The sequence below is a fragment of the Paenibacillus sp. GM2 genome, from assembly GCF_900069005.2.
Classification (GTDB): domain Bacteria; phylum Bacillota; class Bacilli; order Paenibacillales; family Paenibacillaceae; genus Fontibacillus.
On the sequence record NZ_LN831279.1, the window covers coordinates 671201 to 726441 of the forward strand.

General features: G+C 46.9%; 55 protein-coding genes and 1 pseudogene (1 of these 56 cut by a window edge). 40 read left to right on the top strand and 16 right to left on the bottom strand.

What is annotated here, in order from left to right; translation table 11 throughout:
* Nucleotides 1–1087, bottom strand: partial view of a sensor histidine kinase gene (locus tag BN1360_RS12845; protein ID WP_229520998.1) — the 5' portion only. 164 nt of this gene lie to the left of the window's left edge; only the first 1087 of its 1251 coding nucleotides appear in the window; it begins with the start codon at nucleotides 1085–1087; its stop codon lies beyond the left edge, outside the window.
* Nucleotides 1088–1118: 31 nt separating this feature from the next.
* Nucleotides 1119–1808 (bottom strand): response regulator transcription factor, encoded by a 690-nt coding sequence (locus BN1360_RS12850; RefSeq protein WP_068780252.1) that lies wholly within the window; start codon nucleotides 1806–1808, stop codon nucleotides 1119–1121.
* Between the two features lie 433 nt (nucleotides 1809–2241).
* Here BN1360_RS12850 and BN1360_RS12855 point away from each other — a divergent pair, with 433 nt between their 5' ends.
* The 6 genes and pseudogenes from BN1360_RS12855 to BN1360_RS12880 all read left to right on the top strand — a co-directional run bounded on the left by BN1360_RS12855 (nucleotide 2242) and on the right by BN1360_RS12880 (nucleotide 5925).
* Nucleotides 2242–2766, top strand: a complete 525-nt coding sequence (locus tag BN1360_RS12855; protein ID WP_068780253.1) for a GNAT family N-acetyltransferase — start codon at nucleotides 2242–2244, stop codon at nucleotides 2764–2766.
* 173 nt (nucleotides 2767–2939) lie between these two features.
* Nucleotides 2940–3185 carry a hypothetical protein gene (locus BN1360_RS12860; protein WP_068780254.1) on the top strand — a complete coding sequence of 82 codons (246 nt, stop codon included), beginning with the start codon at nucleotides 2940–2942 and terminating at the stop codon, nucleotides 3183–3185.
* 111 nt (nucleotides 3186–3296) lie between these two features.
* Complete coding sequence (locus tag BN1360_RS12865) at nucleotides 3297–3827, top strand: hypothetical protein (RefSeq protein ID WP_068780255.1); 531 nt, start codon at nucleotides 3297–3299, stop codon at nucleotides 3825–3827.
* A 73-nt stretch (nucleotides 3828–3900) separates the two neighbouring features.
* A complete protein-coding gene (locus BN1360_RS12870; RefSeq protein ID WP_420707897.1) occupies nucleotides 3901–4707 on the top strand; it encodes an aminoglycoside phosphotransferase family protein in 807 nt (268 codons plus the stop codon).
* Nucleotides 4708–4732: 25 nt separating this feature from the next.
* Nucleotides 4733–5167: a GNAT family N-acetyltransferase gene (locus tag BN1360_RS12875; protein WP_068780257.1), complete on the top strand. Its 435-nt coding sequence runs from the start codon at nucleotides 4733–4735 to the stop codon at nucleotides 5165–5167.
* Nucleotides 5168–5327: 160 nt separating this feature from the next.
* A pseudogene (locus BN1360_RS12880) lies at nucleotides 5328–5925 on the top strand (YdeI/OmpD-associated family protein).
* An 83-nt stretch (nucleotides 5926–6008) separates the two neighbouring features.
* Here BN1360_RS12880 and BN1360_RS12885 read toward each other — a convergent pair.
* Both BN1360_RS12885 and udk read right to left on the bottom strand, forming a co-directional pair.
* Nucleotides 6009–6425 carry a VOC family protein gene (locus tag BN1360_RS12885; RefSeq protein WP_068780258.1) on the bottom strand — a complete coding sequence of 139 codons (417 nt, stop codon included), beginning with the start codon at nucleotides 6423–6425 and terminating at the stop codon, nucleotides 6009–6011.
* 120 nt (nucleotides 6426–6545) lie between these two features.
* Complete coding sequence (udk, locus tag BN1360_RS12890; protein WP_068780259.1) at nucleotides 6546–7178, bottom strand: uridine kinase; 633 nt, start codon at nucleotides 7176–7178, stop codon at nucleotides 6546–6548.
* 356 nt (nucleotides 7179–7534) lie between these two features.
* On the opposite strand from udk, the gene BN1360_RS12895 reads away from it, so the two are divergent.
* From BN1360_RS12895 to BN1360_RS12930, 8 genes are all read left to right on the top strand, one after another.
* Entirely contained in the window at nucleotides 7535–8182 is a 648-nt protein-coding gene (locus BN1360_RS12895) for a FusB/FusC family EF-G-binding protein (RefSeq protein ID WP_068780260.1), read from the top strand.
* A 250-nt stretch (nucleotides 8183–8432) separates the two neighbouring features.
* Nucleotides 8433–9503 (top strand): polysaccharide deacetylase family protein, encoded by a 1071-nt coding sequence (locus tag BN1360_RS12900; protein WP_068780261.1) that lies wholly within the window; start codon nucleotides 8433–8435, stop codon nucleotides 9501–9503.
* Nucleotides 9504–9803: 300 nt separating this feature from the next.
* Nucleotides 9804–10307: a GNAT family N-acetyltransferase gene (locus tag BN1360_RS12905; RefSeq protein ID WP_068780262.1), complete on the top strand. Its 504-nt coding sequence runs from the start codon at nucleotides 9804–9806 to the stop codon at nucleotides 10305–10307.
* 418 nt (nucleotides 10308–10725) lie between these two features.
* Nucleotides 10726–11358: an MSMEG_1061 family FMN-dependent PPOX-type flavoprotein gene (locus tag BN1360_RS12910; protein WP_082790057.1), complete on the top strand. Its 633-nt coding sequence runs from the start codon at nucleotides 10726–10728 to the stop codon at nucleotides 11356–11358.
* 28 nt (nucleotides 11359–11386) lie between these two features.
* Complete coding sequence (locus tag BN1360_RS12915; RefSeq protein ID WP_068780264.1) at nucleotides 11387–11782, top strand: GNAT family N-acetyltransferase; 396 nt, start codon at nucleotides 11387–11389, stop codon at nucleotides 11780–11782.
* 29 nt (nucleotides 11783–11811) lie between these two features.
* A complete protein-coding gene (locus BN1360_RS12920) occupies nucleotides 11812–12273 on the top strand; it encodes a DinB family protein (RefSeq protein WP_068780265.1) in 462 nt (153 codons plus the stop codon).
* 105 nt (nucleotides 12274–12378) lie between these two features.
* On the top strand, nucleotides 12379–12774 hold the full coding sequence (locus BN1360_RS12925; protein WP_068780266.1) for an RDD family protein: 396 nt from the start codon (nucleotides 12379–12381) through the stop codon (nucleotides 12772–12774).
* Nucleotides 12775–13469: 695 nt separating this feature from the next.
* The gene (locus tag BN1360_RS12930; protein ID WP_068780268.1) at nucleotides 13470–13853 is read left to right on the top strand and encodes a DUF6508 domain-containing protein; all 384 of its coding nucleotides are present in this window, start codon (nucleotides 13470–13472) and stop codon (nucleotides 13851–13853) included.
* 51 nt (nucleotides 13854–13904) lie between these two features.
* On the opposite strand, the gene BN1360_RS12935 is transcribed toward BN1360_RS12930, so the two are convergent.
* Nucleotides 13905–15362 (bottom strand): 4-hydroxyphenylacetate 3-hydroxylase N-terminal domain-containing protein, encoded by a 1458-nt coding sequence (locus BN1360_RS12935; protein ID WP_068780269.1) that lies wholly within the window; start codon nucleotides 15360–15362, stop codon nucleotides 13905–13907.
* A gap of 201 nt (nucleotides 15363–15563) precedes the next feature.
* Between BN1360_RS12935 and BN1360_RS12940 the strand changes: the two genes are divergently transcribed.
* Genes BN1360_RS12940 through BN1360_RS12950 form a run of 3 tightly spaced genes read left to right on the top strand, consistent with a single transcriptional unit; the run spans nucleotide 15564 to nucleotide 17342 of the window.
* Nucleotides 15564–16163 carry a GNAT family N-acetyltransferase gene (locus BN1360_RS12940; RefSeq protein ID WP_420707898.1) on the top strand — a complete coding sequence of 200 codons (600 nt, stop codon included), beginning with the start codon at nucleotides 15564–15566 and terminating at the stop codon, nucleotides 16161–16163.
* Nucleotides 16164–16217: 54 nt separating this feature from the next.
* Nucleotides 16218–17033, top strand: coding sequence for a GNAT family N-acetyltransferase (locus BN1360_RS12945; RefSeq protein WP_068780271.1), 816 nt, complete (start codon nucleotides 16218–16220; stop codon nucleotides 17031–17033).
* Nucleotides 17034–17093: 60 nt separating this feature from the next.
* Nucleotides 17094–17342, top strand: coding sequence for a hypothetical protein (locus BN1360_RS12950; RefSeq protein WP_068780272.1), 249 nt, complete (start codon nucleotides 17094–17096; stop codon nucleotides 17340–17342).
* 198 nt (nucleotides 17343–17540) lie between these two features.
* On the opposite strand, the gene BN1360_RS12955 is transcribed toward BN1360_RS12950, so the two are convergent.
* Complete coding sequence (locus tag BN1360_RS12955; RefSeq protein WP_068780273.1) at nucleotides 17541–19568, bottom strand: acyltransferase family protein; 2028 nt, start codon at nucleotides 19566–19568, stop codon at nucleotides 17541–17543.
* A 363-nt stretch (nucleotides 19569–19931) separates the two neighbouring features.
* Between BN1360_RS12955 and BN1360_RS12960 the strand changes: the two genes are divergently transcribed.
* The 7 genes from BN1360_RS12960 (at nucleotide 19932) to BN1360_RS12990 (ending at nucleotide 25023) form a co-directional block, all read left to right on the top strand.
* On the top strand, nucleotides 19932–20198 hold the full coding sequence (locus BN1360_RS12960; protein WP_068780274.1) for a CUE domain-containing protein: 267 nt from the start codon (nucleotides 19932–19934) through the stop codon (nucleotides 20196–20198).
* Between the two features lie 231 nt (nucleotides 20199–20429).
* Nucleotides 20430–20642: a DUF2933 domain-containing protein gene (locus BN1360_RS12965; protein ID WP_068780275.1), complete on the top strand. Its 213-nt coding sequence runs from the start codon at nucleotides 20430–20432 to the stop codon at nucleotides 20640–20642.
* Nucleotides 20643–21086: 444 nt separating this feature from the next.
* Entirely contained in the window at nucleotides 21087–21803 is a 717-nt protein-coding gene (locus BN1360_RS12970) for a response regulator transcription factor (protein ID WP_068780276.1), read from the top strand.
* Nucleotides 21790–23205, top strand: coding sequence for a sensor histidine kinase (locus BN1360_RS12975; RefSeq protein WP_068780277.1), 1416 nt, complete (start codon nucleotides 21790–21792; stop codon nucleotides 23203–23205). Before BN1360_RS12970 ends, BN1360_RS12975 begins: the two co-directional genes overlap by 14 nt.
* Complete coding sequence (locus BN1360_RS12980) at nucleotides 23202–23402, top strand: hypothetical protein (RefSeq protein WP_068780278.1); 201 nt, start codon at nucleotides 23202–23204, stop codon at nucleotides 23400–23402. Before BN1360_RS12975 ends, BN1360_RS12980 begins: the two co-directional genes overlap by 4 nt.
* A gap of 195 nt (nucleotides 23403–23597) precedes the next feature.
* The gene (locus BN1360_RS12985) at nucleotides 23598–24071 is read left to right on the top strand and encodes a MarR family winged helix-turn-helix transcriptional regulator (RefSeq protein WP_082790054.1); all 474 of its coding nucleotides are present in this window, start codon (nucleotides 23598–23600) and stop codon (nucleotides 24069–24071) included.
* A 97-nt stretch (nucleotides 24072–24168) separates the two neighbouring features.
* Nucleotides 24169–25023, top strand: coding sequence for a pirin family protein (locus tag BN1360_RS12990; RefSeq protein WP_068780279.1), 855 nt, complete (start codon nucleotides 24169–24171; stop codon nucleotides 25021–25023).
* Between the two features lie 140 nt (nucleotides 25024–25163).
* On the opposite strand, the gene BN1360_RS12995 is transcribed toward BN1360_RS12990, so the two are convergent.
* Nucleotides 25164–25577 carry a NusG domain II-containing protein gene (locus tag BN1360_RS12995; RefSeq protein ID WP_068780280.1) on the bottom strand — a complete coding sequence of 138 codons (414 nt, stop codon included), beginning with the start codon at nucleotides 25575–25577 and terminating at the stop codon, nucleotides 25164–25166.
* A gap of 124 nt (nucleotides 25578–25701) precedes the next feature.
* Between BN1360_RS12995 and BN1360_RS13000 the strand changes: the two genes are divergently transcribed.
* On the top strand, nucleotides 25702–26427 hold the full coding sequence (locus BN1360_RS13000; protein WP_420707899.1) for an HAD family hydrolase: 726 nt from the start codon (nucleotides 25702–25704) through the stop codon (nucleotides 26425–26427).
* 35 nt (nucleotides 26428–26462) lie between these two features.
* On the opposite strand, the gene BN1360_RS13005 is transcribed toward BN1360_RS13000, so the two are convergent.
* From BN1360_RS13005 to BN1360_RS13030, 6 genes are all read right to left on the bottom strand, one after another.
* A complete protein-coding gene (locus BN1360_RS13005; RefSeq protein ID WP_068780308.1) occupies nucleotides 26463–27566 on the bottom strand; it encodes a YheC/YheD family endospore coat-associated protein in 1104 nt (367 codons plus the stop codon).
* Between the two features lie 8 nt (nucleotides 27567–27574).
* Nucleotides 27575–28105 carry a GNAT family N-acetyltransferase gene (locus tag BN1360_RS13010; RefSeq protein ID WP_068780282.1) on the bottom strand — a complete coding sequence of 177 codons (531 nt, stop codon included), beginning with the start codon at nucleotides 28103–28105 and terminating at the stop codon, nucleotides 27575–27577.
* A gap of 26 nt (nucleotides 28106–28131) precedes the next feature.
* Nucleotides 28132–29244: a YheC/YheD family endospore coat-associated protein gene (locus BN1360_RS13015; protein ID WP_068780283.1), complete on the bottom strand. Its 1113-nt coding sequence runs from the start codon at nucleotides 29242–29244 to the stop codon at nucleotides 28132–28134.
* Entirely contained in the window at nucleotides 29244–30614 is a 1371-nt protein-coding gene (locus BN1360_RS13020) for a YheC/YheD family endospore coat-associated protein (RefSeq protein WP_068780284.1), read from the bottom strand. The genes BN1360_RS13015 and BN1360_RS13020 overlap by 1 nt, the downstream gene beginning before the upstream one ends.
* A gap of 73 nt (nucleotides 30615–30687) precedes the next feature.
* Nucleotides 30688–31797 carry a YheC/YheD family endospore coat-associated protein gene (locus BN1360_RS13025; protein WP_069188344.1) on the bottom strand — a complete coding sequence of 370 codons (1110 nt, stop codon included), beginning with the start codon at nucleotides 31795–31797 and terminating at the stop codon, nucleotides 30688–30690.
* Nucleotides 31798–31810: 13 nt separating this feature from the next.
* A complete protein-coding gene (locus tag BN1360_RS13030; protein WP_068780286.1) occupies nucleotides 31811–33178 on the bottom strand; it encodes a YheC/YheD family endospore coat-associated protein in 1368 nt (455 codons plus the stop codon).
* A 195-nt stretch (nucleotides 33179–33373) separates the two neighbouring features.
* Between BN1360_RS13030 and BN1360_RS13035 the strand changes: the two genes are divergently transcribed.
* The 14 genes from BN1360_RS13035 to BN1360_RS13100 all read left to right on the top strand — a co-directional run bounded on the left by BN1360_RS13035 (nucleotide 33374) and on the right by BN1360_RS13100 (nucleotide 50333).
* Entirely contained in the window at nucleotides 33374–34537 is a 1164-nt protein-coding gene (locus tag BN1360_RS13035) for a DUF445 domain-containing protein (protein WP_068780288.1), read from the top strand.
* A 129-nt stretch (nucleotides 34538–34666) separates the two neighbouring features.
* Nucleotides 34667–35017: a YlbF/YmcA family competence regulator gene (locus BN1360_RS13040; protein ID WP_068780289.1), complete on the top strand. Its 351-nt coding sequence runs from the start codon at nucleotides 34667–34669 to the stop codon at nucleotides 35015–35017.
* Nucleotides 35018–35357: 340 nt separating this feature from the next.
* A complete protein-coding gene (locus BN1360_RS13045; RefSeq protein ID WP_068780290.1) occupies nucleotides 35358–35651 on the top strand; it encodes a hypothetical protein in 294 nt (97 codons plus the stop codon).
* Nucleotides 35652–36188: 537 nt separating this feature from the next.
* A complete protein-coding gene (locus BN1360_RS13050) occupies nucleotides 36189–37421 on the top strand; it encodes an ABC transporter substrate-binding protein (RefSeq protein WP_195714260.1) in 1233 nt (410 codons plus the stop codon).
* Nucleotides 37422–37555: 134 nt separating this feature from the next.
* Nucleotides 37556–38497 carry a carbohydrate ABC transporter permease gene (locus BN1360_RS13055; RefSeq protein ID WP_068780291.1) on the top strand — a complete coding sequence of 314 codons (942 nt, stop codon included), beginning with the start codon at nucleotides 37556–37558 and terminating at the stop codon, nucleotides 38495–38497.
* A complete protein-coding gene (locus tag BN1360_RS13060) occupies nucleotides 38494–39315 on the top strand; it encodes a carbohydrate ABC transporter permease (RefSeq protein WP_068780292.1) in 822 nt (273 codons plus the stop codon). Before BN1360_RS13055 ends, BN1360_RS13060 begins: the two co-directional genes overlap by 4 nt.
* A gap of 45 nt (nucleotides 39316–39360) precedes the next feature.
* Entirely contained in the window at nucleotides 39361–42450 is a 3090-nt protein-coding gene (locus BN1360_RS13065) for a glycoside hydrolase family 2 TIM barrel-domain containing protein (protein WP_068780293.1), read from the top strand.
* Between the two features lie 4 nt (nucleotides 42451–42454).
* Entirely contained in the window at nucleotides 42455–44152 is a 1698-nt protein-coding gene (locus tag BN1360_RS13070; protein WP_069188345.1) for an amylo-alpha-1,6-glucosidase, read from the top strand.
* Nucleotides 44153–44154: 2 nt separating this feature from the next.
* On the top strand, nucleotides 44155–45048 hold the full coding sequence (locus BN1360_RS13075) for a DMT family transporter (RefSeq protein WP_068780294.1): 894 nt from the start codon (nucleotides 44155–44157) through the stop codon (nucleotides 45046–45048).
* The gene (locus BN1360_RS13080) at nucleotides 45035–45598 is read left to right on the top strand and encodes a LacI family DNA-binding transcriptional regulator (protein WP_068780295.1); all 564 of its coding nucleotides are present in this window, start codon (nucleotides 45035–45037) and stop codon (nucleotides 45596–45598) included. The genes BN1360_RS13075 and BN1360_RS13080 overlap by 14 nt, the downstream gene beginning before the upstream one ends.
* 30 nt (nucleotides 45599–45628) lie before the next feature.
* Nucleotides 45629–46240, top strand: a complete 612-nt coding sequence (locus BN1360_RS13085; protein WP_267490898.1) for a substrate-binding domain-containing protein — start codon at nucleotides 45629–45631, stop codon at nucleotides 46238–46240.
* A gap of 259 nt (nucleotides 46241–46499) precedes the next feature.
* Complete coding sequence (locus tag BN1360_RS13090) at nucleotides 46500–47279, top strand: sensor domain-containing protein (RefSeq protein ID WP_068780311.1); 780 nt, start codon at nucleotides 46500–46502, stop codon at nucleotides 47277–47279.
* Nucleotides 47280–48361: 1082 nt separating this feature from the next.
* Complete coding sequence (locus BN1360_RS13095; RefSeq protein ID WP_068780297.1) at nucleotides 48362–48814, top strand: Hsp20/alpha crystallin family protein; 453 nt, start codon at nucleotides 48362–48364, stop codon at nucleotides 48812–48814.
* Between the two features lie 184 nt (nucleotides 48815–48998).
* On the top strand, nucleotides 48999–50333 hold the full coding sequence (locus BN1360_RS13100) for a DRTGG domain-containing protein (RefSeq protein WP_068780298.1): 1335 nt from the start codon (nucleotides 48999–49001) through the stop codon (nucleotides 50331–50333).
* 33 nt (nucleotides 50334–50366) lie between these two features.
* Here BN1360_RS13100 and BN1360_RS13105 read toward each other — a convergent pair whose 3' ends face one another.
* From BN1360_RS13105 to BN1360_RS13115, 3 genes are all read right to left on the bottom strand, one after another.
* The gene (locus tag BN1360_RS13105; RefSeq protein WP_068780299.1) at nucleotides 50367–50666 is read right to left on the bottom strand and encodes a YtpI family protein; all 300 of its coding nucleotides are present in this window, start codon (nucleotides 50664–50666) and stop codon (nucleotides 50367–50369) included.
* An 85-nt stretch (nucleotides 50667–50751) separates the two neighbouring features.
* Nucleotides 50752–51240 carry a sporulation membrane protein YtrI gene (locus BN1360_RS13110; protein WP_068780300.1) on the bottom strand — a complete coding sequence of 163 codons (489 nt, stop codon included), beginning with the start codon at nucleotides 51238–51240 and terminating at the stop codon, nucleotides 50752–50754.
* A complete protein-coding gene (locus tag BN1360_RS13115) occupies nucleotides 51237–51566 on the bottom strand; it encodes a YtrH family sporulation protein (protein ID WP_068780301.1) in 330 nt (109 codons plus the stop codon). Before BN1360_RS13115 ends, BN1360_RS13110 begins: the two co-directional genes overlap by 4 nt.
* Before the next feature lie 348 nt (nucleotides 51567–51914).
* On the opposite strand from BN1360_RS13115, the gene BN1360_RS13120 reads away from it, so the two are divergent.
* The coding region (locus tag BN1360_RS13120; RefSeq protein WP_068780302.1) for a DNA polymerase III subunit alpha at nucleotides 51915–55241 on the top strand (3327 nt) is incomplete at its 3' end.

The following is a 55241-nucleotide window of genomic DNA, read 5'->3' on the forward strand; positions in this document are numbered from 1 at the left end:
GGGGCAGATTTTCTTTTGGAATGCCGTTTCCTGAATTTTTGACGGAAAAGTGGACGTGGTTACGAGACTTTTTGAGCGCAACCTCAATTGTACCGTTTTCGTTAACGTACTTTACGGCATTATCAAGCAGTATGATAACGACTTGTTTTATTTTATCACCAGCTCCGTTTACGATGAGATCGGGCCCAATGTGCTGTGAAAGGGTTATTCCTTTTTCAAAGATAACGGCTTCCATCGCGAGCAGTACATCGTTCACAACATGGCTGATATTAAAAGGGACAAGCTCATTGTTTGCAGCCTCGCTGTCGGTTTTCGCCAGATACAATAGATCACTCACAAGCTTTCCCATCCGATCCGTCTCGGTTGCGATATAATCCAGCCATTTCTGCTGGCTCTCAATCGTCTCCGTTTTATTGGCATACAAGGCATCAGCATTAGCATGAATGACAGCGATCGGTGTCTTCAGTTCGTGAGAAGCATCTGCGATAAACTGCTTTTGTTTCTCATAAGCAATCTCTACAGGTGTAATGGCGCGACGGGCAAAAAACAGGCTTATACCGAAAATCACAAACAGCATCACAAGGCTGATGGCGCCAAAAGTGAGCAATAGCTGGGAAAGTATGTTGTACGACTCGGTCACATCCATGAAATAGATCTGTTCAAGCACGGCCGCTTGAGTAACCCCGCCCTTGCCCTTGATAATAAGATTTGCATTCATGGCATTGATTTTAAAAAGCCAGCGTTGTCCATCGATCGAGATGACCGCACTTTCTTTATTTGAAGAGGTGGCCAGCTTGGTTGCCTTTGCATAGGTTTCTTCGGTTAAATCCAAATAAGAATGAACATTCAGCAAAGTGTTTCCTTTGCCGACTAATACGCTAAAAGTGGAGGAATAATCATTTGGTATTTTCCCGACAAATACCCTGCCGCTGTTATTGTACTCGTCTGATTTTACCAACGAATTTATCCTAAGAGGGGATACAGCGATATTGGTTAGTTTGATTTGATTTTCCTTCTGGATATTACTGTAAGTTATCATGTAAATGGCAGCGAAGGCTGAGATCATAACGACTGTAATGATGGTCATGTTCAGGATCATAAATTTGTTCCGCAATCTCTTAAACATGTCTATCCCCCTGTGATTTCAACACGTAGCCGACACCGCGCATCGTATGAATTGAGGTCTCAGATTGAATATGACTCAATTTCTTGCGCAAGAACGAGATATAAACCTCCACATTATTATCTTCGGCTTCGCCATCGTACCCCCACAGCTTTTCAATAATGGTGTTCTTGGACACTACCAGGCCTCTCATGTTAATAAGCAGCTCTAATAGCTGAAATTCTTTTAAGGTGAGCTTGTACGACTTATTGTCGCAAAATAATTCGAGAGAATTAGGATAGAGGTTAATGTCTCCATAAGCCAATATCCCTTCTTGGATCAGCTTGCCTTTCCGGCGGCTAAGGGCACGAAGACGAGCAAGAAGCTCCTCGGACCTAAAGGGTTTGGCCATATAATCATCTGCACCGCTATCCAGCCCGTTTACGGTATCCTCGGTCTCTCCCTTCGCTGTTAGAAGAACGACCGGAACAGACATCCCTTGCTTTCTGATTTCTTTTAGTATCGTTATGCCGTCTATTTTGGGAAGCATAATGTCAAGTATAATGAAGTCATAAATCGCTGATATTGCGCAATCCAGCCCATATTCTCCATCATGGGCCAAATCGACGGAATAATGGTTCTTCTTGAGAACCTGTGCCACGGCTTCAGCCAAATGTGTCTCATCTTCTACGATCAGTACTCTCACGCAGATACCTACCTCCTTGTTCTTCTCTATCTTAGCAACGCAACCTTTAATTCACCTTAATTTTGCTAAAGAGGTTTTGATCTATTTCATTTCTGTGAGCCCATCTCTGCGTTGCAGGAATACCCCCTCTGGCTATCATCAGGAGAGGTGAAACTTGGGAAAGAAAAAAAGTATGGAAAGTTCATTTATAACCATCTATCCTGGAGTGAAATTTAATATAATGAGTATGTTATTCATAAAATTTGTTTATTTACCCATCTTTCGGTTACCCGAATAGGTTGTACAACTGGAAGAGATCGGAGAGGCATACCATCCGTGGAATCATACAAGTCAAATCTATGAAGCGGATGTAACATAATGTAAGCGTCTAGGCGGAGTGAGGTATGGAGGTAAGCAAAAGCTAATAAGCCGTTAAAGTTTGGAGGGAAGGGTATTGAAAATCAGGGTCTTGCAGGAATCAGATGCGCAGATGTATCAGCAAGTTCGATTGGATGGCTTAAGGAAGGATCCGAGTGCCTTTGGCACCACTTATGACCGTGAAGAGAAATTTTCACTTGAGATGGTAGCTGAAAGAATAAAACCCAGTATGGATAAGTTTGTATTAGGTGCATTTGGAGATCACGGCAATTTATTTGGAGTTGTAGTCTTTGTGCGTGAGACGGGCATGAAGACTCGGCATAAAGGCAACATTTACGGCATGTATGTAGTTCCGGAAAAAAGGGGAATTGGGTTAGGAAAAGAACTCATGGGTGAAGTCATCAGAAAGGCGAGAGAAATGGAGGGAGTAGAACAATTAAACCTAACAGTGATCTCTAATAATAACCCTGCCAAAAAATTGTATATGTCTTTAGGATTTGAAATTTATGGTCAAGAACGAAATGCTCTTAAATACGAGAATCAATATGATGATGAAGATTTAATGGTTCTCAGATTTAAGGTGATGGTAGAGGAAACGTAGGTATAAGAAGGGATTATTTCATGGAAAGCAAAGATTACAGTCATTGCTGTAATGAAAGAGGGGGACCATGGGTAGTTCGTCATTTCGTTCTTACTGATCGTATATCTAATAGGGCTCATAACTGCTTATTTCAAACATTGCAAACAAAAAGCTAATAATTATGGGGTGATTACATGAATAATATCGATAAACGGAATCGCCTCGGTGAAGAGGAAGTATTCACTTATAAAACGACGAAAGACAAAAAGGTGTTTATTTATTGGAAAGGAAAGCAAGTATCCATACTTACCGGTAAGGCCAGTGAGAAGTTCTTAAAATCTATAGACGGTAAGGATCATCTGGAAACCCAGCTAGTCATGGCTAAATTGACGGGGAATTTTAAGCGCGGAAATGAGAAAGATGGAAAATCAGCGAAATAAACCGTAGTGACCGGAGTGCTGCAATCAGCAAAACTCACAACATGACCCAGCCTAAGATAAATTTGTCTAGGGCTGGGTTATTTTTATAACGTATTAGGAGGGATTGATAATATGGAATATCTACGGGACTATACGATGTACATGGCGATTTTCGGAATGTTCAGCTTTATGTGGTTTGGGTGGGCTCAGGAGAAGCCCCGAAAGAGCTGGAGATTATATATTGGGATCGCCAGCGGGATTGCCCTTGTAGTCTGCCTGGTTGGAGTTTACTTGAGTATTATCAATTGGAATGAGGCTTCGGCATTGTCAGATACGAGTTCATTTAGAAGTTACTTGATATTTGTGATTATTGAATTTCTCCTTGCGGGTGTTGGCGCATTTCTGATGATTAGACTAAAAAGAAGTGATTATGTAGCCCCGTGGATTGCGTTGATTGTGGGAATTCATTTTTTCTGGCTCAAGGATGTATTTAAAGATTCAAGCCTGAACATTTTAGGGATTCTCCTTATTGCAGTCGTATTTATTTCATTCTGGCTATCCAAAAAATGGAGTGTTGCAAATAGCGCGATAACGGGGATTGGTGCCGGCACTGTACTGTTCTGCTTCGCCATATTAGGGTTGAGTCGGTATCTTGCTTTGTAAGGCGGCAGCGAACAATTACCCAACTCAAGTAGAAATAGCTCGTTTAAATGATAAAGATGAACCGAAAAGGGGGATGAACTTGCCAGAGCCTGAGGAAGTCCTGAGTGGAGGAAATATAAATAAGGTCGTAAAGGTAGGCGGGACCGTTCGCCGAGCGGTTGCTTCACCTGATCCGTATGTACATGAGTTGCTAATGCATCTTGAACAAGCAGGATACCCCAGCTCGCCCAGATATATCGGGATTGATGAGGAAGGACGTGAGATCCTCTCATTCCTTGAAGGCGTTGTTCCCGGAAATGATTATCCTGATATCGAACCGTATATGTGGTCAGATGATACGTTGGCTGAGCTGGCCAAACTGTTAAGAAATTATCACAATGCAACCGTAGGATTTATGGCATCCGTACGCTCTGCAAATGAGTACCCGGAACGGTCTTTACATGAGGTTGTCTGCCATAACGATGCGGCATTGTATAACATTGTATTTAAGGACAATCATCCAATTGGCCTCATTGACTTTGATATGTCAGGACCGGGACCGCGCATATGGGATATCGCCTACACGTTGTATACATCTATTCCGCTAGCCTCGTTCGCACCTAATAATAAGGATCGAGCAGTCGTGCAGTATGAGAGAGAGGAACATGCAGCGTTAAGAAGGAGACGCATAGATTTGTTTTTTAAATCTTACGGGTTAGCTGTGCCGATCGATCTTAAACAGTGGGTCATCTCTCGGATGAAGTTGATGTGTACGACCTTATCCGAACGAGCGGAATCCGGTGATATGGCCTTCGTGAGATTAGTTGAAGAAGGTCATTTAGGACATTACCTGAGTGAGGTCAGCTTTCTGGAACAGCATTTTGATGATTGGTGGAACTAATAAGATTAAGAACGGGGGAACATCTATGATCGCACTTAGGGAAATAGATCGGGATAATTTTTATGATGTCATTAAGCTGAGTGTAAGCGACGAGCAGAAAGAGTTCGTTGCGTCCAATTTATTTTCGCTTGCACAGGCTAAGGCATACCCGGAGTGTATCTGCCTGGCTATTAATCAGGATGAGGTACTTGTGGGCTTTACAATGTATTGCATTGATCAGGAGGATCAGGAATATTGGATTTATCGCTTAATGATAGATGCTGCGCATCAGTCAAAAGGTTACGGAAAGGCTGCTATGCAGCTGCTTATTGAACGAATCAAAGCAGATCTTCAGCATCAGATGATCTACATCAGCTTTGAACCCACGAATGTTGGAGCAAGACATTTATATGAACAATTAGGCTTCCGGGCCGATGGACGAGTGATCGATGGCGAAGTGGTGTATAAGCTGGAATATTAATTAGAACGGGCTCTTAGAGGAGGATATTTATTATGTTTTATGTCAATTCAAGGGCGATCATTGAAAGAAAGCTCGATGGGCAAATAGAAATTTTAAATAATTTTCCTTTAGGGTAAAATACAAATAGATAGTTTCAAGGGGAAATTAGGGGGCAGCTAACATGACAGAGAAAAAAGAAACGAATCCCAAGGTTGATGCATTTATGGGCAAGTCGAAAAAGTGGAAGGAAGAATATGAGAAGCTGAGAAATATCGTTCTTGACTGTGGCCTGGACGAAGAGTTCAAATGGATGCATCCTTGTTATACATTTGAGAAGAAAAATATAGTGTTAATCCATGGATTCAAAGAATATTGTGCCCTACTTTTCCATAAAGGAGCTTTGTTGCAGGATCCAAGGGATTTTGATTCAACAAACGGAGAATGTACAGGCGGCACGGCAGATTCGGTTCACGAATGCTCAAGAAATCGTTGAGATGGAAGCGATCCTGAAAAATTATATCCATGCAGCCATTGAGGTGGAAAAGGCCGGCTTGAAAATCGAATTTAAAAAAGAAACAGAATTCGAAAGTCCTGTAGAATTTCAAAATAGACTAGACGGAGATCCTGCCTTGAAAACGGCCTTTGAGGCATTAACTCCGGGACGGCAAAAGGCTTACATCATGTTCTTCGCTGCGCCCAAGCAATCCAAAACTCGAGAGTCCAGAGTAGATAAGTATACACAGCAAATTCTTGAGGGCAAAGGATTGAATGATCGGTAACCGTTTATGAAAAAAAGGATATAGATGTTCTCTAAGAAGAGAGGATCTATATCCTTTATTATTTAGCGTCTTCGGATCAACCATTACTCGCTTTCATAGCTCATTTGCCATTCAATGCCGAACTTGTCTCGCAGGTTACCATAACACTTGCTCCAGAATGTCTCTTGCAGCTCCATTTTCACCGAGCCGCCATCTTGCAGCTTGTTAAATAACTGTTTGACCTGATCGATATCTTTGCTGACATAAGCAAGACCAATGTTATTCCCAACCGTAAATGGCGAACCGGGAAAAACATCTGAGAACATGACATTACTGCCATTGATGTTCAGTCGTGAGTGCATGATTAAGTTTTTGGCTGCTTCAGGAAGTGAATATTCAGGGTTAGGTGGGTTGTCACCGTAAGCCATAAATTGCGGTTTCTCGGTTTCGAATATTTGTGCATAATACTCTACTGCTTCACGACAGTTTCCATTGAAATACAGATAGACCTCAACAGCCACTAACTTCACTCCCCGTCATGGATTCAATTTATAAATCAGAAACATCGATTGACTTCAAAATTGTACCATGTGAACCGATGAAATCAAAATAGATTACTATGGTTTAAGGCCTGCTTCCGTCTAACAGTTAAAATTCTCTCCGCTGTGTAAGTATTTCTCAGTCAGCGTGGTGAGCAATTGAATGCCTACTTCATTATGTCCGCCTTCGGGAATAATGAGGTCGGCGTATTTTTTGGAAGGCTCAATAAAAGCTTCATGCATCGGTTTGACCGTACTTAAGTATTGATCATGTACGGAGCGAATGGAGCGACCGCGCTCCTCAATATCTCGAACCACCCGGCGAAGTATGCGTACATCAGGGTCCGTATCGACGAACACTTTAATGTCCAATATGGCTCTGAGATTCTCATCGGACAGGATGTGAAGGCCTTCGAGGATCATAATGTGATTAGGCTTCAGTTCAAGGGTTTGTGTTTTTGAACGGGCATGAACCGTGAAGTCATATACAGGGGCGTAGGCAATCTTGCCTTCCGCCAAAGCTTGAATATGTTCAATCATGAGCTCGGTATCAAAGGCGAAGGGATGATCATAATTAATCTTCTCGCGCTCTGCAAAGCTTAGATGGGGATTATCTTTGTAGTAGTTATCTTGGGAAATAAAGGTTACCTTGTCCGAACCAAGTCGATCAATCACGGAATGGGCAACCGTCGTTTTACCTGATCCGGTGCCACCGGAAATACCAATAATCAGCATGTTTATTCAAAAATCCTCCCTAGTCCTATGAGCTTGTACAATTTTTATATTGTAGCATAGCGGACTTATTTTTTCACCATGAAACGACACATATGTACATAAAAGTGAAACAAGGGTTATAAATTGCTCTTCACAGAAATCGCTGCTATAATTTGCGTATGAATCAGGATTGGGGGTTATATCGGTGGCAATGCTGAATTGCTCGTTAGCTAGGAAGGACTCATGCAAAGCCTGATCTAGGGCGATACTTTGCGTGGGGCGCGATAATATGAGTTTGATCGCCCATACTTAACATCATCGTTTCTAATACAGGCTTTGCACCTTATTCTTTAAATTACAATAAGGGGCTGAAAGCTATGAGTACACCATTTATTAGAAACCATCAGTATAATATGATTAAGAAACAAGCGGAATTTCTTCAGAAAACATTGCAAACGGTTGCGGATCGGAGTGTCCTGGAAACCGTAAGGTACAGTGCTGTAACGAACATTGTTGAAGCATTTCCTTCACTGACAGAGGATCAGAAGCAGATGCTGGAACAGATATCGGCCCTGGACTCGGCAAGTGACTTCAAGAGCTATCTAAGCGCTTTGGAACCTTACCTGGAGCCTTTTCCGCAGATTACGCCGAAGCAGATTCAGAAGCTGTTTCCTAAGAATAAGAAGTTGAAATTACCGGACCTGAATGCTATCGACTTTCGATATTTAACCTATTTGAGCTGGGCGGATATTGCCACGAACAAGTTATTTACGGTATATCCATTCGAGGGAAGGTTTATCGGTATTGAGGGAAGAATTACACCGATCCACAAGAAGGGATACTGCCTGTTCTGCAATCGGCACCAAGAGCTTGCCTTCTTTTCGATCAAGACGAAGCCTGCTCATTCTTCGCCGGATAATCTTTCGTTCATAGGGCATTATGTCTGCCTGGAGAACCAAGAGTGTAATCACCGAATTACCAATACAGGGCCGTTGGAGAAATTCATTCTCTCGGCCACTAAATAACATATGAACCGACGTAAGGCTGCCTTTAATGGCAGCCTTTTTTTGATAACAAAACCTATACTTTTGACGGTATAATCTTTATTTTGTTAATTGGAATATATAGGAATTATTTGCTAATATATTATTTGTAATCGCTTACATTATCTTCTAAGTAGAACATTTTATCACAGACTCGTAGATTGCTCCGGCTAGCTGCTAGATCCCAACAGGTCAGTCTAACTGCACCTAAATAAAAAGGAGGAATGTTCTAATGTTCAAAGCAAAGATCGTAAAAGTAGTAGCGACCCTTGGGCTCTTTAGCAGTCTGTTCTCGATCCCTATGTTGCCAGCAGCTAGTGCAGCTGATGCTAACTGTCCGAATGGTTACGTTGGTCTGACGTACGATGATGGTCCAAATCCAAGCAATACGACAAATTTGCTCAATGCACTGAAGCAGAATGGTCTACGTGCAACGATGTTCAACATGGGACAAAATGCGCAAAGCTACCCTTCTTTAGTCCAGGCTCAGGTGACCGCAGGGATGTGGGTCGGCAACCACTCCTATACGCATCCGCATATGACTACATTGAGCACTTCGCAAATGTCATCGGAAATTACCCGAACTCAGCAGGCCATCCAGTCGGCTACGGGAACGGCACCAAAGCTGTTCCGCCCACCTTATGGCGAGACGAATGCTACCTTGAAATCCATCGAACAGCAAAACGGTCTTACTGAAGTGCTGTGGAATGTTGATTCCCAGGACTGGAACGGTGCCTCGACCGCCCAAATCGTAGCTGCTGTAGGCACGATGCAGAACGGAGATGTAATCCTGATGCATGACCAGTACCAGACAACGCTCCAGGCGATCCCGCAAATTGCGCAGAATCTCAAGAGTCGTGGTCTTTGCTCCGGCATGATCTCTACGTCAACTGGCCGGGCAGTGGCACCTGACGGAGGCGGTAATACGAATCCTCCAGGCAATACGACGAGAGTAGAAGCAGAGAGCATGACGAAGAGTGGTCAGTATACGGGGAATATCAGTTCTCCGTTCAGCGGAGTAGCTCTATACGCCAATGGAGACTCGGTCAAGTACACGCAAAATTTCACGAGCGGAAATCATCATTTCTCACTCCGAGGTGCTTCCAATAACTCTAATATGGCCAGGGTCGACTTGAAAATAGGCGGACAGACGAAGGGGACCTTCTATTTTGGCGGAACTAATCCTGCGGTTTACACTCTGAGCAATGTCAGTCATGGTACAGGTAATCAGCAAATTGAGCTTGTCGTAACAGCGGATAATGGGACATGGGATGTGTATATCGATTATTTAGAGATTAGCTAAAGCGTGAAATGGTAAGGCAATTTTATAGTCATGGAACGGATGCAGGCTTTCCCCTTTATGGTTATTAGTTGTATAATCAGGGGAAAGCTCAGACAACACACACCCCAGCCTAGGATAAGAGCTATCTTAGGCTGGGGTGTTTTATTTTCATTAGGGATATTGATAGTTAATTATAAGAGGTTTATTTAGTAATTATAGAAATCACGCAGAAATATTGTATAGGAAAAGTGTGGGTTTAAGCTGGGCCGAAACTTGCGAGAGAAGAGAATTGTTGAGCTGACTAGAGGGGGAAGAAAAGAAATGAGTAATAATCTAAAGCTAGAGCTGTCTATTGTAGATAAAGAATCTGACGTAGCTTTCTTTTGGGAGTTATTTAATGATTATATTAATGAACTTTCTCTTAACGCAACTATAGGGAGTGAGTTTGATGTGGACTACTTTTACTCTGATGAATATAGAGATGTAATTGAGGAACTAAGAAGTAGAGATATAAACCCACTAAAAATTTATTTTATACAAGAAGCGGCTTTGATTGGTTTTTTAATGTATGTCACTTATTTTGATGAAGGTGGAAAATGCTTTTTAATGGAATACTATATCGAACCTAAATACCGCAACCATGGGTATGGCAAGCTGGCTTATTTGCAAGCTGAACAGCTTGTTAGGAATGAAGGTGCTTTATATATTGAATTAACACCGACCAACGAAGCCAACGAAAGGTTCTGGAGTAGGGTTGGGTTCGAGAAGTCTATGGATGTGGATGAAGATAACAAACACTATTACAGAAAATCACTTAAGATATAAAAGAAATTTGGAATATAAATGAACTTCGCCAGTAACAATACTACTTATAATTTCTTTATTAATCTATCTATTTCGTCAGACTGATATTAAGGGGAAAGAAAAGGATAAGGTGGGACAGAGTAATTGATAACAAATGCTGTACGACTAGCAACTTCAGAAGACTGTTTATCGTTAGTTGAATTAAATTACAAATTTAGTGGAGTGGAACGACCCCGCAAATCATTCGCTTGTTAGAAGAAAACTTGCTCCAAATCGGGGTCAAGCATATCACGGTATTAACAGGACAAAGCAATGTTAGGGCCCAAAAAACATATCAAAAAGCGAAATATGTATTAGCGGATGAAGTTATGTATGAGAAATTAGCTGAGGAATCTTAGCTTTAGGGAGGAAAGAATATGCAATGAATAGAGGTGCTGGTATGCAGAACCCTTTTAAAGAAATCCTGTCTTCAGAAGATGAGATTAGAGAGCTCATAGGTCATCCCAGTGAGATTGTTAAAAAGAAAGCCATACAACACCTGGATGCTCATTGCCAAAATTTTATTGCTATGTCCCCATTATTATTTATGTCCACTGCGGATGATCAAGGGTTTTGTGATGTATCTCCGCGGGGGGATGCTCCTGGATCGGTTCTAGTCATAGATGAGCAACACTTAGTGATTCCTGAGCGGCCAGGCAATCGTAGAATCGATTCTTTAAGGAATATTTTGTTAAACTCCAGAATCGGCCTAATATTTCTTATTCCCGGGTTAGAAGAGACGCTTAGAATTAATGGGAAAGCCTTCGTAATCAAGGATAAGTACATTCTAGGACAAATGAAATCCAGAGATAAGCAGCCCCTATTAGGGATTGGGGTAGAGGTTGAGGAATGCTTCATTCATTGTGCTAAAGCCTTTAAGCGGTCCAAGGTGTGGGATAGCCGGTCGTGGGCTATGGACGACGCTTTGCCGTCGGTTTCGGCTATATTAAAGGATCATGTGAACTCATCTGAATATACTGAAGAGGTTATACGGAAAGGATTAGCGGAGAGCTACGAGAAGAGATTATATTGAATCAAGTTATTAGCCGGAGGAGATAATTATGATCGTTTATTCAGATGACAAAGAACAAAATGCACGCGATGTAGCTGAAGTTTTTCGGAATTCCGGAATTAAGAGACCTTATGAAGATGTTGAGAGAATCCAAAGCATGATCGATCATTCAGATATTATGATTACCGCTTGGTCTGATGGCAGGATGGTGGGAGTAGCCAGAGCTTTAACTGACTATTCGTATTGCTGTTATTTATCTGATCTGGCGGTGGACCAGGGATATCAGAAACAGGGAATTGGAAAAGAACTGGTACAACGTGTACAGGCAAAAATAGGGGAGCAATGCTCATTAATACTAATTTCTGCCCCAACCGCAGTGGATTACTACCCGGGTTTGGGATTTGAACGAACGGATAAAGCATTTTTAATAAGAAGAGACCAGTAAGCAGCCAAAGTACTTATGAGGGGGATCAGATGAAAGCTCTATTTCAATACAATTGGCAGGTCAGGGATGAATGGTTCGACGTATTGGAAACAATTCCACCACTTGAACTAATAAAAGAGCGTGGAACGGGAGTGGGCTCCTATCTTAAGACGCTTTTTCATATCCTTGATGTGGAATATAGCTGGATAAGAGCCATGCAGAATGAACCGGACATCGTGTTTCCATTTGAGGAGTATCAAGATGTTCAAGCTTTGAGAAACCTGTCCAATGAACTCAGAGTTGAAATTAGAGAGTTTATTGATCAATGGACACACGAGATGGAATATGAAATGGTGCATCCATCTTGGCAGGATAAGCCCTTCTGTAAAGGTGAAATTTTAAGACATATTTTAGTTCATGAAATCCATCATATTGGCCAGTTCTCAATTTGGTCGAAGGAAATCGGGATCCAAGTCGTTAGTTCGAATTTTATCGGTAGAGAATTAATGTGACCTCACTAAGAACGTACTCCCATGATTAATATCCAGAAACAAATAAGAATCCACATATCCTTAAAATAATAAACGAATCAGGCTGCTTAAGGAAGGTGGAGAGTAATGGAGGCCGATTTTTGGGTTAGATTCGGGGCTTTGATAATAGACTCAATCTTCATCGGAATCCTAATAGCAATAGTGTCTTATATGATTACAGGCGGTACAAACGATGAGAGCGTCAAGAGCATATTAAGGTTCTTATATTCGTTGTTATTGCCAATTTTCTGGGGAGGGTATACCGTTGGGAAGCGTCTCTGTGGGATCAAAATAAGAAAGGTCGATGATCAAACTCCGCCTGGACTTGGAACCATGTTCCTGCGCAATGTCTTTGCAGGTTTGATCTATACCCTGACCCTGGGAATTGGTGTGATTATCAGTGCATTTATGGTGGGAATGCGCTTGGATCGAAGAGCGATTCATGATTTTATTGCGGGTACAGAAGTGGTACATAATAAATGAGCCGGATTACACTATAGGCTATTATGAGATATCGGGTCATTATTACTATGAGAAAGGAGGCATTTAGCTTTGCTAAAACCCAAGAACAATGTAAGAAGGGGTTGGATATGGGTCGGTGCTTGCTTTATGATAATGATACTTGGCAGTAATCACCTGCATGGTTACTCCTTTTTGGATAGTTTTTTGAATGCTATTGGGATTGAAAGCTGGGCTACGAATGGGAAGATAAGCTGGCATGTAACATCCATCATAGCCCTCCCTCTGTTATTGCTTTGCTTCATCCAATCAGTACGTTACATGAAGATGAGATATCCCAACGTTGCCATCACTTTATTTATAGGTAGCTGCTTATTTGGCGGCCTATATCCTAAACTGACAGAGCATGTGGTTAACTTCAGTCAGTGGTTAATGAAATAAATAGTGGTCTGGATTTACTGCAAAGCTGCCATACATTTTAGGGGAAGCATCTAGACAGGCCAGAATTGACTTTTCTAGCTCATCCGTAAATTTGAGCTGCCTAATTACTTTTTGCTGTTTCACATCAAAGACTTGGACGAGCGTGGGATCTGTGGCTTGAGCATTCACCTACAGCAGTCCTAATACGATCGTTATTATTTTTAGAATCATTTAGGTTCACCTCACAGATATTATTCCCAGGTTCCCAGGATCAATAAATAGATAAAGAGGAAGCGCATATGACCCATAAAATGATGACAGAACAAGAGATAAATAAGCTGCTTAGCTATCTTGATTTTTTTCAAGATTCCGGCAGTGTTTTCTTTACTGAGGTAAATGGGTATTACCGGGAGAGCGAAGAAGTTCTCAGGTTCCGTGAAGCACTGAATGAGACCGGATTTTTATTAGTATTCGATTGGAAGACTTGGCTTCATGAGCATGAAGTCTATAAAGATATCAGCCATGACATCCAGGATCAGATTCGGAATGCTGATATAGAGATATTGAGGAAATTAATGACGAGCTATATTCGCGGAGATCGGTTCAACGAAGGGTTGTTTATTTCTACGATTGTAAACGGACATATCGCCAATATTTTATTGAGACTTAAGGAACTGGTATAGAAGCCAGCAGAACAGAGTGATTATTTAAATAAAAGGCCTAACTCATAAGAGTCAGGCCTTATTGCTTTGCAAGAAGTCAGAGACCATGTTCTTGTATCCATCTTGATTCGGGAAGCAGTTATATAACCTGGAGGAGATCATTTTCTGACTGCCCAGGAAGAAGAGCTCATACTGATTTTGTCTCCCACCAAAAGCCCCGGCTCCCAGCTCCCAGGCTAGCCGAAACAAGGCGACTCGTTCCTTCGCAGTCGAGAAAATACCTTTTAAATAGTTCTCCAGATAAGGCTGAACACCTGATTCGAGATAAGCTCCCGAGGGACTCATGATTAAGCTGCTGGAGCTCAGCATTTGAATTATATTAGTGATTTCTAGATGGAAGTCAGGGAATTGCAGACTGGCGGCAAGCAAAGGACTGGTCGCAGGTATATAGTATCCCAGCTCATTGGCAGCTGCCTCTGCCTCCGACGCGAGTCTTAGTCCCTTCAGATTCTCAAGCGTCATCATCACCCGCGATATTTGCTGGATCGTGGACATCTCTAAGGTGACATTTTGCTCCTCTGCCAAGCTTTGAATAAGACCGAGAAGAAACTCTGTTTTGGCAATATATCTGGAGACGACCTGATATCCGGCATGGGCTAAGAAGTTTCCTTCTGTAAGTAAACGATTCGCCATGTTCTCATTCCCATAGATAAATACACGGTTATGAGGAACAAGCACCTTGTCGAAAATAACCATCGTATCCATCTCATCAAATCGGGAGCTGAGCGGATAGTCGAAGGTGGAGTCATGCGCATAGCTGTCACGGCAAACAAAGGTCATCCCCTCGAGATCATTCGGGACTGCGAAAGCGACGGCCATTGGATTCGCATCCTCTGAAAATGTGAAGGAAGGGGTGGGCAGGACCAGAATTTCTTCACATGTCGCACCTTGAGTAGCCATTACAAAGGCACCGCTAACGATCAGACCTTCGTCAGTGGCTTCAATCACCTTACAAGCGAGGGTTTCTTCAATAGGGTCTGCCTCTGCTGACCATTTGCTTGCAAACGGCTGGACAAAAGCATGGGATAAAGTGATGTCGTTGTCCCGGCAATATTCATAATAGCTTCTTAAATGGTTGGCGAACTTAGGGTCATCCTCTTCAAGAATCGCAGCAGCAGTGTATAACGACATAAGGACTGTATTCATATAGTCGGGAGAGCGGCCCAGAAATCCGTGATGTCTATTGGACCACAGATCAATCATTTGTCTCCTTTGCAGTAAATCCTCTCTATTCATTGGAGGAAGAAAAGATAAGCCAACGGGATCATCGCCGAGCGGGGATTTATAAGTCATCAGACCGGTATAGCGGGCATCGCACTGCATATCGTATAGATCAGCCTGGGTGTGTATTAGTCCGCGAAATACAGGATGCTCGGATAGCAGACCCGTAACACGCTGGCCGTTATACCATAAATTAATGTGTTGACGATCGATCCGCTCGATATACTCTTTACCGTTTTTTATTGGCAAGACATACACACCCTCTCGCTATTCCTGGTAAGCGTAGTAGTTGATTACCACTTATCTTATGCCGTCTAAATAATGAAAGTGATTTGTCCAGAGACTTGGACAATTCGAATGGAAGGAGGCGAACCTTATGATATCGAATACTTAGTTACACACATATGATCCGGCCGAGGATAAGCTATCTAAAGCCGGTTCTTCTTGTAAATGCGGGAACATGAAAGTTTGGTTAATCATTTCTGTAAGGTGGGAAGTACTATGAGAACTCTGCCAACTATTCAATTAGAGAGGCTCACATTAAGGCCTTTTCATGCAGATGATGCGGAAGCAGTTCAAAAATTAGCGGGTGATCCTTATATCGCCGAGACAACATTATATATCCCGCATCCCTATGAGGACGGTATCGCTGAAGCTTGGATCGGTACACATAGCAACAATTTTAGTCTGGGCCGATCACTTGAATTAGCGGTTGAACATAAGGAAGATAAATGTTTAATCGGTGCGATAAGTATAGGAATGAATAAGAAGTTTAATCATGGGGAACTTGCCTATTGGATGGGCAAGGAATATAAAAATTACGGATACTGCACCGAAGCTGCAAAAGGGATGGTCAGATATGCATTTGAAGAAATGAAGTTGAATCGCATATTTGCCCGTTATCTAAGCAAGAACCCAGCTTCGGGTAGGGTTATGAGTAAACTAGGCATGAAATACGAAGGGACATTAAGACAGCATGTAATCAAATGGGACAAGTATGAAGACCTCGTATATTATGGGCTTTTGAAAGATGAATATATTTGTGAGTGACTTCGCTTTTCATAGCTCTTGCTGGATCAAAAACCTAATCATGAGGTGAGCGTAATGACTCAAATATTAACCCGGGATCAAGTTCGTTTAATCGAGCGATCGGAAATGGATTATATGGCAGATCGAATGCGGGCGATTGAAGAGAGGGAAGGGAATCCGGAGGGAGTAGAAATCAAGCCGTTTGGTCAGGCGATAGCGATCTATAGCAGGACGATGCCTTGGCCCGCATTCAACACGGTCAAAGGTTTGAGTTCGGACGATATCGATTGCCTTGATGTGATTGTAGATTTTTATAAGTTGAGAGGGCGTAAGCCGCAGTTTGAAATTGTCCCCTCAAGGGTGAATTCAGGAATCTTAGAGGAACTGGCTAAGCGCGGGTTTTATCAGTCTGGCTTTCATACCTCAATGTACTATTCCCTGGAACAGCTGCCGCCGGATGGGCGAGATAGCGGCATTGAGATCAAGGAAATTTTAGAGGAAGAGTTCATGACTTATGCTCTGATCCATTGCCGGAGCACAGGGCTTCCGGATGATGGCATTCCGTATATCGCTGACAATAACCATGTGTTATACACGAGGCCGGGATGGAGATTCTTCATGGCCTTAATCGACGGAAAACCAGCGGCTGTTGGGGTGATGTACATGAATCAGACCGTAGCCTCATTGACGTTTGCCGGAACGCTCCCGGAATACAGGAACAGAGGATGTCAGCAGGCTCTTATTCGCAGAAGAATATACGAGGCCGCGATAAATGGATGCCAGGCTGTAGTTAGCCAAGCCGGATTTCTGACCCAGAGCCATCGGAATATGGAGCAGGTTGGGATGAAGCTGGGGTATATTAGAACGACATGGACGGAATTAGAGCGTTAATTCGAGGCGATGGGTCGCCTAAAACTGACAACGAAGCATTATGATGAGGAGGGGCCATTTGTGCAACAAATAGAGATTAGAAGACCAGAGCTTGGTGATGATCAGGAACTGCTTCGGTTCTTCCGAGTGGTCATTATGGATACCTTCGCAAAAGAAAATCTAGCAGATTTAGTAGAAGATATTGAACAGGAGATTAGCACGAAAGAAGATTATCTCAAGCTGGACTACGATAGCCTGGGCGTTGATAGATACTTTTTGCTTGCGATAGCGAATAAACAGATAATTGGAACTATTGGAGTCTGCTCTTGAATGTATTGCTTTTGTCTTTAAGGAACTTGACCACCGGTTCGTAAACTACTGGAGTGAAGGAAACGACCATATGATCTGGAGACGCATAAGTGACATTCCTGTGATCTTTAAAATATAGAAGCCCTAATATTGTAGCGACAATAAATAAAACAGGCAGTCAGAACTTTACGTTTTGACTGCCTGTTATTCTTTGTGGAGTTACTTCTCTATAGAACTTAATGTCTTGGCAATAAGCTGAGCGTAAGCCTGCGAGCCTTCTTTGGTTAAGTGAACCCCATCCTTAGCAAAATACTCATCATGATTCTCGCTGGCGCTGTACCAGTTAACTAGCGTAATGCCAGATAAATTTGCAGAGATATCCGCCAACAGTTTATTAACTTGGCTCTCCCATTTTCGAGGAACCCGTGTATTGATAAGAACGATATGTTTGACATTCTTCAATGACCCGAGACAGTTCTCTAGCTGCTTCTTATTGAACACGCCGTTGGTGCCTAGGCCGATAACGACAGTATCGCCGAGCTTGCGCCGCTTCTGAAGCTGGGTAAGGAGCTTGGAACCGCTCGACATCTGCCGTCCGATCTCCGCATCAACCTGGATGCCGGGCAGCAGTTCTTCCAGGTAGGGCCCACCATCAAGCATTACCGAGTCACCGATGGCGGTGACATTTCCCCAATCCGATTTAGAGGATTTCACAGGTTTAGACGCTTGAGAGCTCTTGCCAGATTCCTTGGAAGCTTTCGGTTGAGCAGCAGGTGAACCGGCTTCCTGCTTCGTCGTCATATCCTCCGCTTTAGGTCCGGAGCCCGGATTTGTATTCACAGTAGTAGAATCACCGTCCCTAGTTTTTTCTTTTTCAGCGGATATTGGGGTTCCATCCGTTCCATGGGATGCATTGGTGTCTCCTTGGTCCGGTTTCTTAGGAGGGACGGGTTGATCCCCTCCCTGCTTGGAATCAGGTTGCGCCAGAGCAGGTACGGAGACAACCTCCCCAGCCATAGAAGCTGTGGCCGGAATATGCAGGATCATGCCGGATACGAACAAAATAATAATGATGGCGGATAACGAGCTGATCGTCCATTGTTTGACGGATAATTGCTGACGATTCCATGGAAATTTCTTGATCTGCTTGAGAGCGGTGGACAATTGTCCGCGCCGGATCGGTTCTTCAACATATTTGTAGGACATCGCGGCAAGAATAACGCTCGCCGTTACTTGAGTCAAAGCTAACTTCCAGTTGTATGCGCCTGTGTTCACGGTAGGTTTCGATAGGACGATAATCGGATAATGCCATAGATAAATTCCGTAGGAGCGCATGCCAATCCAGCGCAAGGACTTCAGGCTGAACAACTTGCTAATCCATGTAAATGGATGGATAAGGGCTATAATGACCATTGCCGTAGAAATCGCCGCCAGCATAAATCCACCGCGATAGAGAAAATCATCAAACTCATTCGCTTGCAGCAGTAAGGCAACAATAGCAGCCAAGCCCAGCCAGCCGATCCATTCGCAGGATAGCCGGGTACGCCGGGAAGGGTTCGTGATCATGCCTTGACTAGGCAACATCAGCGCCAAAGTGGCTCCGATCAGCAAGGCGAACACCCGTGTGTCGGTCCCATAGTATACTCTGCTTGGGTCGCTGCCTGGCTGGTAAAACAAAATCATAGTCAGCATGGAAGCCAATGCGAGAGATAGGGTGATGAGAACCATTTGAATTCGTTTCGGTGTAAAACGTAAGCCTAGAGTTAACAGCAGCGGCCAGATTATGTAGAATTGTCCCTCAACCGATAGTGACCAGAGATGGATCAGTGGTGCAGGCGTGCTGTATTGCTCAAAATAGGAAACCTGATGGAAGATGAGCCGCCAATTGTTGGCGTAGACCATTGCCGATCCAACGTCGCCGCGCAGTGACTGCAGCATACTGTGGTCGAATAGCGTGGCCCAGGCGACCACAACCATGAGCATAACGATCAGAGCGGGGAACAGCCTGCGGAAACGTCGTACCCAGAAGTCGGATAGATCAAGCCTTTGCCTGTCGCGGCGTCTTTCAATGAGCAGATTTGTTACCAAATATCCCGATAATACGAAGAAAATATCAACGCCGAGGAACCCGCCCGAAATTCGCGGAATGTCCAAATGATAGGCGATGACTGCGATAATGGCCAGAGCGCGTAGACCGTCCAGCCCGGCGATGTAACGTTTTTTTTCGTTCGCTAATGGAGTAGACATAAACAAGATCCCCCGCACCGATTTATCAGGATTTCCCTGGATATTAACGGAAGTTCATAGGGATCCAACGTTAACCTTATCTTTTGTTTTGAGCTTGCAGACTTCAACCCATTTTGCACCACTTTTAATCCATCCTCTCTCATGCTGTCACAATTGATGTGTTCTCATTATAAAACGTTGCGGGATGAGTTTAATGACAATCAGATTACGATTGGAATTCAAAATTTTAACACATTTTGGTTGTTTATTTAACTGGAAAGATTAGGACGGATTACCATGAATATTTAAGTTCCTAAGCTAAATCCGATCCTCACAATTTCCACATAAATGGGGTCTACAATTTCTCTTGAGGAGGAGATTGCTATGAAATCAAAATTTGTTATCGCCTTGGGTGTCATTGTCCTGACTTTAGGAATTGGCACGGCTGCGTATGCTGCGGGAGAAGGACAGGGCTTATGGGCGTCCTTCCAGGACATGCTTCCTCATATGAGGGCTATGCATCCTGATCTGTCGGATCGGCAGCTGGAGGATATGTATCAGAGCTGTCATGGCAACAGTGGACAAAATGAACGAGGGATGATGCGTTCCGGCAATGCGCAGTCCGGTGGTATGATGCAATCGGGATTCTAAACTATGGATTCTCTGTGAATCCAGGGGCGAATAATCAGGTGCCATTTGAGAAATGCGATACCAAGACAGGTGGAGCTGCCAAGGAGGTTGCAGCTATGGATAACCTCAGGCAGCTCCTTTCTTTACATAAATTTGCGTAATCCTATTCAGACTTTGTAATTTCAACAAGCTTTCTACATAACTGATCACTACAATAAGGGTATTCAAATAAAAAAGGAGAGGTTCATTGATATGGAGTGGTCTTGGTTGCTTGTATTGGTCTGTCCCTTGATGATGATATTCATGATGTTTGGTATGAAGGGCTCACACTCGTATGGACATGGGCAGGGGCAAGCTTCACCTTCAAACGTAGATCAGGGAGTGCAGCAGCAGTTAAGTGAACTGCGGGAACAGAACGAACTGCTTCGCAGAGAGGTCGAGAAGCTGTCAAGGAAACCGGTGTAGTCAGGCACGCAGGATTGAAGGATCAATCCTTAAGTTCTAAAGCCATCTAATTATTTGTCAGCAGCGCTATACTATATAATAGAAGTTGTTTAAAAAGTCCATCTTTAATAAGAAAACCAATCGTGGCCAATTCAAGGCTGAGCGAACGCGATTCAACGGTAGGTTTTCTTGCGATATAGAATTTCAGTCAGCTCCGCTGATAACTTATAAATTCGATATCTAACACGAAATCAATCAAGAACCTAATCAGCATCGAATCTTGAATTTAGCCAGGCCTCTGGTGCTTACACACAAACTGCGTACGCTCCGCTCTTTAAACCCTAGCTTTATCCAATCTTCCCGGTGCTGAAAACCGGCCTTTTGAACACTACTAAATAGGAGCAATGGAAGCAGGATCGTGAATAGCGGCTGTTTGCGGCGAGGCAATAAGGGATGGTGAGCAGGATGTCAAAATTGCAGATTTTAGTTGTCGATGACGAATGGAATATGCGTAATTTGCTGCGTATTTATTTAATGAAGGAAGGATTCGAAGTTAAAGAAGCATCAAGCGGCATGGAGGCCCTGACGATGATTGATCAGCATGAATTTGATCTTGTGCTGCTGGATGTTATGATGCCGGATATGGATGGTTGGCAGGTTTTAAAGGTGATTCGTGCGAAGAGCAATGTAGGCGTACTTATGCTGACGGCTCGTTCGGAGACGAAGGATAAGGTCTATGGACTGGGGATGGGCGCCGATGATTATTTGACCAAGCCGTTTGAACCCGAGGAGTTGATTGCCAGAGTCTTCTCGTTGATCCGGCGTTCTGTCATTACGCAGTCTTCAGTGGCACAGGAGCAGACGCTTGATTTTCCGGACTTCAGGATTCTGCCTGATGCTCGCGAGATTTACATCCATGACCAATCGGTGGATTTTACCCCTAAGGAGTTCGACCTGATGGTGGTTCTGGCAGGGAATCAGCATCGAGTATACAGCCGGGAGGATCTCGTCAACCTGATCTGGGGGTATGATTATGACGGCGATTACCGCTCGGTAGATACCCATGTCAAGAATATCCGTGAGAAGCTGCAGCGGGCCGGATTAGTCTACAACCCGATTCAGACAGTGTGGGGAGTAGGCTATAAATTCAATGCAGATGGTGCGAACCATGCTAAAAAATAAAGTCGGAATGAAGCTCGGCTTCGTCATTATCGCCGTGTTTATCGTCGTACTGAGCATCCTTGGCGCGACGATCGATCGGATGTTCTCGAATTTCTACACCCGTGAAATGAGTACAGAGGTCGATGAATTGGCCACACATTTCGCTATGATGGCACAGACCCCGGATGCACCGACAGAGCAAATGCTGCTTAAATTCGCCGATTTCTCCAATGTCAGCATTTTCTACGTCAATAAAGACGGGAAAGTGCAGGATTACTCCGGAGAGGAAGAACTGGCGGATGCTTTGTTCATACATCAAGGAGATATCAAGACGATTTTTTCCGGCCGGACAATACGCCTGAAATATGAGGCCGCGAGTGGCAATCGTTATTTTGTAACAGCGAAGCCGATTGTCAAGGAACTGGCGGGAGAGAGTCAGGTGATGTCGGTGCTTTATGTACTGTCATCGTCCAAGCATATGGATGAATCCATTGCCGCGATGCGCAGGCTGCTCGTTCTTTCAGGAATCGGCGCCTTTCTGCTTGCGCTTGGTATTACCTGGATTGTGGCTCATCTGCTGTCCAGACCGTTGCTGCAAATGCAGCAGGCGACGCGCAAGATCGCTGTCGGGGAGTTGGAGACGAGGCTGGACATTTCCCGTGATGATGAGATAGGTTCTCTGGCAGCGGCCATTAATAATCTGGCCGAGGAATTGCAAAATTACAGGGATACGCGGCAGGAGTTCTTTGCAAATATATCACATGAGCTGCGCACTCCGATTACCTATCTGGAGGGATATTCCAAGGTCATTAAGGAGCGGCTGTACAGTACAGAGGAAGAGCGTGATCAGTATCTGGATGTGCTCCATCAGGAAGCGAAGCGCCTCCAGCATCTCGTTGACGATTTGTTCGAATTGTCGAAGATGGAGGAGGGTAAAATCAGTTTGTCCCTGGAGTGGATTGATTTGAGCGAAGTGATCGATAATGCGGTCCATAAAGTGCAACTAAAAGCAAGCGATAAAGGGCTTGCGCTCAGCACCTGCTTGAATCGCAGCACCGCCTGGGTTTACGGTGATGGGCTGCGCATGGAACAGGTGATCCTCAATTTGCTGGAGAACAGTATCCGCTATACAGAGCAAGGCGAAATCAGCCTTACTTTGGATCAGACGGACCACTATGTATTCGTGACGGTTAAGGATACAGGAATCGGCATCGCAGCAGACGAGCTTCCTTATGTTTTCGAACGCTTCTATAGAGTCGAGAAATCCCGTTCCCGTCAGCATGGAGGGACCGGTCTTGGATTATCCATCGCCAAGAAGCTAGTGGAACTGCAGGGCGGGGAAATAGAGGTAAACAGCAGGCTTGGCGAAGGTACGACTTTTGAGATTAGATTCAAGCTGGAGGAACAGGGGGAATCGGCATGAAGCGGGTGGATTGGTTGATCGCTATGGTGATTATCGCTATGGGACTAATTTGCCTGTTTGTCTCAGCCAACATCTCCCGCGACATGTCGATTCTCCAAATCGCCAAGACGATGGGCAAATACTGCCTGAAAATGATGGTGGCGGCTGGACTGGTCGGAGGGATTTATTGCTTGCTGAACCGTTCCAATCGACAATAATCGTGTTGATCTGGAGTAGTTAAAGAGTCTCTTTTGCCATACAGAGGCTCTTTCTTTTTTGATTGTTATCAGTCCCGTTGGTAAGGATTCCTTGCCTTATTATCGATTTACTAGTAAACTGATGGTGACCAAGCTTTGAAATTCACAGGATAATACGGACCTTGATCAACAGCCTTTAGAAAGCCAGGTGATACGTTGAATAAGCGAGGATTCACAGAAGACAACCGATCAGCGCTGTTAATATGGCTGCGACTGGCCCGGTTCTATCAACGAAGCAATCAGCTTTCGAATGAGCTGTTGCAGCATTTTGGAATTACCGCAGCCCAGTTCGATATGCTTGCCCAGGTGATGATTTACCAGCCGGTGGCTCAGCTTGAGCTGGCAGAGCATCTGACGATCAGCCGCGGTGGTGTATCTCATATGCTGGCTCGCTTGGAGAAAGAGCAGTTCATTGTTCGTGAGCAGCAGTGGAAGGTGAAGTACATCTCACTGACGGACAAAGGCTTGGCGTTGATGGAGCAAGTGCTGCCGATTCAATCGGATTTCCAGGCTTCCATGTTTGAGGTGCTGGATGAAGCAGAACAGAAGAGCTTCCTGGGGATGATGACGAGGATTCACAGGCATAGCGTCCGTAAAAAGGTAGATGAAGCAATGCTGCCGCACCGATAGTGCATTGATTTTTTGGCCGAATTTTATCCCAAGTGATACCGGTTATAATCATTATTTATTTGCCCGTTTACCAGCAAATGAAGAGGAGGGTATTCATATGAAGACAAGTTCCGTATTTCAACGTCATATTGCGGAGGTCAGAAGAGTGAAGCTGGACACGGTAAGTCCGATTCATTCGGCAGGTCCGGTGCTTGAAATGGGGGAGTGGGAGAAGAATGACCCCTTCCTGATTATGATGGAGGACAAGTTCCGGCGCGGCGCCTTTGATGTCCATCCCCATCGGGGGCTGGAGACGGTCACGTTTGTGATTGATGGCTCGATAGAGCATTATGATAGTCAGAGCGGAGATGGCGGTGTACTCGGGCCTGGGGATGTCCAATGGATGACCGCAGGCAGCGGAGTCATGCACAATGAGCAGCCGTCGGAAGGGGTAACCGCCCATTCTCTACAGTTATGGGTCAATCTGCCTCGCGATCAAAAAATGAGCGCGCCGCGTTATCAGAATCTCAAGAGTGCGGATATGCCGGTGCGTGAAGAACATGGCGCTTTGATCCGGGTCTTCTCCGGCTCCTCGCATGAGGTTGTATCGCAGACACTTAATCACATTCCCGTGACGATGGTTGAGGCAATTATGGAACCCGGTTCGACGGTGACTCAGGATTTGCCGGGCAGCTATAACGGCTTCATCTATATCATCCAGGGCTCGGGCGTATTTGGCAGCAGCAAGACCCCGGCGCATCAGGGCCAAATGATGTGGCTGGGTCGCGGCCGCGATGGGGAGGCAAGTGAGATCGAGATTACGGCGGAAGAGCCGTTAAGATTCGTCTTATATGCAGGGGAGCCTGTACGCGAGCCGGTGGTAGCTCACGGCCCCTTCGTAATGAACACGGAAACCGAGATTGTCGAAGCCTTTCGCGACCTGCGGCAAGGTACTTTCCTGAAGCATTCCTGAATAGGGGGCGTGGGATCGTATAAAATACAGAGAGCCTCTCCTGGAAACAGGAAGGCTCTTGTTCAATTTCGCTCGTTATTCCGAAAAGATTATGTTAAAAGGATTGACTGATTTGGGTTGTCTTCTCCGGGTTTCATGGATTAATAAACCTCTGCATCGATCTCCGTCCGTGAATCGGGAGCCTGTCCCCCTATTTCAATTATCATCCGCAGAGGCAAGCAGATAATCACATCCCCCGGTTTTGTAATCTGTCCGAAGGTGAAGCAAATCTTCTGTGGGCAGTCGGATTCGATAACCTCGATGCCATAGTCATGGATCTTGAGCCGATCATATCCGCGTGAAGTTTGCACCTCGACATATTGCGTCTCGGCAGTGAGTTCTACGGTTTTGTAAATTTTATTGTCCACTTTAATTGTGGCATGGTAATGTCCGGTGGGCTTAACTGTTGCTTCGGAGCTGCCCAGCACCCATCTTGCGCCAAGGATGAGGAGAGCGATGGATAGTATGACAGCGATCAGTACAAGATCGCCTTGCTTAAAGGTTCGATGAATCATAGAGGTCATCTCCAGCAGAAGTTCATTTCACCCCGTTATTTTATTATGAAAATATGTGTTTTTCGTGTGAGAATGAAGTGCTTCCGCGGTTTACTTCTTAGACTCATTAACTTATGATGGGGCTATGAATGATGAGATAGAGAGGATTGTGGATATGGAGCTTACAGAGAGTAGACTGATAAAGCCGGAGGCAATGATCTTCGATATGGACGGAACGCTGTTCATGACGGAGACATTATTGTTGCCGGCGTATCACCGCATGTTCGACCAGCTGCGGGAAGAGAAGCTGTATATGGGGGAAACTCCGCCTGAGCATGTCATTCTGGGTTGTCTTGGCATGCTGCTTGATGATATCTGGAAGAAAGTCATTCCCGATGCCAGCGAGGCAGCCCGCCAGCGGGCAAATGAGTTGCTGCTTGATTTGCAGCTGGAGGATTTGCAGAAGCATCATTCGAAGTTATATCCCGGTGTACTGGAGACGCTAACTGAACTGAACAAGCGGGGGGTTAAGCTGTTCGTAGCCAGTAACGGACTAGAGCACTACGTAAAAGGGGTAGCCAGAGCCCATGAGATTTCCCCGCTGCTTGAAGCCCTTTATAGTGCCGGTGAGTATGAGACAGCATCCAAGGTGGATCTGGTGAAGCTGCTGCTGGACAAACATCATATACATCATGCCTGGATGGTAGGGGATCGCTCCTCGGATGTAGAGGCTGGCAAGAAGAATGGACAAATCGTCATTGGCTGTGCCTATGCGGGCTTCGGGAACGGGCAGGAGCTGGAAGGATCGGATCGCTTGATTGCGAACTTTACGGAGCTGCTGAAGCTGTACGATCATGCAATTACAGAATAATATGAGTATCCGGGCAAAATAAAGAAGTCGCTCCTTTAAGAAGGGGCGACTTTATGTTTATAGAACCACAGTGCATATTCCAATGGCCTGACAATTGAGCGATGATAAGCCTCGGGATCACCGGACTGGATGAACACCTCTCGCGCAGGTTTTGGATTGACCTCAAGAATAAAAATTTTTCCATTCTTATCGATGGCCAGATCGAGAGCCAATTCGCAGAGCGCACCGTACGACTCTTCCAGATACGCCGCAGCCTCCACGCTCAGCTTCTCGGCCGTACGGCGAATTTCCAGGCGCTTCTCTTCATTTGGAGCAATTTGTCGCAGCAGTGTATTCATAGACACTGCCTGACCACCACCATGCAGATTGGAGGTGATGCTGCGAGGAGGACCGACGCGTCCGGCACATCCGGTTACGTCCCAAACCCCTTGCCCATTCTTCTGGACCAGCATGCGGTAATCATGAACCCTGCCGCTTGGCAGTTCAATTTGAATTCCCCGCTGGGCTACAAAGCGCTTCCCTCTCTTCCAACCGATCAGAAAAGGGACAAGTCGCGATTTATGAACCTTCTGGGCAGGGATAATCTGGCGATTCAGCCTTCTTCCTTGAATATAGAAGGTATCCTTCCCTAACTTTTCTACCCTTAATATGCCTCTTCCGCCAGTACCGTTGATCGGCTTGATATAAATGGTCGGATAGCTTTTGAGCAGCGAGTTGACGTTAGCGGAACTGTGAAACAGCGTTGTCTCGGGCAGATAGGGGCGGAATCTCGACTTGCGCAGCAAAGTTTGATATACGGTCCATTTATCCCGAAGCGGACGATTCAGGAAGTTCATGTTTTTATATTGCGCGCGGAATCTCTTTAATTGTTCGAAGCGTATGCTGCGTTGAATCCGGCAGCGATCGTAGATCATATGCGGAAAGCTTCGCCATTTCCGCGACCATTTCCGCTGCTTGGGATCATAGATCAGCGCGTGAATCATATTCTTCTTGGAGTCAACGTCCATGGGGGTAAAAACGAACACATCTAATCCGAGCTTCTGTCCTTCGGAGATCATTCGTTGGTAGATGTGCCGTTCCTCAAGCTGTTTCTTATTATTTAAATACAATGTCAAAATGCCAAGAACGGGTTGTGCCACTTGCATATTCACCTTCTTTGAGCGAGGTTGGCGGCAAATTTCTGTTTTCCGTTAGACTCTGATAGCCCAAGCATGGGATCCTGTGATGATTCTTGCAGGAGCAGTCCGCGTTTGCCGCCATGGATTTTAATCAAGCCCTTGGCACAGAGTCCGGCCCGGAATCCCATCTGCAGAGCGCCGAGATCATCCAGGGCAATCTGACAGGTCAGCGAACCGAGGGCGGCAAGCTGCTGCTTGAGCAAAGTTGTTCCAAGACCGATCCCGCGGTATAGGGGGTGAACCACAACGATGCAAAGGTCCTGCCCATATCCTGCTGCGCCGGAGAAAGCGGCAATTCTCGGGCCGTCTTCTGCCTGGACTGTAACTAGCTGCAATAATGTGCCGGGTTTGCTCAGATCCCGATAGCTAAGCATCAGCAGCTCATGGTAGACATTTCGGTACAATCGCTTGCCGGCACACCTGTTGATAAATGCCAGAATGTCGCTTTGCTGTCTCTTCCAGTCCATCTCGTTGTCAGGCTTTAAAGTTAACCAGTTCATCTTGGGTCCATCCCCCCTTGCGGATGTTATTTATCCTGATGTGCCAAATAATTGCTGAATTGGAAAACACGCTCCAGTGATTTTCTGCGAATATGGGTTTCATCAAATTTCATCGGTTTTGCGTTTGCTTCGAAAAACCAAATTTTCCCCTCAGTATCGATTCCCAGATCCATAGACATCTCCCCCAACGTGTGACCGCAGCCCCGCTCCACCTGCTTGGCGATAAGCAGCGCGCTCGATTTAAGCCGATTGATCAGGAAGGTGGTCATGTCGGAGCCGAAGGTTGGAGTTAGCAGCTTATCGGGATCCTCCACGCTTCCTCCTTGGGGAACATGAGTTGTAATTCGGTGCGGTCCGGCCAGACGGGCACCGACCCCGGTTATGCTCCATACGCCCTTTCCGGTCTTCTGCACCAGCAAACGCAGATCGAAATGACGATCCATATAGGAAGTAAGCGGGATGCCTTGCTGCATAATGTAAGGCACGCGAACCGTCTCAGCTCTAATTCTCCGCCACATCGTTGCAACATTATCGGTGGCATAGATTACATTTTTCTTCCGGATCCCCTGGATCGTTAACTGATAAGGCTTAGGACTGTCGGGATTATATCTCAGCAGCATAATGCCTTTACCGGCTTTGCCGCTCTCCGGTTTCAAATACAGGCTTCTGTACTGCCTTAGCATAGTGAACAATGTCCTTGGAGAGCGCATTCTCTTCGTATCCGGAACAAGACTGCGGGTGGAGCGATTCTTCTTCAGCCAGTCGAACAGGCGCCACTTATTGAAGAAGTACGGGTTAAACAATTGAATGGAATGATGCTTGATACATTCGTCGATTTTACGTTTTACTTGCGGCTTATTTTCGTCTTCTCGCAGCGGAATCCGGTTATATATGACATGGGGCAGAGGGAACCATTGCTTCTTCCAGGCTTTCTCCTCTGGACTATAGGAATAGCCTTGCACCTTTTTCGCTGACAATTTCAAATCCTTGGTTGTGAGAATATAGACAGGGAATTCAAGCTCCCTGCCTGTCTTCACGAGATCGCGAAAATTGGCGCGGTTCCCTCTGAATTGTTTTTCTTTGTCATGTACCGTGAGTATGGCGATGACAGGCTTCTGGTCAGCTAAAAGATGACTCATTAGCCATCCCTCCTCCGGAATTTGCTCAGATACAAGCAATGTTCCAAAATGTGCTCAATCGAGGCTCTGCCTTCTGCGCGGAGAGAGGGGTGCTTGAATATCGACCTTCCCGGCTTGGCATTCGCTTCGAACATCCAGACTCGTTCGTCCTTATCGATTCCGATGTCGAATCCGATCTCTCCGAGCAAATGCTGATGGTGGGCTTCGATCGATTCGGCGAGGTTAATTGCGACTACCTTGGCATTTCTAAGTACATCATCCGCTCTTGCGCCAAAGGCTCTTCCGAGGGCCTGCTCCGGAGTTAACAGTGAGCCGCCGTTCTTCAGATGTGTCGTCACGCTGCCCTTGCCTGCCTTCTTAGCACCAATGCCCACGACGACCCATTGGTTGCGGCCATTCTTATGCATATGGAATCTGAAATCGATCGGGCAGCCATCGATTTCTACCAGTCGAATTCCCTGCTGGGCGACATAACCGCGCAGGGCGCGTCCGTGCCTCGCCTGAAGCGTACGCATCAGGCTGCCGAAGGAGTTGAAGCGCAGCAGGGCATTGCGCCCGTTCTTGCGGTACCTTGCATAATATCCGTTCTTGGCCACATGCGACAGGCGGTAAATGCCGTTGCCAAGGCTGCCGCTGCTCGGTTTATAGTAGATCAGTGCATGACGATCCAGCAGGTCTTTAATCTGCTCTGGTGAAGGACTATTGATCGATTCAGGAACGAAACGACTGACCAGCGTATCTCTCTCCAGCAAGCGATAGATATCGGATTTATTGAAGAAGCTCCAGTTGAAAAACGGGATTCTGCGGCGGATAAATCGTTCACGCAGTTGATTGATAGAATTCGTCGTCTCCGCACGGCGACTTGGCAACCGATTGTAGACAACATCGGGCAACGGGACTTTCTTGCGCGTGAAGCGCCCGTTCTCACCGAGGAAGAATCCGTTAATGGTCTCGTTAGTCCAATTAATATCTCTCGGTGTGAAGGCGAAGATGTAGAATTGCTTGCCGCCCGAGGTCAGCAGTTGCTTGATAAAACCGGTCCTGGACCCGAAAGGATGGGTTGAGGATGAGGTTGGGCCATCGGAGAGTACGCCGATGAGCGGACCGATCTGAACCTCGCCTTCCTGAGCGCGCAGGAACACGCCGCCGGCCTTCGGAATTTTAATTCCTTTGCGAATTCCAGAGGCCAGATATAGATGTTTCCCTGTTTTGTTAATGGACTTGACTGTAGCGGGAACTCGTTCTCCGCCGAATCTGAGGTGGACCGACTTTTTTCCCGACAGCTTCAGGTTTTTCATTAAGGAGCCGGACACGTAGACGACCCGTTGAGGCTGCTGCGTGAAATGGACGTTGCCAAAAGTCAAACTCATGAATTTTTTCCTCCTAAAAATACGTGGTTCAAAAAGTCAGATATTGGGGTCTAACGGTTTTTCCGAGCCACATTCAGGATTTGCTATGCAATAAATAGCGAGCGTACCCCATTGGATTTTGTATCGATTTTCTGGCGCTTTTCATATCGCCGATTTTTACAAAGGAAGTGCGCCCTGGTTTGGAGTTAACCTCCAGTATCCATATTTTTCCTTTCCGGTCGACACCGAAGTCGATGCCCAGCTCTGCCAGACGGCCATAGTGGGCTTCCAGGGCTTCCGGGATCTCCGCGGCGAGTTCTTGAATTATTGTGGCTATCTTTCTTCCAGCGCCGCTCCCATACTGTTCAATCAGGAAGGGAATCGCCTTATGGGCTGTTCCGCCGCCATGCAGATTTGAAGTGACGGACTGCTTGCGGCCGACCCTTGCCGCCATACCGGTCTTCTCCCAACGGCCGGTCTCGTTCTTCTGCATCAGTACTCGGATGTCAAACGGCTCGCCTTCCGCATTGCTAAGCTCCAGATAGGGCTGGAGCAGGAAGGGGCGGCGTCCGATGAATTTATCGATCCATTCCAGGCCTTGCTTCAGACTTAGGAAGCGACGGTTAATGACATTGTTATTTCCGGCTCTCCCGGTGATACAGAGCTCATCTCCGAATGTCGACATCTTGACGTGCAAGGTCCGTCTGCCCTGCGTGCCCAATTGCGGCTTAAGGAATGCTTCTCCTTGGTGGGCATGCAGCCATTCGGACAATGCGCTTGAATCCTGATATTTTACGGTTTCCGGCAAATAGGAGGTGAACTTAGGATATTTGCCTAGCGTCCGGTATACGGCCCATTTTCCTGACAGGCTCCGGGTCAAATAAATAAAGGGATGGTTCTTCTTCAGCAAGGAGAGAGTCTGCTGCTTCTGATTCAATTGCTTGCGGTCACGGGAAAAATAGCGGTCATATACGATATCCGGCGGCGAGCACCATTTTCTTCCCCAATGTCCATCCTCATAGAAATAGCCGGCTACAAGTCCGCTATCCGGATTGACGGAGACCGGGCTGAATACATAGACCTCAAGCCCCTCTCTTTCTCCCATAATGCACAGATTGCGGCAGAAGGCCGGTTCAGCGAAAGGAAGCGTTCCTTCGCTGCTTGCTACCAGAATGCCAACCGCTCCTTTTGACAGCTTAGTCAAACTTCTCTCCTCCTTAGAATCCGGACAAATAACGGGCATATTCAATCACTTGCTTCACAGAGGGACGGATTTTGCTCCCACCCATGGGGGTGTTATCATTCTTGGATGGCTTGGAATTCACTTCAAGCAGCCAGATTCGACCATGATGATCCACAGCTAGATCGATGCCAAGCTCTCCGAAATGGGCCGAAATCTGTGCATCAACGCCCCTGGCAATATCAAGCGCTGCTTTGCGCAGCTGAGCGCTGACCCGGGATTTGACCCCGATGGGAAGCGAGCTTCGAGAGACAGCCTCCTTGACGGTGCTAAGCGATCCTCCGCGAGCCAGATTGGAGACAAAATGCTGACTGCCCGCTGTCCGGGCTACGATCGAGGTAATGTTCCAGGTTCCGCTTCGATTCTTCTGTACCAAGGCGCGAAAATCGACTGGACGCCGATCGCTTTCGATGAGAACAAGTCCCTGCTGGATCTGGTAGCGTGTTGTCTTCATCTTGGGCGATATTGCAGAATACAGCTTGGTGAGCGAAGGGTAGACCTGTCGTTTGGTTCCCCCGACCAATGCGGTCATCGATTGGTACGCCCCGCCTTCTAATCGGGAGATCCGTATGATGCCTTTGCCCAGACTTCCTTTGACCGGCTTGAGGAAGACGATCGGATGCTTGCCGCACATCATCTTCAGCGTAGAGTAGCCGCGGAACAAATGGGACTCTGGCAAGTAGCGCGATACGGATGCGTCTCGCCCCAGCGCGTCGAAGACTTCGGTTTTGTCGAGGAATTTTTCATTGAAGAAATGGCTTCCGTAGCTGGATTTTACTTCTTTCATAAAATGCTGTACGCTAGGTTTATTCTCTAATTTGCGGGTTGTCAGACGATTGTAGAATACGTCTGCAGCAGGCACGGTGATTTGCTTCCATGCTTCACCGAAGACCCAGCCTGACAAAGATTTCGAACTCGTTCCAATATGATCCGGTGTGAAGAAATAAACATACACTCCCTGACGCTGGCAGGCTTTCACGAGCTCTCTGCAGAACATCGTAATGGGACCGAAGGGCCTATCCGAGGCTCCTGCATAATCTCTGCTGATTAACACTCCGACGAGTGGACCAAACTGGAGAGTAGTGGAGTGCGGACGGTAGCTGAGCCGTAACGAGGAACGGGGCAGAACACCCATTTTCCCGGCCAGTTCTTGACTGATTCTTACGCCATCGAATCTGGCCAAGGGAATGACTTTGACGGTGTGCCGGAATGAGCCGAATGCGAGCTGCACCGGGTAATGGGTCGGGATTTTCCATTGCCGTATCAGCTGTTCGCCTAGGACGAGATAATCATTATCCAGCAGATTCGGGCTCATAATCTGAATCTTTATTTTTTTGGAGGGCATGAAGCGTAAGTCTCCTTCCAAGCTTAAGCTTGATATCCTGGATGCTAATAAGGGTATCTGCGTAAGTGCATGTAATGCATCATATGAGGACATAGAATCCTTGGTGATTGACCCATGTTTGATTTCATTAGCCTATATTCAGGGATTTGGCGAATGGAACATGAGGGGCCAAGGGGAAGGTAGGTAGGTATTGAGATGAATCCTTGGATTTATGTTATGGTCAGTGTAGCTGTTGCTGCTTTCGTCGGCGGTATCACAAACCATTTCGCAATCAAAATGTTATTCCATCCGAGAAAGAAGATGATGATCGGTCGATTTCGCGTCCCGTTTACCCCGGGATTAATACCGAAGCGTAGAGAGGATATCGCACAATCGCTCGGGAATGTCGTTGCCGATTATTTAGTGACTTCGGAAGGTCTGCAGGATATGGTGCTCCGTCCCACCTTCAAGCAGAAGGTAGAGGATTATTTGCGGGCGCTTCTCTATAAATGGGCGCAAAGTCCACTCACCTTGAAAGAGGCTGCTTTAACCGTGTGGGAGGAGGAAAAGTGGGAAGCGATCAAGCTGAAGCTTACCGGCACAACCAACGCGGTTCTTGAGCGTGGGATGGATTGGTTATGGGATCAATATGGTCTGGGTGACAAGCCGCTCAAGGAGATGATCCCTGGCTGGACAGAGGAGAATCGGGAGCGCTGGAGCGAGATAGCTGCGGAAGCTCTGCTGCGCACAATTGAAGAGGAACTGCTCTCTGCCGGAGGTCAGCGGATGCTGTCTAAGATGGCGGCCGGCTTGGCCGATCAGGCTGGAGGATTCCTGGGAACCATGGCAGCGATCTTTATGGACGAAGATAAGATGGTGCGCAAGCTGACCCCTGCTCTAGTCCGTGCTCTACGGGGGGATGAGACGAGGGCGAAGGTAGCGAGAGCGATTAAGGACAAGCTGGAGGAATATGCTGAGAAGCCGGTCAACGAGCTGTTGCAGCTATTAGCGGATGAAGAGGGCAAAGACTGGATCCTCTCACAGCTGCGGAGGCTGCCGCTGGATAAATGGATAAGCAAGGTCAAGGAATTGAAGGTATCATCCTTGCTGGCTTCCTGGGAGCCTCAACTGGAGCAAGCGATCCCCGGCTTTACAGACCGCATGCTCAGAGGGATCGTTCGTGGGATTCCGGTAGTGATTACGGCTATTCAATTGCCTAAGCTGGTGCATGAGCAAGTGCAGAAATTCCCGATTGAATTGTTGGAGGAAGTCATTCTTAGCGTCTCCGGCAAGGAATTCCGCGCAATTACTTGGCTGGGTGTGGTCCTTGGGGGAATGATCGGCTTGGTGCAATCTTTGTTCATGTTGTGGTGGCGGTAGCCAGGTTGCTTAAGGAACCTGGCTTCAAGGGAACCGATCCTATTGCGCAGGTATGAAAAGTGGCGGGTCCCCCGTGAATCGGTTATTATGGTTTGGAGTCTGTTCACAAAATTTCAGGAGGACATAGAAATGAATATTTATGATAAAGCGAATGAATTAGCGAATTCATTGAGAGAGAGTCAGGAGGTTGCGGATATCAAGTCAGCGATGAAGCTGATCGACCTGGATCTGGATAGCAAGCGGATGCTGGACGAGTTCCGCGCACAGCAAAATGCAATGCAGCAGCGGATGATGTCCGGGGATATGCCATCCCAGGAAGAGATGGGGCAGATGGAGAAGCAATTCGAGAGCCTTAGCCTTAACCTCAATATTCGTCGCTTGTTCGACGCCGAGCGCCGCTTGAGCGTTATTATTCAGGACGTAAACAAGATCATTACTGACAGCCTGCAAGACCTGTACGGTCCATCAATCCAAGGCTAGAGGAACTAAATAAATCGAGCCTATTGCGAGTTCAAAAAAGTTGGTTTTTCAGTATCGAGAAATTGGATGAAGCTGGGGATTGAGGAGCGTAGCGTAGGGAAAGCGGTGTGAGCACCTGAGGTGTTTCCGCAGGAAACATGACTTCTTAGGCATTCGCTTAGCCCGGCCGAATTCAAGAGTCGATATCGAATCGGCTTCCAGTGTTTCTTCGTGATCAAAAGCGACTTTTTGAACAACCTATCATATTGTTGGAACCTTCTTCATAGAGTAGATATATAGATTCCATGTACGAGCTGATGGAACATCGTCTATTCCAAGAAATGAAGGAGTTGTAGCTAAGATGAAAGTTGTCAAGAAGAAGAGCAAGTGGAAGCATGCCGTGTATTTGATCCTAGCCTTGGCTATGCTGGTATATGCCATTCCCCTGATTAAATTCCAGCCGGGCGGGGATTTTGTATCCTGGTTCGGAATAGTCTGGGCAGTGTTTGCCCTATTAATTATTGGAGCGCATTTGCATTTCCTGCTTGGTGTGAATGAGGAGAAGCAGCGGGCCCTGGATGCTGCCCGCCGCGCCAAACTAAGCGAGTGGCAGGGCAAGTGGGGCACTACGGAGCGACAGAATCATAGCATGTAAATGATTATATTTAAACAGCAAGCGCGAATCTTCCGGTTCAAATCGAACGGGGAGGCTCGCGTTTTTTTCTTGGGAATACGGTTGCCTTTTCGACGAGTGATTTAACGGTAATCCAAGAATTCTATTAATGATAGCTATATTCACTAGTAAAAAAGTTTAGTTTTTACTAAATCCAATAAGACTTAAAAAGCCCTTTTATGTGAAAAAATAAGCAAATATCTCGTTTTAAATGGATTTACAGGCAAATTAAGGATGAATTACGATTATTTTTACTGATAAAAATTGTTGACTTTTTACTAAAATTAAAAATATAATGAAAAAAAAAGAAATGCTCCACTTGGATAAGAAGGGAAGAAGCTGTAGTGTGAAGCGATATTCAGTCTTATTTTTAGTAATTTCGAATGCGCTTTCATATCAAAGAATTCCAGGGGGTGCCTACAGCAAACTTAGAATAGGCGATTCATAACATCTTTATGTAGCGGGATCGGGATTCAGCGTAGTCTTAAGATTTGGAACACCATTTTAGGGGGGGCTTTTATGCTGAAAGCAAAGGGGAAATTATTATTTATCGTTATGTTGCTAGTCGTTCTGTCTTTAACGGCTTGTGGTGGAGGAACGGGAAATAAGGCGGAGCAGGGCGGCAAGCAGACGATTCGGTTTGCAACTTGGGATTCTGAGGATAACTTGACGCTGCAGCAAGAACTGATCGATAAGTTTAATGAGCAACATCCTGATATTCAAGTGAACCTGGAGGCTTACGGCAGTGATTATGACACGAAGATTACCGCTGGTATGGGAGCCAAGGATGCTCCGGATGTGATGTATATGTGGAATTACCCGACCTATAAAGATGCATTGGAGCCTTTGGACGCTTATATCGAGAAGGAAGGCAGCGACTTTAAGGATAATTTCTATGAGACGCTGTGGAACTACAACTCGGCAGATGATCAAATCCTGGGCCTGCCGGTCGGCTATACTACACATGTCGTCTACTATAACAAGGATTTGTTCGATGCGGCGGGCGTTCCGTATCCGCAGGACGGATGGACTTGGGAAGATCTGCAGGCAGATGCCAAGAAATTGACTGATGATGCGGAGAGTATCAGCGGATTTGCCTTCTCAGGCAAGCCTGATCCTTATGATTACGAGATGTTCCTATGGGGGAACGGCGCATCCTATGTGGATGATCAAGGCAACCTTGAAGGGAATTTGAATAGTCCCAAATCTGTTGAAGTGCTAACTATGTTCCAGAATATGCTTAAGGAAGGATACGCGATTACCACCGAAGGCTCGGGAGCAACGGAGATGAAGTCAGGCAAGGTAGCCATGTTCACAAATGGAGCCTGGTCGCTCGGCAGCCTGCGTGAAGCGGGGATTAATTTCGGAGTCGTTGGATTGCCTAAGTTCAAAGATGGAAGCGCTGTCAGCATCGTGTCTTCCTCAGGAATTTCGATGTCGAAGGAATCGAGCAAAAAGGATGCAGCCTGGGAGTTCATTAAATTCTGGACGAGCGAAGAAGCCAATAAGGCGCGTATTGATTATGAACTGCCTGTGCTTAAGAGCGTAGTGGAGAGCGAGAATTTGCAGAATGATGAGCTGAAGAAAGTATTCTATCACATGCTTGAGATGAGTGAGAAATATACACCAGCTTCATTTAAAGTGGATAACTGGAGTGAAATCTCCGAGCGTCTGGAACTGGCGTTTGAGTCGATCTTTAATCCGAGTACTTTGATGGATCCGAAGGCTGTGCTGGATGATGCCGCTCAGTAATTTATTATGGAATGACCTCGATTAAGAGATGGAATGAATGTGGGGGCGATAAGGCTGTCGTCTCCCTCCTTTCCTATCATCATCACCCGCTCAGGGATATGCTATCAGACTAAGAGGAAAGTCGGAGGTTAGCTATGGAACAAGCAGCCAAAAGCTATAAACGAGCCCGCAAATTAGCAAAATGGACTCCTTATTTATTTATATCGCCCTGGATCGTCGGGATCTTGCTGTTTACGGTTGGACCGTTAGTATTTTCGTTAATCATGAGCTTCTTCAATTGGCCTGTCACCTCCAAGCCAACGTTTATCGGGCTTGGCAACTATTCCAAGATGTTTACGGATGACCCTCAGTTCTATAAATCATTGTGGATTACATTGAAGTTCGCCATCTTCTATGTCCCGCTCAGCCTGGGCATCTCGTTGATACTGGCCCTGCTCATTACACAGAATGTGAAAGGGGTCAAAATATTCCGCACCATCTTTTATCTGCCTGCCGTTGTGTCCGGGGTTGCTGTCTCGATTATTTGGGGCTGGATATTCAACACCAAATACGGGATTTTAAACTACGCGTTGTCTTTGCTCGGATTGGAAGGGCCGAAATGGCTGGTTGATCCGAACAGCGCGATTATCTCCATCGTCATTGCCAGCGCCTGGGGTGTCGGAACGATGATGTTGATCTTCTATACGAATATAAAAGGCATTTCGCCGGATTTATATGAATCGGCAGCGATTGACGGAGCGGGGCCGTTCCGGCAGTTCTGGAGCATTACCTTGCCGCTGATTACGCCAACGCTATTTTTCAACTTGATTACATCCACGATTTCCGCATTGCAGCAATTGACGCTGGTCCTGCTTCTAACCAATGGCGGGCCGCTCAAATCGACTTATTTCTATGGACTGTTCGTGTACAATAATGCGTTCAAGCACCATAAGCTTGGTTACGCCAGTGCGAACGCCTGGTTTATGTTCATCATCATTTTATTGTTAACAGCATTGATCTTCAGATCTTCCTCTGTATGGGTGTTCTATGAGAATGAAGTGAAGAATAAGCCTGCGCGGGGAGGAAAGGGCAAATGAAGACATCAGCATGGTATAAGACGATCATCTATTCTCTACTTGTGTTGTTTTCGATCTACTTTCTGTTTCCTTTCATATGGATTGTGCTGACCGCGTTGAAAACAGAATCCGAGGTGTATCAGTATCCGCTCGTGTTTTTTCCGGGTGGCTGGAGATTCTCCAACTTTGTTGATGCCTGGAATGCTCAGCCCTTCAGCAAATATTTGCTGAATTCGATCACGATTACGGTGCTGACAACCATTGGACAGATCATTTCCTGTTCGATGATCGCTTATGGTTTCTCCAGATATGAGTTCAAGTTCAAGAATGGTCTATTCATCCTGCTATTGGCGACGATGATGATCCCTTGGGACGTTACAATGATTCCGCTTTACATGCAGTTCAATTTATTCGGCTGGATTAATACCCTGAAGCCGCTGGTCATACCTGCCTTTTTCGGTTCGGCCTATTATGTATTCCTGCTGCGGCAATTTTTGATGGGCGTGCCTAAGGAACTGGAGCATGCAGCCAAGATTGACGGGGCTAATGACTTCCAGACATACTCCAGAATATTTGTGCCGATTATGAAAGCGCCGCTAACGCTGATTGCCGTCCTTAATATTCTTAGCGTCTGGAACGACTATCTCGGACCGCTCATCTTCTTGCAGGATCGCTCAAAGTATACGCTGGCACTAGGGCTGGCTGCGTTTAAAGGAGTTCATGAATTACAGATCATTCCGATTATGTCGATTACGATACTAATGATTATTCCGCCGGTCATCGCCTTCTTGTTTGCACAGAAATATATAGTTGAAGGAATTAGCGGAGCGATTAAATAACAGTGTCAAGCGTTATACAACCACGGTATTGGGGAGGAAGTTGGTATGAGAAGAAGCTATAAACGCTGGGAGGATATTCATCTATCTCACATCAATCGTAAAAGCGCGAGCGCAAGCTTCTGGCGTTATCGCTCGAAACAGCAAGCGCTAGAGATGAATAAGAAGGAGAGTATCGGTTATCAAAGTCTGGACGGAGTGTGGGAATTCCTCTATCTGGAGGCGCCCGAATTGTCTCCAACAGGCTTCTATCAAATAGATTATGATTCTAGCAAATGGGATCGCATTGAAGTTCCCTCCTGTTGGCAGATGAAAGGGTACGGGAAGATGAGTTATACCGATCTGTACTATCTTTTCCCGATTCATCCCCCGTATGTGCCAACCGACAATCCAACGGGAATTTATCGGCGCAGCTTCCGTGTGGGGGAATTGGCTTCGGGACAGCGCACCCTATTGAAATTTAACGGCGTGGATAGCGCCTTTGATCTATGGATTAACGGTGAGCATGCCGGCTACAGCAAGGTGAGCCGCCTGCCATCAGAGTTCGATATTACACCGTATATTGCAGCGGGAGATAATCAGATCACGGTTCGTGTCTATCAATGGTCGGACGGAACTTATCTGGAAGATCAGGATATGTGGTGGTTAAGTGGTATTTTCCGTAGTGTTGAACTATATCAGGTGATGGAGACAACGGTTGAGGATATTTATGTCGTCACGGAATTCGATGAATCGTATCAGGATAGTGAGCTGAAGGTGCAAATCAAGCTGGGTAGCTGTGCCGAGCATGAGAAGAATGTCAGGATTACCTGCGAGCTGCTTGACGATCAGGGGGAACTTGTGACTGAGATGGAGCGAGGAATGACCTTCTCTGCTGGGGCTACCCAGGATATTACGTTGAACCGGCTGATCTCCGCGCCTAGGCAATGGACGGCAGAAACGCCTAATTTGTATTCACTACTCGTAACGCTGTATGAAGGAGAGCAGGTTGTAGAGGTCATTCCACTGCGCATCGGCTTCCGCTGTGTTGAAGTAAAGGATGGCAACATTAGGGTGAACGGAAAGGTTATCATGATTAATGGCGTCAACCGCCATGACCATGATCCGGAGCAAGGTCGTACCGTTAGTCCGGAGCGGATGCTGCAGGATATCCTGCTCATGAAGCGGCACAATATCAACGCGGTTCGTACGGCCCATTACCCGAATAATGAAGTATTTTATGACCTCTGTGACCAATACGGACTGTATGTTATCGATGAAGCGGATTTGGAATGTCATGGCTTCGAGCTGATCGGTCGTTATGATTGGCTATCCGATAATCAGGAATGGGAACAAGCCTATGTGGATCGTGCTGAGCGAATGGTGCTGCGCGACCGCAATCATGCTTCGATCATTATGTGGTCCTTGGGCAATGAATCAAGCTTTGGCAGCAATTTCGCCAGTATGGCCCAGACCTGCAAACGGCTGGACCCGACGCGCCTGGTTCATTATGAAGGGGACCGTAAAGCGATTGTCACCGACGTCTATTCCACGATGTATACAAGGTTTGAGGCACTGAAGGGGATCGGCCGGGATGAGGAGGGCAAGAAGCCTCATATAATGTGTGAATACGGACATGCCATGGGGAATGGACCGGGCGGTCTTCAGGAATATCAGGATGTATTCAGGCAGTATAAGCGGTTGCAGGGCGGCTTCATCTGGGAATGGTGTGATCATGGCATCCAGCAGATTGATGCCGACGGGAACACCTATTATGCTTACGGCGGAGATTTCGGCGATGAGCCTACGAACGGCAATTTCTGCATCGACGGCATGATATACCCTGATCAGACACCTTCGCCAGCGCTGCTGGAATATAAGAAAGTGATTGAACCGGTGAAGACAAAGGCTGTGGATCTGAAGCAGGGCATGATTGAGATAGAAAATACGTATCAATTTCTTGATCTTTCTCATTTGCAACTCGTATGGAAGGTTGTACATGACGATCAAGTGCTTGTCCAAGGCAAAGCATCACTGGATGCCATTATGCCTGGTGAGCGGAGGGAGCATCGAATGGATTATTCTATAGATGAAGTGCTTCCCAACACGGACTACTATTTGAATTTGCAATATCAATTGAAGGATGGAACGATTTATGCGGAACAGGGGCATGTAGTCGCTGATGCGCAGTTCAAGCTTCCGTATGAACGAACCGAATTAACGGTACGTCAAACATCAGGAGAATTAAGCATCGTACGGGATGCGCTGTATACAACAATATCCAACGCCCAGTTCGAAGTGGTATTCGACCATGTGTACGGTTACTTGCACAGCTATCGCCGACATGGCGCGGCATGGATTGAACGCGGTCCGAGGCTGACGATGTGGCGGGCGCCGATCGATAACGATATGTATAAGGTGGATGATTGGAAAAAGAAATATTTTCTTCATCTCAGCAGTGAGCAATTCATGGGCTTTGAAGTGAAAGATTATGGCAGCTACGTGGAAGTGAATATATCTACTTACTTCAGTGCATTGAATCAGGCCTTTGGCTTCGAGACAGTTTACCGTTATACCGTGTATGCGGATGGAACGATCCGGCTTCATTTGGCGGGAGAACCTGTGATCCATGGCAAAGAGGTTCCGTCTATGCTGCCGCGGTTAGGTATCGAGATGCATGTTCGTCAAGAGCTCGAACAGGTGACCTGGTACGGCAGGGGGTTCGGAGAGAACTACGTTGACAGCAAACAGGCAGCGATGATGGGAGTATATCGCGCAGCGGTTGAAGAATTGCATACTCCTTATGTGTATCCGCAGGAGAATGGCAACCGTACCGATGTGAAATGGTTCAGCATGTCGGATCGTGAGTCATCGTCGATCCTGTTCAAATTACGGCACAGCTGCGAGCTTACTGTGCATGATTACACGACAGAAGCGCTCGAACGGGCAAAGCATCCTCACGAATTAGAGAAGGCTTCCTATCATGTTGTTCATATCGATGATATGCAGACAGGACTAGGTAGCAATAGCTGCGGCGAGGAGCAGCTTCCTCCATACAAGCTTGGTCTTCGTCCATTTGCCATCGATGTGGAGTGGTTGGCGGTTATGCCCGGGACTGAAGTGAGTGCAAGCAAACGGCTGTATGCCGAGAAGGGGTGAGGCGATGAACATCAATATTGCGGACATTCCGTTCAGCCGTTACGGATCATACTTTGCGTTCTCCCTGGATCGGAAGAACGGTCAGCTGATGCTGCGGGATCTGCATGGTGGAGATGAGGCGCCAAGCAATATATTTGAGGTTCGTCTTATGCAGAATGGCGTGCCGGTGGCTTATGATCTGGATGTAACAGAGACGAGGCTTCGCCTCGTCCATCGCGATCAGCCAGAACAATGGGCAGAGCTATGCTTTAGTGATGAAGATGTTATTCGCGGCATGATGAATGGAGTATCCTTACAGCTAATAGCGCACAAGTCGCGTTATGATAGTCTTATGCCTTACAGGGAGAAGCAATGGGAGTACCATCTATATACGAAGGAAATCAAGCTGATGTTTACGCTGCTTCAGGGAGAGGTTGAGGTAGATGCACCCTGGAGTACGGTGGGCAATGAGCGTATATCCATTACGTTCAATCCGAACGGCGGGGGAAGCAGCTTTGCGATCGAGAGCTATAAGACAGTCTGGATGAGACGAGAGTATGATGACTATCCTGCGGCGTATGAGCGGGTAAAACAGCATTATGCGCAGTGGCTGCAGCAGATGGCAGTTGTACCGGAGCGGTTCGAGCCATCGCGCCAATTGGCTTCTTATATAACATGGTCCTGTGTCGTGCATCCCGAAGGTCAGCTAACAGATTACGCAATGTATATGTCCAAGAACTGGATGTTTAATATTTGGAGCTGGGATAACTGCTTTAATGCCTTAATGCTGAGTAAGCAGCGGCCCGAGCTGGCGCTGGCTCAACTGGAGATATTTATAGCCCATCAGGATCAGAGCGGCATTTATGCGGACTTCATTAATGATAAGTTCATTTCCTTCAATTGCTGCAAGCCGCCGATCCACGCTTGGGCTTTCACGCAGATGAGGCAGCAGAATGCCAAGTTCAATGAGCCAGCGCTTGTAGTCAGGATGTATGATAGCTTGAAGCGGGCGACGAATTATTGGCTGGAACATCGCCGCAGCGATGCTCGTTATCTGCCGGTGTACAATCATGGCAATGACTCGGGCTGGGATAATGCTTCGATCTTCCACGATGGGGTTCCGGTCGAGTCGCCTGATCTGGCAGCTCATCTGATCCGCCAGATCGATATATTAAGCGATATGGCGGTTGAGCTAGGTCTCATAGACGAAGCGAAAAAATGGAGCAAGATGGCCGATGAGTTGTACGATCTGCTTATGGAGCGCTTGTATGTGGGAGGCACCTTCGTTGCCAGATATGCTCCGGAGGACCGGATTATCGAACATCAGGACAGCCTGATTCTGTTGATGCCGCTTGTGATTGGCTACAGGCTGCCGCCGGAACTAACCGACAGGCTGGTACGGATATTAGTTGAGAAATTCGAAGCTCCATACGGAATATGTACAGAGAGCATGGATAGTCCGCTTTATAAGGACAATGGCTATTGGCTAGGTCCGATCTGGGCACCGGTCAGCTATTTGTTCATTGATGCACTTCAAAATAATGGATATAATGAACTTGCGGCAGCGTTGGCGCATAAATTTATGGAACTGACACTTGTCGGCGGAATGGCGGAGAATTTCGATCCATTCAGCGGCAAAGGCCTGGTCGATCCTGCCTTTACTTGGACATCGAGTGTATTTCTGCTGTTAGCGGAACAGTTCGCTATGGCGGTGAATGAATAAGGATGAGAAAATATGCAGGTGAACTCGGCCTCCTGTTAGTAGCGGTTATCTGGGGAACGGGATTTATTGCGAGTGCGATTTCGCTTGATTTTATGTCACCCTATCAAGTGATGGCAATTCGCTTTCTGATCGCCTCCTGCCTTATGGCCCTGATCTTTATCAAGCATATACGGGCATTGACGCGGCAAGCGTTAGCGGCGGGTGTAGTGCTGGGCATATTTCTATTCCTGGCTTTCCTGTTGCAGACCTTGGGGCTGCAATATACAACCCCTTCCAAGAACGCATTTCTGACCGCAGTCAACGTGGTGATTGTCCCGTTTATCGGCTTCCTCCTCTTTCGGAGAGGCTTGGATAAATTCGGTTTGATCGGTGCGGTTCTGGCCATTGCCGGCGTTGGCATTCTATCCGTAGAATTGAACGGGGCGTTTAATACCGGAGATGCCTTGACATTGCTATGTGCGGTTTGCTTTGCTTTTCATATCTTCTTTACGGCTGAATTTGTTAAGAAGCACTCGCCGATCGGACTGACGATCGTGCAGATGTTTACGGCATTCTTGCTCTCTATACTAGTCATCTTGTTCCGTGGGGAATCGGTTCATTTCGATTTCGACGGCAGAGGTTTGCTGGCAGCGTCCTATTTAGGCGTATTCAGCACGACGGTTGCTTTTCTGGTACAGACCCTCGCGCAGAAATATACGACCGAGACCAAAGCGGCGATCATATTGTCGACGGAGGCGTTGTTTGGCACTCTGTTCTCGGTGTTAATCTTGCATGAGCAGCTTACGATACGTATCATTATCGGTAGTATATTGATTTTGGCAGCGGTGATCACCGCGGAGACGAAACTGGCTTTTTTACAAAATAAGATGAGTAGGCGGTATAATGGCAACGATTAAAGAGATTGCGGATATAGCCAATGTCTCCATTGCGACTGTGTCGCGGGTATTAAATTATGATGAGACGTTGAATGTGACCGATGAGACGAGACAGCGGGTCTTTGAGGCTGCTGAGCAGCTCTCCTATCAGGCGCCGAGTCGCAAGAAGCGCAAGCGGAGATTCAAGATCGGGCTCTATTATTCTTATTCTCTGGAAGAAGAATTGGATGATACCTATTATCTCTCGATTCGTGTTGCATTGGAGAAGAAGCTGGAGCAAGAAGGCCATAAAATATACCGTATCCGCAGCGGCGATCAGCCCGAACGGCTGCGGACGATCGATGGAATCATATGTCTCGGGTTCTTCGTCAGAGAAGACATCGAGCGCATCTCAGCCTTTCAGAAGCCGGTCGTCTTTATTGATTCATCTCCGGACCCGGACCGCTTTGATTCGGTTGTCATCGATTTTCATAAGGCGACTCGCAAAGTGCTTGATTACTTGCTGGAGCTTGGGCATACGAAGATTGGCTTTATCGGCGGTGTCGATACGGGTAAAACTGTCTCTTATTAACATCTNTTCGTCAGAGAAGACATCGAGCGCATCTCAGCCTTTCAGAAGCCGGTCGTCTTTATTGATTCATCTCCGGACCCGGACCGCTTTGATTCGGTTGTCATCGATTTTCATAAGGCGACTCGCAAAGTGCTTGATTACTTGCTGGAGCTTGGGCATACGAAGATTGGCTTTATCGGCGGTGTCGATACGGATAAATCGGGCAATCATTACTATGATCTGCGGCAGGAAGTGTTCGAGAAGTATTTAAAGAGCAAGGGCCTCTATCATGAGGAATATATAAAGATCGGCGGCTATAATCCGAAGGATGGCTACCTGCTGCTGAAGCAGCTGCTGGAGCTCAAGGAGAAGCCGACTGCCGTATTCGTCGCGAATGATACGATCGCCGTTGGGCTTTACAAGGCCTGCTCCGAACTGGGGTATCGCATACCGGAGGATATTAGCATTATCGGATTCAACGATATCTCGGCTGCACAGTTTATGGTCCCGCCTCTGACTACGATTCGTTTGAATACGGAGTTTATGGGTGAGACGGCTGTGCTGCTGATGCAGGACCGCTTGAATAGCGACAGGGAGATCTGTCTGCAGATCACGATCCCTACGAAGCTGATCATACGCGAGAGCGCCATCGATGTGAGATGAACAGCGGGGCGTGGGTGCTCCGCTGTTATTAAGTGAGAGTGAGTCGTATTGTGTTGTAGCTCATAGCTGGAACCGATTTGGAGGGTTGCCTCATTCGCAATAATTTTGCTGCGATCGGGCAGCCTTTTCTGTTTTTTAATAGCCTTACCTAGCCTAAAGTCTAGCTTCAGATACCACCTGAGACGGTTATGTCACGCAAATGAGCCCGATATAATAGATTTATAAACTCAGAGCGTGAACTCAAAGGAGTGTTTGAATGATGAAGGCAACAGAAGCGACCGCCACGGTGCGGTCAGGTAAGGTGAATTGGGCGTTATTTAATCCGAAAACCTATGCAACGATCCTCTATTTACTGATATCTCTCCCGTTAGGGATTATCTATTTTACGGTAGCGATCATAGGAATTGCACTATCCGTAGGTCTAACCCCTGTATTTATCGGAATACCGCTATTTTTTGGCGTAGCTAAGCTGTTGAATGGGATTGTGAAGTTTGAACAAAACATGATTAGACAAATTTTAGGTTTGCCTACTCCTCCTGTTTCGAATCCCCACAATCGACAGTCTGAGGCTGGGCAGAACTGGTTGAAACGAATGATCAAGGATTTTGACGGGGCGCTATTCATTCGCAACCTGCTGCTCGTATTACTGAGATTTGTAACAGGCATTGTCTTCTTTATTATTATGATAACGGCGATTTCATTAGGGCTGGGACTTATCGCTCTTCCCGTCGTGCATATTATTTTGATGAATGAAATGCAGCTCGATATTTTAGAGAATAGCCTATTTAGCTATTTTCATATCGATTGGACCTATAACCAGCAATATATGCTGTATGTAGGTGCTGGCCTTGTACTTTTTTGGGTCGCACTTCGCGTCGTGAATGGACTCATGCAAGTTCAGCGCAGAATCATGTATGTGGATGAGCCATATCAGCAGCCATCAGTACCGATGGAAACGACGGTCCAGCCACAATATTATGACTACCCCGAAGATCCCTCTACCCAAGCGATGATACAGCCAGCCTACAGAGAGCTTTAAAAGCTCTCTTTTTTATTTGCAAATTGATGCAGGATAATGCGCGGTATATTTGGACAACTCTGCCTTAACCTCCGATGTCTCCAGCCAACCGCTTGTGGCAAGAGGCTTCTAAAATTTGCCGGAAACTAGGGAGCGCAATTCGGTGGCAAACATTTCTCTGAATTCTAAGGCATAAGGGAACACTGTTCGTTCTTAACCGTCTCCCAAGCACTTCCTAAATTCTGACAAAACTGTGGAACGCTATTGTCACCAAACCACCACCCCAAACTCTAGCGAACCAGGGTAACGTTATTGCCGCTCAATCACCTTCTGAATTCTAAGCAAACTCGGTAACACTATCTGCCGCCCAACGTTGCCCTAAAATCTAACGAGACTAGTGAACGCACTTTGCTGCCTACACCGTCTCCCTAAATTCTAACGAACCAGAGTTACGCTATTGCCGCCCAATCGCCTTCTGAATTCCAGATAAACTCGGTAACACTATCTGCCGCCCAACGTTTCCCTAGAATCTAATGAGACTAATGAACGCACTTTGCCGCTCAATCGCCACCCCAAACTCTAACGAAACAGGGTATCGTTATTGCCGCTCAATCACCTTCTGAATTCCAGCTAAACTCGGTAACACTATCTGCCGCCCAACGTTTCCCTAGAATCTAATGAGACTAATGAACGCACTTTGCCGCTCAATCGCCACCCCAAACTCTAACGAAACAGGGTATCGTTATTTGCCCTCAAACCGCCCTCCTCAAATTCTAACGAAACGTGGTATCGTTATTTGGTCATTTTATCGTCGAATACGGCTCATTTCTCGCAAATAACGATTCACAGTTTCCTTAGAATCTAAAAGCCTTCATTTTCAGCCTAATAACGTGTCATAGTTTCGTTAGACAAATATCAAGAGAATTTGATTGAAAGTCAGAAAAGGTCAAACCAAGCATTTCACGGTAAATCCTCACGTAAATCCAAAGAATTTGCCTGATTTTGAGCTGATTTGCGGTTTATTTACTTTTGTCACTTAGTAGGCAGGGGCATATAATATAAGTGTAAGGTCAAATAAGGTCAAAGGAAGGGGAAATGGTACGATGTTTGATTTGATTCCTTTTGGAAAACGCAGAGAAGATGCGTTCGGTCAGTTGGTGAAATCCTTCAATGATATGTTCGATGAAGACTGGTTTACGCCGTTCAAAGGCTGGGGACTTTCGTTTAAGACGGATATCCGTGAGACAGACCAGGCCTATCTGGTTGAGGCGGAGCTGCCCGGTTTTCAGAAAGATGATATCGAAATTAACTATGCAGCCCCTTACTTAACGATCAAAGCCATACGCAAGGAAGAGAGCAAAGTAGAAAATACAGACCAGCAAATTGTTCGTCGAGAGCGTCATTTTGGGGAATATGTCCGTCGATTCTATGTTCAAGACATTGATGATAGCAACATTACAGCGACGTTGAAGGATGGAGTGCTTAAGCTCGAAGTACCTAAGCAAGCGAACTCCGGTGCTAGACGGATTCAGATCCGGGACGACAGAGATATGTGATCTAAAATACTGAATATTGCGGCATAGAAACTGCATAGCTTACAACGGCCCTTTCCATATGGATGATGGAGGGGCTTTTTATTGGTCAACTAGGTGTATTTAGGGCGCTATTTAGCTTTAACATTATAAAATTAAGTGTATAATAGATACAGAATAGTACAGATTCGGATTGGGGGTATAACAGTTGGAAGTGCACGAAGAGGGAATTACAAAGCACGAGCAACTGCTTCAATATATTGAAGGGCTGAAGATTGGAACGAAGATATCCGTGCGTAAATTGGCCAAGACGATGACCGTGAGCGAGGGAACGGCTTACCGGGCGCTGAAAGAAGCGGAAAACCTAGGTATCGTCATTACTAAAGAGCGGATCGGTACGGTTCGGGTTGAGAAGAAGCCGCGGAATCTGTCTGATCAATTGAGCTTTGAGGATGTGGTGGAAATCGTAGAGGGTCATGTGCTTGGCGGGGCTGATGGGCTAGGCAAAACTTTGCATAAGTATGTGATCGGAGCCATGAAGATTGATGCGATGGCACGTTATATTGATGCGGGTAGTCTGCTGATTGTCGGAAACCGTGAGGATTCCCATTCCTTGGCTCTGCAACAGGGCTCTGGCGTGCTTATTACCGGCGGGTTCGGGACAAGCCGTGAAGTGAAAAACCTGGCCGATTCCTTGGAGCTGCCGATCATTTCTTCGCGTCATGATACGTTTACGGTAGCCTCGATGATCAACCGCGCCTTATTTGACCGCTTGATTAAGAAGAAGATTATGCTCGTTGAGGATATTGTGGCGAGGAAGCCACGGGTAAGCATGCTCAAGCTGACGAGTACGATCGCTGATTTTGACGAGCTGTCGATTGAGACGGGAGCGCAGCATTTTCCGGTTGTCGATGAGTGGAATCGGGTCATCGGCATCGTAAGCCGTAAGGATGTTGAGGAGCTTAGAGGTGATCAGAGCATCGAGAAATGCTTGAGCCGCCATCCGATTACGGTAGGGATGCAGACCTCGCTCGCTTCAGCCGCACAGATTATGGTGTGGGAAGGAATCGACTTCCTGCCGGTCGTGGACCGCAATCGTAAGCTGGTCTCCTCGGTCACGCGCAGAGAGGTGCTGCAGGCGATGCGGGATGCCCAAAACCAGCCGCAGATGGGCGAGACCTTTGAGCATTTAATGTGGAACGGATTTGCCGAAGAGCGTGATCAGGATGGCAGGTTATTCTTCCACGGTATGATCACGCCGCAGATGGCTACTCATTTAGGAACAATCTCTAACGGCGTGCTTAGCTCATTAATGACGCAGGCGGCCTTGACCTTCGCCAAGGATATCAGCGGGGCCGACTATGTCGTAGACAATTTATCCACCTACTTCATTCGGCCTGTCCAAATTGAGAATCCGGTTGTTATCACTCCGGTCATTCTGGAAATGAGCCGCAGGGCATGTAAATTGGAGATGCTGATGAAATATCAGGACAATATTGTCGCCAAGGCGATGTTGACCTTGCAATCTATCGACCATGCCTAGCATCTGGGCCTTGAAGCTTAGTCTTTGGACCCTTTAATCCGCCCTTTGTCTGGAGAAGATTCCATAATTGCGGAAGCCGGCAAAAATATTAAACGCCCCCAGCACCATAAAAATCGCGCCGACGACAACGCGCACAGTCGAACCGGTGAACATAAACATTTGGATGATGGCCAGAAACAGCAGCATGAAGCCCATGCTGATATTGCTCTTGGCCTGTGTTATGCCGCGTTTGTGGGCGTCGATAGAGCGGCGCGCCTTCAGGCTGAATATTATCGAGCATATGCTGGATATGAGCAAGCCGGCATACACCACATACAGAATGCCATCGATCATATGAGTGGGACAGCTCCTTTTTTTATAAAAATATTACCAAATAATGTGATGTACAAGGTGACTTATATCATTGTAACATGAAAAATCAACTTCGCACATATGGCCGCATGTCGACCCAAATCTGCAGTACGCCTTCACTCACCAACATCGTCTTGATTTGAATACTATAATCCTTGTCGCGGACGGAATATATTTTTCGATTAAGCAGTGTACGGGCCATTTTGGCATCGGAATCGATATCAAAGATGTTCCTGCCGCGCAACACTTCAAGCTCATCCTGCAGCGTCTGCACCACTTCCTTAACGGCGAGGGAATCCAGCGGCGGGTCTCTTTCTTCTACCGTCACCTTGATCTCCTTAACAACGGTGGAGCGATTTCGATATTTTCTCAGCGTCTTATTGTCTTCTTCGGCCTGATAAAGCTTGATTTGCAGGTCTTTGTTCTCAATCCATAGCTGATTATAGCTCGCCTGAAAGACCATATTGTAGGCGATGCTGCCGATGACCATGCCCAGCAGAAACACACCGACAAACTGCATAAGGCGCTTGAAACCCTGAAGGCTAGGTCCCTTCATCCTCTGCCGCCCCCGCACATCCAGCGCACGATTTCGGCTCCGATATGAGCCCCAAGGAAAGCGAACATCAGATATAAAATCTGTTTAATAGCCGGAGAGATGTTGCCGTCGAAAAAATTGCTCTCGATGACCCGCATCGGATCGATCGTTCCGCCTACCGCAGCAGCCAGCGCCCAGATCTTGATGCGACCGGCGATCTCGAGCATGCTTTGCGTTGGTGGCTGGAATGCCATAACCGCTCCGATTCCTCCAATCAGCGCTCCTCCGAGCACGATTCCGAATGCCACGAAGAAGTCGATAACCGCTTTGGTAAGAAAAGTACTCATTTTCCTTTCAGCTCCCCTTTCGCCAGATGGCTTGTCCAGGTCTTATTCTTTATGTAAAGCATGAATTGCCTCTTGTCCCTCGTTACTCTCATTCTATGGGCGCAGCCTATGGATGTATGATAAAATCTTTTATTAAAGAGACAGTTTTATAGAGGTCGTTCAAAAAGTCCGCTTTTGAAGAGAAGGCCCATCAAAGACAAGCGAAGGATGAGCGATCGCGATTCAGCCGCAGGTTTTCGGCGATATAGCATTTTCGAGCGGGTGCTTATGAGATAGTTTGGAACTTCACTTATAAATAGTTGAGATTAATCTTCTAGTACGGATTTTACATGGAAAGGAAGGAAACGCATGGACAGCTTTGTTCACCTGCATGTACACAGCGAATATAGCTTGCTGGACGGTGCCGCCCGGCTTGAGGATCTGGTCAAGAGAGCCGCCGGCTTCGGCATGAAGGCGCTGGCATTGACCGATCACGGAGTGATGTACGGTGCGGTTCCTTTTTATAAATTGTGTAAGGCAAATGGAATCAAGCCGATTATCGGATGTGAGATGTACTTTACTGCCGGATCGCGCAAGGAGCGGGGCAGCCGCAAGGATCAGCCGATCCATCATCTGATTCTGCTTGCGAAAAATCTGCAGGGGTATCAGAACCTGATGCGGTTGTGCTCGATTGCGCAGTTCGAAGGATTCCATTACAAACCGCGGATCGATTGGGAGGTTCTGGAGCGCCACGCCGAGGGGCTTGTCTGCCTAAGCGCTTGCCTCGGGGGAGAAGTGCCCCAGCATCTGCTGCATGGCCGCTATGAGGAGGCGAAGCGAGCTGCTCTGCGCTATAAGGCGGCGTTTGGTGAGGACTTCTATCTGGAACTGCAGGATCATAGCATTCCAGAGCAGAAGAAGGTGAATCCGCAGCTTATTCAGCTTGCTGAAGAGACGGGAATTGCTCTTGTAGCGACCAATGATGTTCACTACTTGGAACAGGACGATGCCGAGGTCCAGGATGTGCTGATCTGTATTGGTACGGGGAAGAGCGTAGAGGACGAGGATCGGCTGAAAATGAATACGAACCAGCTCTATATGAAGAATGGGGCTCAGATGGCCACGTTGTTCCCGCATGTGCCGGAAGCAATTCGCAATACAGCAGTGATCGCTGATAAATGCGATTTGGAGCTGGAATTTGGCAAGCATATTCTCCCGGCTTACCGCCCGATTCCCGAGGGCATGGATGCGGCGTCTTATTTGGAGACCCTCTGTCAGCAAGGTCTTGCTGAGCGTTATAACGGTTTGCCGGAGTGGCAGAGCGAGGGGGCCCAAGCTTCGCTGCAGGAACGGCTCAAGTATGAGCTGGGTGTGATCGCGAACATGGGCTTTTCCGATTATTTTCTAATTGTATGGGATTTCATCGCTTTTGCTCATCGCCATGGCATCGCCACGGGTCCGGGACGGGGTTCCTCTGCCGGCAGTATCGTCGCCTATGTGCTGCATATTACGAATGTAGATCCGATGAAATATAATCTGCTGTTCGAGCGCTTCCTCAATCCGGAGCGGGTAACGATGCCGGATATCGATATTGACTTCAGCGATTTGCGCCGGGATGAAGTCATTGCTTATGTTGCGGATAAGTATGGCCCGGAGCATGTGGCTCAGATTATTACCTTTGGTACTATGGCTGCGCGGGCGGCGGTTCGCGACGTAGGAAGGGCGCTGAGTGTTCCGTTCGGCGAGGTCGATAAGGTAGCCAAGCTGATCCCCGGCAGCCTGGGGATGACGATTGAGCGCGCGATGAAGGAGAGTCCGGATTTGAAGGGGCTGTATGACTCGCAGCCGCGTATTCACGGACTTCTCAATATGGCGATGAAGGTTGAGGGGATGCCCAGGCATGCCTCGACTCATGCGGCTGGTGTAATCATCTCCCGCGACCCGCTGACAGATGCAGTTCCATTGCAGACGGGCAGCGAAGGTACGGCGCTGACGCAATATTCAATGGAGCATCTCGAAGCGATCGGTTTGCTGAAAATGGACTTTCTCGGTTTGCGCACGCTGTCGATTATCGAACGCTGTATGAAGTGGATCACGGAGGAGAGCGGAGATGCGCCGGATTTTCGGATCATTCCCGATGATGATCACAAGACCTATGAGATGTTAGGCCGTGGGGAGACAACCGGGGTGTTCCAGCTTGAGTCGGCGGGCATGCGCCGCGTGCTGCGCGATTTGAAGCCGTCGCAGTTCGAGGATGTGATCTCTGTTCTGGCTCTGTATCGGCCAGGTCCGATGGAGTTTATTCCGAATTATATTTCCTCAAAGCATGGCTTGAGTGAGGTTCATTACCCGCATCCGGATCTGGAGCCAATTCTGAAGGATACGTACGGCATTATCGTCTATCAGGAGCAGATCATGCAGATCGCGTCAAGGATGGCTGGATTCTCGCTTGGTGAAGCGGATTTGCTGCGCCGTGCCGTATCGAAGAAGAAGCGGGAGGTGCTGGATGAGCAGCGGGGTCATTTTGTGGCTGGAAGCAAGGCCCAGGGCTATACGGAGACGGATGCAAATGCAGTCTATGATATGATCGTCCGTTTCGCCGATTATGGCTTCCCGCGGGCGCATGCCGCTGCATACGGAGTGCTCGCTTTTCAGACGGCTTATTTGAAGGCGCACTATCCTGTGCATTTTATGGCCTCCATGTTAACGGCTGTCATGGGCAGCCATCGCAAGGTGGCCGAATACATTGTCGAGTGCCGCCGGATGGGCATCGTTGTATTGCCGCCGGATGTGAACGAGAGCGGGGTGTTATTCACACCTCGGGTGAACGGAACGAGCAGGGCCGGAATAGCAGGTGATTCTGAGATTATCGACATGGGGACGGATGTGCAGATAAATTCAGATTCCGTGTCCAATTCTGACTCCAATTCGGAATCTAATTTGGAATCAGAGGAGCCCTATGGGGTGATTCGTTTTGGTCTGGCGGCCATTAAGAATGTGGGCACCCAGGCGATGGAGAGTATTCTGAAGGAGCGGCAGGAACGGCCTTTTGACAGTCTGCTTGATTTCTGCCGCCGCGTTGATCTGCGGGTCTGCAACAAGCGGGTGATCGAGTCGCTGATTCAGGGCGGAGCGTTTGATTCCTTGCCGGGACATCGCGCCCAATTGCTGGCGATGTTGGATGAGACGGTGGAAGCGGCAACGAAGTGGCGTAAGGAACGGGATGATCTGCAGATTCAATTGTTCGATTTCATTGAGACGCCAAACTGGGATATCGAGTATCCTGAGATCCCCAAGTTTACAGTAGGGCAGCAGCTTGAACTGGAGCGTGAGCTGCTGGGTTTATATTTATCCGGCCATCCGCTGGATGATTTTGATGAACTGCTGAATGAAGACGGCATCGATCGACTGATGGATTTGGCTGAAGCTGCGGATGAGAGCGAGACGGTTGTGGCCGGGATGGTTGTGTCGCTGAAGACGATCATGACTAAGCAGGGCAAGCCGATGGCTTTCATAGAGCTGGAAGACCAGATCGAGCGCTGCGAGGTCGTCTTGTTCCCGAATATGTGGCGCCGCTGTGCGCCGCACGTCACGAAAGGCGCGCTGCTCGCACTGCGCGCCACGGTCCAGCAGCAGGACGAAGGCTTCAAGCTGCTGGCCGATGAGGTGGCGCCGCTGAGCGTGCAAAGCCTCGCC

What these genes read in the sequence shown, in the direction of transcription:
- BN1360_RS12860 (WP_068780254.1), top strand. Translation starts at nt 2,940, where the DNA reads ATGAATAATATCGATAAACGGAATCGCCTCGGTGAAGAGGAAGTATTC.
- BN1360_RS12865 (WP_068780255.1), top strand. Translation starts at nt 3,297, where the DNA reads ATGGAATATCTACGGGACTATACGATGTACATGGCGATTTTCGGAATG.
- BN1360_RS12870 (WP_420707897.1), top strand. Translation starts at nt 3,901, where the DNA reads ATGAACTTGCCAGAGCCTGAGGAAGTCCTGAGTGGAGGAAATATAAAT.
- BN1360_RS12875 (WP_068780257.1), top strand. Translation starts at nt 4,733, where the DNA reads ATGATCGCACTTAGGGAAATAGATCGGGATAATTTTTATGATGTCATT.
- udk (WP_068780259.1), bottom strand. Translation starts at nt 7,178, where the DNA reads ATGCTGATTATTGGTATTTCCGGTGGCACCGGATCAGGTAAAACGACG.
- BN1360_RS12895 (WP_068780260.1), top strand. Translation starts at nt 7,535, where the DNA reads ATGAGTACACCATTTATTAGAAACCATCAGTATAATATGATTAAGAAA.
- BN1360_RS12900 (WP_068780261.1), top strand. Translation starts at nt 8,433, where the DNA reads ATGTTCAAAGCAAAGATCGTAAAAGTAGTAGCGACCCTTGGGCTCTTT.
- BN1360_RS12905 (WP_068780262.1), top strand. Translation starts at nt 9,804, where the DNA reads ATGAGTAATAATCTAAAGCTAGAGCTGTCTATTGTAGATAAAGAATCT.
- BN1360_RS12910 (WP_082790057.1), top strand. Translation starts at nt 10,726, where the DNA reads ATGCAGAACCCTTTTAAAGAAATCCTGTCTTCAGAAGATGAGATTAGA.
- BN1360_RS12915 (WP_068780264.1), top strand. Translation starts at nt 11,387, where the DNA reads ATGATCGTTTATTCAGATGACAAAGAACAAAATGCACGCGATGTAGCT.
- BN1360_RS12920 (WP_068780265.1), top strand. Translation starts at nt 11,812, where the DNA reads ATGAAAGCTCTATTTCAATACAATTGGCAGGTCAGGGATGAATGGTTC.
- BN1360_RS12925 (WP_068780266.1), top strand. Translation starts at nt 12,379, where the DNA reads ATGGAGGCCGATTTTTGGGTTAGATTCGGGGCTTTGATAATAGACTCA.
- BN1360_RS12930 (WP_068780268.1), top strand. Translation starts at nt 13,470, where the DNA reads ATGACCCATAAAATGATGACAGAACAAGAGATAAATAAGCTGCTTAGC.
- BN1360_RS12940 (WP_420707898.1), top strand. Translation starts at nt 15,564, where the DNA reads ATGCGGGAACATGAAAGTTTGGTTAATCATTTCTGTAAGGTGGGAAGT.
- BN1360_RS12945 (WP_068780271.1), top strand. Translation starts at nt 16,218, where the DNA reads ATGACTCAAATATTAACCCGGGATCAAGTTCGTTTAATCGAGCGATCG.
- BN1360_RS12955 (WP_068780273.1), bottom strand. Translation starts at nt 19,568, where the DNA reads ATGTCTACTCCATTAGCGAACGAAAAAAAACGTTACATCGCCGGGCTG.
- BN1360_RS12960 (WP_068780274.1), top strand. Translation starts at nt 19,932, where the DNA reads ATGAAATCAAAATTTGTTATCGCCTTGGGTGTCATTGTCCTGACTTTA.
- BN1360_RS12965 (WP_068780275.1), top strand. Translation starts at nt 20,430, where the DNA reads ATGGAGTGGTCTTGGTTGCTTGTATTGGTCTGTCCCTTGATGATGATA.
- BN1360_RS12970 (WP_068780276.1), top strand. Translation starts at nt 21,087, where the DNA reads ATGTCAAAATTGCAGATTTTAGTTGTCGATGACGAATGGAATATGCGT.
- BN1360_RS12975 (WP_068780277.1), top strand. Translation starts at nt 21,790, where the DNA reads ATGCTAAAAAATAAAGTCGGAATGAAGCTCGGCTTCGTCATTATCGCC.
- BN1360_RS12980 (WP_068780278.1), top strand. Translation starts at nt 23,202, where the DNA reads ATGAAGCGGGTGGATTGGTTGATCGCTATGGTGATTATCGCTATGGGA.
- BN1360_RS12990 (WP_068780279.1), top strand. Translation starts at nt 24,169, where the DNA reads ATGAAGACAAGTTCCGTATTTCAACGTCATATTGCGGAGGTCAGAAGA.
- BN1360_RS12995 (WP_068780280.1), bottom strand. Translation starts at nt 25,577, where the DNA reads ATGATTCATCGAACCTTTAAGCAAGGCGATCTTGTACTGATCGCTGTC.
- BN1360_RS13000 (WP_420707899.1), top strand. Translation starts at nt 25,702, where the DNA reads ATGAATGATGAGATAGAGAGGATTGTGGATATGGAGCTTACAGAGAGT.
- BN1360_RS13010 (WP_068780282.1), bottom strand. Translation starts at nt 28,105, where the DNA reads ATGAACTGGTTAACTTTAAAGCCTGACAACGAGATGGACTGGAAGAGA.
- BN1360_RS13015 (WP_068780283.1), bottom strand. Translation starts at nt 29,244, where the DNA reads ATGAGTCATCTTTTAGCTGACCAGAAGCCTGTCATCGCCATACTCACG.
- BN1360_RS13020 (WP_068780284.1), bottom strand. Translation starts at nt 30,614, where the DNA reads ATGAGTTTGACTTTTGGCAACGTCCATTTCACGCAGCAGCCTCAACGG.
- BN1360_RS13030 (WP_068780286.1), bottom strand. Translation starts at nt 33,178, where the DNA reads ATGCCCTCCAAAAAAATAAAGATTCAGATTATGAGCCCGAATCTGCTG.
- BN1360_RS13035 (WP_068780288.1), top strand. Translation starts at nt 33,374, where the DNA reads ATGAATCCTTGGATTTATGTTATGGTCAGTGTAGCTGTTGCTGCTTTC.
- BN1360_RS13040 (WP_068780289.1), top strand. Translation starts at nt 34,667, where the DNA reads ATGAATATTTATGATAAAGCGAATGAATTAGCGAATTCATTGAGAGAG.
- BN1360_RS13045 (WP_068780290.1), top strand. Translation starts at nt 35,358, where the DNA reads ATGAAAGTTGTCAAGAAGAAGAGCAAGTGGAAGCATGCCGTGTATTTG.
- BN1360_RS13050 (WP_195714260.1), top strand. Translation starts at nt 36,189, where the DNA reads ATGCTGAAAGCAAAGGGGAAATTATTATTTATCGTTATGTTGCTAGTC.
- BN1360_RS13055 (WP_068780291.1), top strand. Translation starts at nt 37,556, where the DNA reads ATGGAACAAGCAGCCAAAAGCTATAAACGAGCCCGCAAATTAGCAAAA.
- BN1360_RS13060 (WP_068780292.1), top strand. Translation starts at nt 38,494, where the DNA reads ATGAAGACATCAGCATGGTATAAGACGATCATCTATTCTCTACTTGTG.
- BN1360_RS13065 (WP_068780293.1), top strand. Translation starts at nt 39,361, where the DNA reads ATGAGAAGAAGCTATAAACGCTGGGAGGATATTCATCTATCTCACATC.
- BN1360_RS13070 (WP_069188345.1), top strand. Translation starts at nt 42,455, where the DNA reads ATGAACATCAATATTGCGGACATTCCGTTCAGCCGTTACGGATCATAC.
- BN1360_RS13075 (WP_068780294.1), top strand. Translation starts at nt 44,155, where the DNA reads ATGAGAAAATATGCAGGTGAACTCGGCCTCCTGTTAGTAGCGGTTATC.
- BN1360_RS13080 (WP_068780295.1), top strand. Translation starts at nt 45,035, where the DNA reads ATGGCAACGATTAAAGAGATTGCGGATATAGCCAATGTCTCCATTGCG.
- BN1360_RS13090 (WP_068780311.1), top strand. Translation starts at nt 46,500, where the DNA reads ATGAAGGCAACAGAAGCGACCGCCACGGTGCGGTCAGGTAAGGTGAAT.
- BN1360_RS13095 (WP_068780297.1), top strand. Translation starts at nt 48,362, where the DNA reads ATGTTTGATTTGATTCCTTTTGGAAAACGCAGAGAAGATGCGTTCGGT.
- BN1360_RS13105 (WP_068780299.1), bottom strand. Translation starts at nt 50,666, where the DNA reads ATGATCGATGGCATTCTGTATGTGGTGTATGCCGGCTTGCTCATATCC.
- BN1360_RS13110 (WP_068780300.1), bottom strand. Translation starts at nt 51,240, where the DNA reads ATGAAGGGACCTAGCCTTCAGGGTTTCAAGCGCCTTATGCAGTTTGTC.
- BN1360_RS13115 (WP_068780301.1), bottom strand. Translation starts at nt 51,566, where the DNA reads ATGAGTACTTTTCTTACCAAAGCGGTTATCGACTTCTTCGTGGCATTC.